Annotated in this window: 54 protein-coding genes, 1 other RNA gene and 1 pseudogene (2 of these 56 cut by a window edge); 15 read left to right on the forward strand and 41 right to left on the reverse strand. The window is 37.8% G+C overall.

Annotated elements, in window-relative coordinates; translation table 11 throughout:
• The 3 genes from AMS59_RS26610 to AMS59_RS03830 all read left to right on the forward strand — a co-directional run.
• Positions 1-5 carry the 3' end of a hypothetical protein gene (locus AMS59_RS26610; protein ID WP_255349996.1) on the forward strand. The gene continues 118 nt to the left of window position 1, outside the view, so 5 of the gene's 123 nt are visible here — the last part of the coding sequence; its start codon lies off the left edge, out of view; its stop codon occupies positions 3-5.
• A 210-nt stretch (positions 6-215) separates the two neighbouring features.
• A complete protein-coding gene (locus tag AMS59_RS03825; protein WP_053482432.1) occupies positions 216-707 on the forward strand; it encodes a cytochrome c oxidase subunit II in 492 nt (163 codons plus the stop codon).
• On the forward strand, positions 694-2,355 hold the full coding sequence (locus tag AMS59_RS03830; protein WP_053482433.1) for a b(o/a)3-type cytochrome-c oxidase subunit 1: 1,662 nt from the start codon (positions 694-696) through the stop codon (positions 2,353-2,355). The genes AMS59_RS03825 and AMS59_RS03830 overlap by 14 nt, the downstream gene beginning before the upstream one ends.
• A gap of 57 nt (positions 2,356-2,412) precedes the next feature.
• Here the strand turns inward: AMS59_RS03830 and AMS59_RS03835 are convergent, their stop codons facing one another.
• The 6 genes from AMS59_RS03835 to AMS59_RS03860 all read right to left on the reverse strand — a co-directional run bounded on the left by AMS59_RS03835 (position 2,413) and on the right by AMS59_RS03860 (position 8,554).
• Complete coding sequence (locus AMS59_RS03835) at positions 2,413-3,909, reverse strand: carboxypeptidase M32 (RefSeq protein WP_053482434.1); 1,497 nt, start codon at positions 3,907-3,909, stop codon at positions 2,413-2,415.
• Positions 3,910-4,045: 136 nt separating this feature from the next.
• A complete protein-coding gene (locus AMS59_RS03840) occupies positions 4,046-4,717 on the reverse strand; it encodes a response regulator transcription factor (protein WP_053482435.1) in 672 nt (223 codons plus the stop codon).
• Between the two features lie 39 nt (positions 4,718-4,756).
• Positions 4,757-5,956: a sensor histidine kinase gene (locus AMS59_RS03845; protein ID WP_234007671.1), complete on the reverse strand. Its 1,200-nt coding sequence runs from the start codon at positions 5,954-5,956 to the stop codon at positions 4,757-4,759.
• 5 nt (positions 5,957-5,961) lie between these two features.
• The gene (locus tag AMS59_RS03850; RefSeq protein WP_053482437.1) at positions 5,962-6,402 is read right to left on the reverse strand and encodes a CcdC protein domain-containing protein; all 441 of its coding nucleotides are present in this window, start codon (positions 6,400-6,402) and stop codon (positions 5,962-5,964) included.
• Positions 6,403-6,706: 304 nt separating this feature from the next.
• Positions 6,707-7,705, reverse strand: a complete 999-nt coding sequence (locus AMS59_RS03855) for a serine hydrolase (protein WP_053482438.1) — start codon at positions 7,703-7,705, stop codon at positions 6,707-6,709.
• A gap of 24 nt (positions 7,706-7,729) precedes the next feature.
• Positions 7,730-8,554, reverse strand: coding sequence for a MerR family transcriptional regulator (locus AMS59_RS03860; protein WP_053482439.1), 825 nt, complete (start codon positions 8,552-8,554; stop codon positions 7,730-7,732).
• 182 nt (positions 8,555-8,736) lie between these two features.
• On the opposite strand from AMS59_RS03860, the gene AMS59_RS03865 reads away from it, so the two are divergent.
• The gene (locus AMS59_RS03865) at positions 8,737-9,333 is read left to right on the forward strand and encodes a TetR/AcrR family transcriptional regulator (RefSeq protein WP_053482440.1); all 597 of its coding nucleotides are present in this window, start codon (positions 8,737-8,739) and stop codon (positions 9,331-9,333) included.
• A 63-nt stretch (positions 9,334-9,396) separates the two neighbouring features.
• A complete protein-coding gene (locus AMS59_RS03870; protein WP_053482441.1) occupies positions 9,397-10,539 on the forward strand; it encodes an MFS transporter in 1,143 nt (380 codons plus the stop codon).
• A 531-nt stretch (positions 10,540-11,070) separates the two neighbouring features.
• Here AMS59_RS03870 and mdh read toward each other — a convergent pair.
• The 25 genes from mdh to AMS59_RS03990 all read right to left on the reverse strand — a co-directional run bounded on the left by mdh (position 11,071) and on the right by AMS59_RS03990 (position 36,498).
• Complete coding sequence (mdh, locus tag AMS59_RS03875; RefSeq protein ID WP_053482442.1) at positions 11,071-12,018, reverse strand: malate dehydrogenase; 948 nt, start codon at positions 12,016-12,018, stop codon at positions 11,071-11,073.
• A complete protein-coding gene (locus AMS59_RS03880; RefSeq protein ID WP_053482443.1) occupies positions 12,018-12,395 on the reverse strand; it encodes a BMC domain-containing protein in 378 nt (125 codons plus the stop codon). Before AMS59_RS03880 ends, mdh begins: the two co-directional genes overlap by 1 nt.
• Positions 12,388-12,672, reverse strand: coding sequence for a EutN/CcmL family microcompartment protein (locus AMS59_RS03885; protein WP_053482444.1), 285 nt, complete (start codon positions 12,670-12,672; stop codon positions 12,388-12,390). The genes AMS59_RS03880 and AMS59_RS03885 overlap by 8 nt, the downstream gene beginning before the upstream one ends.
• A gap of 36 nt (positions 12,673-12,708) precedes the next feature.
• Entirely contained in the window at positions 12,709-13,572 is an 864-nt protein-coding gene (locus tag AMS59_RS03890; protein WP_053482445.1) for a phosphate propanoyltransferase, read from the reverse strand.
• Positions 13,573-13,584: 12 nt separating this feature from the next.
• On the reverse strand, positions 13,585-14,175 hold the full coding sequence (gene pduL / locus AMS59_RS03895) for a phosphate propanoyltransferase (protein WP_053482446.1): 591 nt from the start codon (positions 14,173-14,175) through the stop codon (positions 13,585-13,587).
• Positions 14,176-14,346: 171 nt separating this feature from the next.
• A complete protein-coding gene (locus tag AMS59_RS03900; protein WP_053482447.1) occupies positions 14,347-14,625 on the reverse strand; it encodes a BMC domain-containing protein in 279 nt (92 codons plus the stop codon).
• Positions 14,626-14,641: 16 nt separating this feature from the next.
• Positions 14,642-16,132: an aldehyde dehydrogenase family protein gene (locus tag AMS59_RS03905; RefSeq protein ID WP_053482448.1), complete on the reverse strand. Its 1,491-nt coding sequence runs from the start codon at positions 16,130-16,132 to the stop codon at positions 14,642-14,644.
• 14 nt (positions 16,133-16,146) lie between these two features.
• Positions 16,147-16,797 (reverse strand): ethanolamine utilization microcompartment protein EutL, encoded by a 651-nt coding sequence (gene eutL, locus AMS59_RS03910; RefSeq protein ID WP_053482449.1) that lies wholly within the window; start codon positions 16,795-16,797, stop codon positions 16,147-16,149.
• Positions 16,798-16,808: 11 nt separating this feature from the next.
• Complete coding sequence (gene eutC / locus AMS59_RS03915; protein WP_053482450.1) at positions 16,809-17,843, reverse strand: ethanolamine ammonia-lyase subunit EutC; 1,035 nt, start codon at positions 17,841-17,843, stop codon at positions 16,809-16,811.
• 9 nt (positions 17,844-17,852) lie between these two features.
• Positions 17,853-19,223, reverse strand: coding sequence for an ethanolamine ammonia-lyase subunit EutB (locus AMS59_RS03920; protein WP_053482451.1), 1,371 nt, complete (start codon positions 19,221-19,223; stop codon positions 17,853-17,855).
• Between the two features lie 5 nt (positions 19,224-19,228).
• On the reverse strand, positions 19,229-20,653 hold the full coding sequence (locus AMS59_RS03925) for an ethanolamine ammonia-lyase reactivating factor EutA (RefSeq protein ID WP_053482452.1): 1,425 nt from the start codon (positions 20,651-20,653) through the stop codon (positions 19,229-19,231).
• 20 nt (positions 20,654-20,673) lie between these two features.
• Positions 20,674-21,171, reverse strand: a complete 498-nt coding sequence (locus AMS59_RS03930; RefSeq protein ID WP_053482453.1) for a EutP/PduV family microcompartment system protein — start codon at positions 21,169-21,171, stop codon at positions 20,674-20,676.
• A 12-nt stretch (positions 21,172-21,183) separates the two neighbouring features.
• Positions 21,184-21,525 (reverse strand): ethanolamine utilization microcompartment protein EutS, encoded by a 342-nt coding sequence (eutS, locus tag AMS59_RS03935; protein ID WP_053482454.1) that lies wholly within the window; start codon positions 21,523-21,525, stop codon positions 21,184-21,186.
• Complete coding sequence (gene eutH / locus AMS59_RS03940) at positions 21,522-22,784, reverse strand: ethanolamine utilization protein EutH (protein ID WP_053482455.1); 1,263 nt, start codon at positions 22,782-22,784, stop codon at positions 21,522-21,524. The genes eutS and eutH overlap by 4 nt, the downstream gene beginning before the upstream one ends.
• Positions 22,785-22,875: 91 nt before the next feature.
• The gene (locus tag AMS59_RS03945) at positions 22,876-23,454 is read right to left on the reverse strand and encodes an ANTAR domain-containing response regulator (RefSeq protein ID WP_053482456.1); all 579 of its coding nucleotides are present in this window, start codon (positions 23,452-23,454) and stop codon (positions 22,876-22,878) included.
• Positions 23,447-24,877 (reverse strand): histidine kinase N-terminal domain-containing protein, encoded by a 1,431-nt coding sequence (locus AMS59_RS03950; protein ID WP_234007673.1) that lies wholly within the window; start codon positions 24,875-24,877, stop codon positions 23,447-23,449. Before AMS59_RS03950 ends, AMS59_RS03945 begins: the two co-directional genes overlap by 8 nt.
• 381 nt (positions 24,878-25,258) lie before the next feature.
• Positions 25,259-27,166 (reverse strand): ATP-dependent DNA helicase, encoded by a 1,908-nt coding sequence (locus AMS59_RS03955; protein WP_053482458.1) that lies wholly within the window; start codon positions 27,164-27,166, stop codon positions 25,259-25,261.
• An 85-nt stretch (positions 27,167-27,251) separates the two neighbouring features.
• Entirely contained in the window at positions 27,252-28,388 is a 1,137-nt protein-coding gene (locus AMS59_RS03960; RefSeq protein ID WP_053482459.1) for a class I SAM-dependent RNA methyltransferase, read from the reverse strand.
• A gap of 3 nt (positions 28,389-28,391) precedes the next feature.
• Positions 28,392-30,131 (reverse strand): GGDEF domain-containing phosphodiesterase, encoded by a 1,740-nt coding sequence (locus tag AMS59_RS03965; RefSeq protein ID WP_053482460.1) that lies wholly within the window; start codon positions 30,129-30,131, stop codon positions 28,392-28,394.
• A 443-nt stretch (positions 30,132-30,574) separates the two neighbouring features.
• Positions 30,575-30,955: RNase P RNA component class B (gene rnpB, locus AMS59_RS24045), an RNA gene on the reverse strand.
• A gap of 60 nt (positions 30,956-31,015) precedes the next feature.
• The gene (gpsB, locus tag AMS59_RS03970; protein WP_053482461.1) at positions 31,016-31,309 is read right to left on the reverse strand and encodes a cell division regulator GpsB; all 294 of its coding nucleotides are present in this window, start codon (positions 31,307-31,309) and stop codon (positions 31,016-31,018) included.
• Positions 31,310-31,427: 118 nt separating this feature from the next.
• Positions 31,428-32,684 (reverse strand): ribonuclease H-like domain-containing protein, encoded by a 1,257-nt coding sequence (locus AMS59_RS03975; protein ID WP_053482462.1) that lies wholly within the window; start codon positions 32,682-32,684, stop codon positions 31,428-31,430.
• 422 nt (positions 32,685-33,106) lie between these two features.
• The gene (locus AMS59_RS03980; RefSeq protein ID WP_053482463.1) at positions 33,107-35,371 is read right to left on the reverse strand and encodes a DEAD/DEAH box helicase; all 2,265 of its coding nucleotides are present in this window, start codon (positions 35,369-35,371) and stop codon (positions 33,107-33,109) included.
• Positions 35,343-35,729: a YppE family protein gene (locus AMS59_RS03985; RefSeq protein ID WP_053482464.1), complete on the reverse strand. Its 387-nt coding sequence runs from the start codon at positions 35,727-35,729 to the stop codon at positions 35,343-35,345. The genes AMS59_RS03980 and AMS59_RS03985 overlap by 29 nt, the downstream gene beginning before the upstream one ends.
• A gap of 574 nt (positions 35,730-36,303) precedes the next feature.
• Positions 36,304-36,498 (reverse strand): hypothetical protein, encoded by a 195-nt coding sequence (locus tag AMS59_RS03990; protein WP_053482465.1) that lies wholly within the window; start codon positions 36,496-36,498, stop codon positions 36,304-36,306.
• A gap of 424 nt (positions 36,499-36,922) precedes the next feature.
• On the opposite strand from AMS59_RS03990, the gene recU reads away from it, so the two are divergent.
• Both recU and AMS59_RS04000 read left to right on the forward strand, forming a co-directional pair.
• Positions 36,923-37,573, forward strand: coding sequence for a Holliday junction resolvase RecU (recU, locus tag AMS59_RS03995; RefSeq protein WP_053482466.1), 651 nt, complete (start codon positions 36,923-36,925; stop codon positions 37,571-37,573).
• A complete protein-coding gene (locus AMS59_RS04000; RefSeq protein WP_053482467.1) occupies positions 37,570-40,344 on the forward strand; it encodes a penicillin-binding protein 1A in 2,775 nt (924 codons plus the stop codon). Before recU ends, AMS59_RS04000 begins: the two co-directional genes overlap by 4 nt.
• Before the next feature lie 130 nt (positions 40,345-40,474).
• Here the strand turns inward: AMS59_RS04000 and AMS59_RS04005 are convergent, their stop codons facing one another.
• From AMS59_RS04005 to AMS59_RS04030, 6 genes are all read right to left on the reverse strand, one after another.
• Positions 40,475-40,822 (reverse strand): YpoC family protein, encoded by a 348-nt coding sequence (locus AMS59_RS04005; protein ID WP_053482468.1) that lies wholly within the window; start codon positions 40,820-40,822, stop codon positions 40,475-40,477.
• Positions 40,819-41,481 (reverse strand): endonuclease III, encoded by a 663-nt coding sequence (gene nth, locus AMS59_RS04010; RefSeq protein ID WP_053482469.1) that lies wholly within the window; start codon positions 41,479-41,481, stop codon positions 40,819-40,821. The genes AMS59_RS04005 and nth overlap by 4 nt, the downstream gene beginning before the upstream one ends.
• A gap of 12 nt (positions 41,482-41,493) precedes the next feature.
• Entirely contained in the window at positions 41,494-42,222 is a 729-nt protein-coding gene (locus tag AMS59_RS04015; protein ID WP_053482470.1) for a DnaD domain-containing protein, read from the reverse strand.
• Positions 42,223-42,384: 162 nt separating this feature from the next.
• Entirely contained in the window at positions 42,385-43,680 is a 1,296-nt protein-coding gene (gene asnS / locus AMS59_RS04020; RefSeq protein ID WP_053482471.1) for an asparagine--tRNA ligase, read from the reverse strand.
• 28 nt (positions 43,681-43,708) lie between these two features.
• Complete coding sequence (locus AMS59_RS04025) at positions 43,709-44,902, reverse strand: pyridoxal phosphate-dependent aminotransferase (protein WP_053482472.1); 1,194 nt, start codon at positions 44,900-44,902, stop codon at positions 43,709-43,711.
• Positions 44,903-44,918: 16 nt separating this feature from the next.
• Positions 44,919-45,401, reverse strand: coding sequence for a DUF5590 domain-containing protein (locus AMS59_RS04030; RefSeq protein ID WP_053482473.1), 483 nt, complete (start codon positions 45,399-45,401; stop codon positions 44,919-44,921).
• Between the two features lie 654 nt (positions 45,402-46,055).
• On the opposite strand from AMS59_RS04030, the gene AMS59_RS04035 reads away from it, so the two are divergent.
• Positions 46,056-48,083 (forward strand): multicopper oxidase family protein, encoded by a 2,028-nt coding sequence (locus tag AMS59_RS04035; RefSeq protein ID WP_082337372.1) that lies wholly within the window; start codon positions 46,056-46,058, stop codon positions 48,081-48,083.
• A 137-nt stretch (positions 48,084-48,220) separates the two neighbouring features.
• Here the strand turns inward: AMS59_RS04035 and AMS59_RS26130 are convergent.
• The 3 genes and pseudogenes from AMS59_RS26130 to AMS59_RS04045 form a co-directional block, all read right to left on the reverse strand.
• Positions 48,221-48,391, reverse strand: a pseudogene (locus AMS59_RS26130) (efflux RND transporter permease subunit); the annotation flags it as partial.
• Positions 48,336-48,668 carry an efflux RND transporter permease subunit gene (locus tag AMS59_RS26865; RefSeq protein ID WP_053482474.1) on the reverse strand — a complete coding sequence of 111 codons (333 nt, stop codon included), beginning with the start codon at positions 48,666-48,668 and terminating at the stop codon, positions 48,336-48,338. The gene AMS59_RS26865 and the pseudogene AMS59_RS26130, both read right to left, overlap by 56 nt.
• 32 nt (positions 48,669-48,700) lie before the next feature.
• Complete coding sequence (locus AMS59_RS04045; protein ID WP_053482475.1) at positions 48,701-49,471, reverse strand: MerR family transcriptional regulator; 771 nt, start codon at positions 49,469-49,471, stop codon at positions 48,701-48,703.
• 602 nt (positions 49,472-50,073) lie between these two features.
• On the opposite strand from AMS59_RS04045, the gene AMS59_RS04050 reads away from it, so the two are divergent.
• Positions 50,074-50,427 carry a hypothetical protein gene (locus AMS59_RS04050; RefSeq protein ID WP_053482476.1) on the forward strand — a complete coding sequence of 118 codons (354 nt, stop codon included), beginning with the start codon at positions 50,074-50,076 and terminating at the stop codon, positions 50,425-50,427.
• A 137-nt stretch (positions 50,428-50,564) separates the two neighbouring features.
• On the forward strand, positions 50,565-51,707 hold the full coding sequence (locus tag AMS59_RS04055) for a copper resistance CopC family protein (protein ID WP_053482477.1): 1,143 nt from the start codon (positions 50,565-50,567) through the stop codon (positions 51,705-51,707).
• A gap of 61 nt (positions 51,708-51,768) precedes the next feature.
• Here AMS59_RS04055 and AMS59_RS04060 read toward each other — a convergent pair whose 3' ends face one another.
• A complete protein-coding gene (locus AMS59_RS04060; protein WP_234007674.1) occupies positions 51,769-52,176 on the reverse strand; it encodes a hypothetical protein in 408 nt (135 codons plus the stop codon).
• A 193-nt stretch (positions 52,177-52,369) separates the two neighbouring features.
• Here AMS59_RS04060 and AMS59_RS04065 point away from each other — a divergent pair, with 193 nt between their 5' ends.
• From AMS59_RS04065 to AMS59_RS04085, 5 genes are all read left to right on the forward strand, one after another.
• Positions 52,370-53,137, forward strand: coding sequence for a hypothetical protein (locus AMS59_RS04065; protein WP_053482479.1), 768 nt, complete (start codon positions 52,370-52,372; stop codon positions 53,135-53,137).
• 63 nt (positions 53,138-53,200) lie between these two features.
• A complete protein-coding gene (locus AMS59_RS04070; RefSeq protein WP_156304550.1) occupies positions 53,201-53,488 on the forward strand; it encodes a hypothetical protein in 288 nt (95 codons plus the stop codon).
• Positions 53,489-53,526: 38 nt separating this feature from the next.
• A complete protein-coding gene (locus AMS59_RS04075; RefSeq protein ID WP_053482480.1) occupies positions 53,527-53,844 on the forward strand; it encodes a hypothetical protein in 318 nt (105 codons plus the stop codon).
• Entirely contained in the window at positions 53,837-57,508 is a 3,672-nt protein-coding gene (locus AMS59_RS04080; protein ID WP_053482481.1) for a multicopper oxidase domain-containing protein, read from the forward strand. The genes AMS59_RS04075 and AMS59_RS04080 overlap by 8 nt, the downstream gene beginning before the upstream one ends.
• Positions 57,505-57,671, forward strand: the 5' portion of a protein-coding gene (locus tag AMS59_RS04085) for a hypothetical protein (protein ID WP_053482482.1). 574 nt of this gene lie beyond the right edge of the window; 167 of the gene's 741 nt are visible here — the first part of the coding sequence; it begins with the start codon at positions 57,505-57,507; its stop codon lies beyond the right edge, outside the window. The genes AMS59_RS04080 and AMS59_RS04085 overlap by 4 nt, the downstream gene beginning before the upstream one ends.

Consider the following 57,671-nt stretch of genomic DNA (forward strand, 5'->3'; position numbering starts at 1 on the left):
TTTAACTTCTTTCAGCAAATGTCCACCTCTATAGGTGGTAGCTGAATGCGGATTTAAGCTACTTTTCAGCGAGTATCCAAACGCCCGCTGAAAGAAGTTAAGCCTCCGGCGGATGTCACGGAATCGGAAAGGAGTTCTTTGTGCACGTACAAAGCCGATTCCAGATGCAATTATGCCGAGGCATAATTGATTCTACTAAGAAAGGACAGAGACATATGCACTTACATAAGTATGAAAAATATTGGCTTGTGTTTGGGGTTGCTACTTTAGTAGCATTCCTTATCATTCTAGGCATCGGTGCATTCCATCAAGGCTCACATCCGAACAATGGTAAAAAAACACTAGATTATGAGAAAGTAACAGAGTTTGCCCCCTTCGATAATCCTGGTGTTCATAAAGTAGAAGGTAAGGATTGGGATTATGAAGTGGTTGTTTTAGCATCAGCATTTAATTACAATCCTCCAGAAATTGAAGTTCCACTTGGAGCTAAGGTGAAATTTATCGCAACTAGTGCAGATGTAATGCACGGTTTTGAAGTTGCAGGTACAAATATTAATATGATGCTTGAACCAGGTTACGTTTCTGAATATGTAACTACAGTAAATAAAGAAGGAGAGTTTTTAATCGTATGTAATGAATACTGTGGTACAGGACATACGATGATGCACTCTAAGCTAAAGGTGGTGAAGCCAAATGAGTCTCAATAATAATTTGACAAAAGTGGATCGTCGTGATGCGAAGCTAGCAATGGCCCATATTTACGTGGCATTCATCGCATTGTTATTAGGGGGTCTTGCAGGTTTATTACAAGTTTTCGTTCGTTCTGGACAATTTACATTACCAGCAGGCATTGGTTACTATCAAGTTTTAACCGTACATGGTGTTTTACTCGGTCTTATTTTAACAACTTTCTTTATTTTTGGTTTCCAAATTGCCAGCGTTAGCCGTACGTCAGGGACTTTTTCAGATGGTCAACGTCGTCTAGGCTGGATTGGCTTCTGGTTAATGACTATCGGTACAGCAGCAGCTGCAACAATGGTTCTACTTAATGAAGCATCTGTTTTATATACGTTCTATGCCCCATTGAAAGCTCACTGGATATTCTATTTCGGCCTTACTTTAGTCGTTGTTGGTTCTTGGGTTGGCGGCGCAGGTCAAGTTTTACGATATGCACAGTGGCGTAAAGAAAACAAAGGTAGCGGACAACGAAGCCCATTACTGTCATTTATGGTTGTTGTCAACAATTTAATGTGGTTCGTAGCAACTCTAGGTGTAGCTGCTTCTGTTCTATTCCAGCTACTTCCATGGTCCTTAGGCTTTATCGAACGTGTCGATGTAGCACTATCCCGTACATTATTCTGGTATTTCGGTCATGCTCTAGTGTACTTCTGGTTATTACCAGCATACATGATTTGGTATGTTATTATTCCGAAGGTTATTGGTGGAAAAATTTTCTCTGATTCTTTAGCAAGACTGTCATTTATGCTGTTCTTAATTTTTTCTGTACCAGTTGGGATCCATCACCAATTAACAGAGCCAGGTATTGATGGCACATGGAAATTCATACAAGTTGTTTTAACATTTGCCGTAATCGTACCATCCTTAATGACTGCCTTCTCGATGTTTGCAATGTTTGAATTACGTGGTCGTGAATTAGGTGGCAAAGGGCTTTACGGCTGGTTTAAAAAATTACCATGGAAAGATGCTCGTTTCTTCGTGCCATTTATCGGTATGGTAGCATTTATTCCTGGTGGCGCAGGCGGTATCATCAATGCTTCTTACCAAATGAACCAATTAATCCACAATACTATTTGGGTTACAGGGCATTTCCATTTAACGATTGCAACAACAGCCGTATTAACTTATTTCGGTGCGGCATTTTGGTTAATACCATATTTAACAGGTCGTACACTGACAAAATCTTTAAACAATCTTGGTAATTTTGCCGCTATTTTATGGGCTACTGGTATGACGATTATGTCTTCCGCTATGCATATCGCTGGTCTGATCGGCGCACCTCGTCGATCCGATTATTCTGAGTATGGCGGTGCTCAACAAGCTTATGATTGGATTCCTTATCAAATCGCTCAAGCTGTTGGTGGCACAATCCTGTTCATCGCTATCTTACTGATACTTTATATTGTGGTGAAATTAGCATGGTTTGCTCCAAAAGGCGAAGAGGAATTCCCAGTGGGTGAAGTACATGAAAACGGTGGTACTACTCCAGCTATCTTAGAGAACTTCAAAGTATGGCTTGTTATTTTAGTAGCATTAATTTTATTTGCTTATACTATTCCAATTATCGATATTATTTCTAATTCTCCTCCTGGCTCTAAAGGCTTTAAGCTTTGGTAACAATTTTTGCATCATCATAAAAAAGCGATTTCTCTAGCTGAGAAATCGCTTTTTCCTTTAGAGCTGATACAGCTTCGTATACTTTTCTTGTAAATAGTTTGCTAAATATTTGGCGTTTAGGCCTTCCCCTGTCGCTTTCTGTAGCAATTCAAATGGCTTTTTCAGCGCACCGTATTGATGAACTTTGTCCGTTAACCACTCTCGAATTGGAAGAAGCTCACCTTTTTCTAACAACTCATCAAAGTTTGGAATATCTTTATCCATTGCATGCTTCCATTGTGCAGCGTAAATCATTCCTAGAGCATAGGATGGGAAATAGCCAAACATGCCCCCTGACCAGTGCATATCTTGTAGTACCCCTTTTGCATCTGTTTCAGGACGAATGCCTAAATATTCCTCGTATTTATCATTCCATACTTGTGGAAGATCCTTTGCTTGAAGATCGCCATTGAAAAGGTCACGTTCAATTTCATAGCGAATCATAATATGTAATGGGTATGTTAACTCATCTGCTTCAATGCGAATAAACGATGGCTCCACCATATTAATAGCTCGCAGGAAATCAGCTAATGCTACATCTCCAAATTGCTCAGGTGAATACTTTTGAAGTCGCTCGTAGTTATGCTCCCAGAACTTTTCGTTTCTACCAACAAAATTTTCATAAAATAAAGATTGGGATTCGTGTATACCCATGGAAGTACCTGTTGCTAACGGTAAACCATCAAGCTTCGCATCGATATTTTGTTCATACATGGCATGTCCACACTCATGGATTGTTCCGAAAATTGCTGAGCGGAAATCATTTTCATCATATTTCGTTGTAATACGATTATCTCCATGATTTAAGCCAATCATAAATGGATGTACACTTTCGTCTAAGCGACCTGCATCAAAATCATAGCCAAGTTGTGCTAACATTTCTAATGATAATGCTCGCTGTGACTCACGAGGGAAATGCTTAAATAATATGCTTGTATCTGGTTTATTTGGTGAAGCTGCGATTTTTTGCACAAGAGAAACGATTGTTTCACGTAATTCACCAAAAACTTGATCTAATACATCAGTCGTCATATCCGGTTCATATAAATCTAGTAATGTATTGTACGGAGAACCGTTTTTAATACCCCAATATTGAATGAATTTCTTCTGCCAGCTTATAATTTCCTCTAAAAAAGGTAAGAACAAAGCAAAATTATTCGTTGCCTTTGCTTCTTCCCATGCTGTTTCCGCTTTAGATTGTAGAATGACGAATTCCTTATATTCATTAGCCGGAATTTTTTTATTTTGATCATACTCTTTACGTACTTCCTCTACTAAACGAAGCGTGACATAATCGAGATCTGACTTTTGTCCCTCTAGATCCGTTAGTAATTGCCCTAACTCTTCACTAGTCTGCATGTCAAATAGGGAAGCAGATAATGTTCCAACTACCTCTGAACGTTGAGCTAACCCTTTCTTAGGTGCCCCCGTACGCATATCCCAATAAATCACACTTAATGCTTCTCCGTAGTGTTGCATTTTTTTCACATAGTCTGTAAATTGTTGTACAGTCATACTTCATCCTCCTTTTCACGCTACTAGTTTATCATATTTTCGAAAATTTTGTATATTGTGGACTTTATAGTATTTTTTATAGTAATAGTAGTTGTTCACAATTTTTTAATTTGTTACACCTTTAACCTTAGTTTATCTACAAAACTATTCTATTGCGAATAGCATATACAACAGCTTGCGTTCGATCCTCTGCACCAATTTTCTGTAAAATACGGTGAACATGCGTCTTAACTGTACTCTCACTAATGTGAAGCACTTTGGAAATTTCTTCATTTTTTAATCCGAACGCCATTTGTTGGAGAACTTCAAGCTCACGTTCGGTGAACATCTCAAACATCTCTATTTTTGCTTTATTCGTTTCAACATCCTCATTCGCCGATTTAATCGCTTTGGCCATAACCTTTGCAGCTATAGAAGTACGAAAAATTGCTTCTCCACGGTATGCGGCTCTTATTGCATCAATAAGTTCATCTGGGGTTGCGTCTTTCAGTAAATATCCTACTGCACCTGAACGAATACCATCATAAACATATTCTTCTAAATCAAACGTTGTAAGTATAACCACTTTTATATCCGAAAATGCTGTTAAAATCTCACGAGTTGCTTCAATACCACTCTTTTCTGGCATTTGAACGTCCATTAATACAACATGAGGAACAGTACTCTTTACTAGATTTACAGCTTCATGCCCATTTGCTGCTTCACCTACAACCTCCATATCTTCTTGAGCTTTTATTATGTAGCTCAATCCATGCCGTATTAACATTTGATCATCCACAATCGCTACACGAATTAGATTATTCTTCATATTGCTTCACCTTTCAAATACCGCTATTTAACATTTGCCTTATGCCGGGGCATAATTAATTGGTACTTTTACTATTAAAGCTAATCCATGAGGAGCACGTGATTGGATTAGACAAGATCCACCTGCTTTTTCACATCGTTCCTTTATCCCTGACAATCCAAATCCATATATGAGTTTTGTTTGTTCTGTAAAATTCCCATTATCCTCTATGCTCATTATGACATTTGCTTCATTATTATAAATTGTTACTTTAACGTTCGATGCCTCAGCATGGCGGATAACATTCGTCAATGCCTCTTGCAAAATTCGATACAGCAGCTCAAAAGTCTCCAGTTTCCATTCTGTAATTTCATCAGTCATCTTGAATTTAATATTTAACCCACTATGCTCTTGAACTTGTTTGATGAGACTTTGCAAAGCAATCAAACCTATCCCTTCATCGTCTATCGCCATTTGATGTACAACTGACCGTACTTCCGTTAAACACCCACGCGTTATTTCTAAAATCGTTTGTAACGTATTATCAACTTCTGAGGAATCTTCCTTCATTATATAAGGGAACGCTTGTAATTGAACAATGATGGAGGTAAGCCCATGTCCAATACTATCATGAATATCTCTAGCAATTCTGGTTCTTTCTTCAAGCACTGCATAGCGTAAAGATTGGACTGTAGAATCTTCTAGCTCCTTATGTGCTTGTTGAAGTTCTTTATGTGCGGATTCTAACTGGGTATGAATTTCTTGTAATTCTTGAAAGTGATGAGCACGTAATTCATTTGCTTCGCGTCTAATGCGAGCACTCCAAAAAATTGCAAACATTCCTGCATATATAATAAAAAATATAAATAGTTCATCAATCGTGCAATGTTCGAACTTGAGTAAAATTATCAGGTTTGTAGCAACCACTATAGCAGCAAAAATAAGGGATAATTTATCGGGTAGTCGCAATGTACCATATCCTATAAGAAAAAACATGAAGGTAATTGCTGCCTGCTCCTGTCCAAATCCTACCCAGAAATAAGCTATTAAAATCAGTACCGAGAGTCCCATAAAAATGCGTGTTTTACTACTCACTGTATTCGGTAACCATAGAAGAACCGAATACAGTGTGAAAATCACTATGGCAAGTATTACGTTTGATACCGGAACCGTATTTATATTTGTTAATAAAAAAAATAATAGTAAGAAGTTAATAAAAACCCTTCGCAAGTGATTGTTAAAGAAACTTTTTAAATTCATATTTTTCATCCTATAAGTTGTTTGTATCTCCTATAAATTATATACCGACGAGCACATACACTACCAAGCGGTATAAACATAAGAGCATTCGTTAATGCTATTATCGCATGCTCTTTTCCCCATTTTGCTGCAAGTAGACGTAAAAGAAGAATACCTAGAAATACAATAACTCCGGCGACAGAACTTTGTGAAGTTACGATTCCTCTTTCATGATTAACACGAATTTTTTCTAGTTTTCCTCTCCATATTCCTATACCTATGCCAATTATTAAACAAATGAAATACAAAATAAAGCTTATTGGCGTTATTTTATCTGAATTTAAAATAGAAGTACACGCTAACCAAATTAACAACATTGGTGTAATCCACATTCGAGTTGGTCTAATTTGTTTCTCCCTTACCATAAGAAGAATAATGACAATAAGGACACCTAAGTAGCTACCCATTTCTTTCCCTCACTTTATTTTATAAATTCTTAATGAAAGTATAATTTAAAAGAAAATAAAAATAGTCCATTTTTAGATTGATTTTTTGAACTACTATCCATCTGGAGATGTAGTTTCAAAGAAGCACCTGAAAAAAGGACTAAAATGTTCATTTCAATAAGATTGGTCCTATCCAGTTAAGGAATGTAATTGACTATAGCCGCCTTCCATTTCTGTTCGGATAGGATAAATTTACTTTTAAAGATCGGGTATAAGTAGTTGTTATTTGGATACCTCTTAGAATGTTTCTTTTACCACATAAAAATTATAGTACCGCTGGGATTATATACTCTTTCATTAATGGCCATCGATCTCGTGGGTTCATCATGAAATCTGAAGTAATTGCTACAACCATATTCATTTTTGGAATACAACAAATAATATTGCCTCCATCCCCAATTGCTGAATATGTAGAAAGTCCATCTTCTTGTCGTAGCCACCATAAATAACCGTAATTGTTATTGTTCAACTCTGTTGATTCACAGATCCAGCTCTCTGGAAGAACCTCGTTATTACCCCAGACGCCTTTGTTTAAATAGAGGTAGCCAAATCGTGCCATATCACGAGTAGTTAAAGTTAGCCCCCATCCCCCCGTCGAATTGCCCCTTGGATCCTGAACCCATCCTTTCACGTTTTTCCCGAATAAATCATCAAACCCATATGCATCCATTCGATAGTCAGGAATTTCTTTCATGCCAAGCGGTGTAAATAAATGTTCATTGGCGAACGCTCGAGCACTTTTCCCTGTACTTCGAGTAATAATAGCTGATAATAAATGTGCTCCAGCTGTGGAGTATTTAAAAGCGCCAACTTCCCCTTTTTCACCCATTATATCTAACGTATACTTTACCCAGTCCTGTTGCTGACACAGTATATCTAAAGGTTCATGCCAGTCCTCAAAAGGATATGGTACCGTCATCGTAAGAAGATGACGTAAAGTAATGTCACGTTTTTTAGCATCTAGAATATATTCTGGGAAAAAATCCAACACCTTCTGTTCAACGCTTTTAATATATCCTTTATCGATAGCAATACCAATAAGTGCTGAGAGTACACTTTTGGTTACAGATGCTACATGATGACTATCATCAGGACCTTTGCCATTAAAATATTTTTCATATGCTAGAAAACCATTTCTAACAATAACGATGCCATTTATATTGCTATACTCACTTATGATCGTCTGCTCTAGCTCCGAAAGCTTTTTACTGTCCATATTTACGTTATCCGATTCTACCGTTTGCCAATCTATTGTTCTTTGCATAAGAACCTCCTATTGTTAGTTTTATCATTTTTTCTTTACAGGAAAATATACCTCAGTAATATAATCCTCAGGGGAGTTTGCTTGATTTGGGTCTGTTACATATATTTCATATGGCGGCAATATTAATTCATAACCCTCGTTTTCAATCCACTTTATCAAATTGGCATAGACAGAAGTTAATTCTGGATAAGCTCCCTTTAAAACGGATTTAGCACAGAGGCTACCAGGCAAATCTCTCGTTCCTTTGACAAACTCAGCTATTGGAATAGCGAACTCAGTATCATTACCAGTAGGATTAAATTCAGGGCTGTGGTAAATCGTCATCGGCTGACCAAGTAAAGTGAGCTTCTCCTTCGCAATCTTTTCATATAACTTGCTAAAATAATTGCCATATCCTGATGCATAATCATCACTATTCATCATCAGTCGCTTATAAAGGATATTCATTGGCTTTGTTTCAACCAGCTGTACCTCGATATCGTCAAGGTACGACATGATTGGCGTCCCTTTTTCTAAGTTTGCAATATCATGACTTAGTTGTTTTACGAGATATTCAAAAGCCTTTAGTTTTTCTTGCATCTCATTTCTCTTATGGTTAAGCGCCGAACAAAGCATTTCTTCAGATTGATGCTCTTCTAAATCCAGCATAGTTTTAATTTCTTCAAGAGAAAAATGATAGGATTTTAAACGATTAATATAGAGCATCCTTTTTAGTTGTTCGATGGAATAATACCGATAACCGCTTTCAGCATTAATCTCATCTGGGTTAATTAATCCAATTTCATCATAATATCGAAGTGTTTTTGTCGAGACACCACATATCTTTGAGAATTCTCCAATTGTTAGCACAAAACCACCTCACTTATAGATTTGTTACTTGCTACAATTCATTTATACACCTTTCCCTTAGGGCAAAGTCAATCAAGACTTATGCTTTACTACCTTTATCTTTAACTTTCTTTGACTGAAAAATTTTATTGACCGTTTAGTACAAAAAAGATATGCTATTAGTCAATGAGAGGAGGATAAATTTGACTAAACGAGGCAGACCCCGAGAGTTTGAGTATTCCTCAATTGTAGATGTCGCCATGAAAACCTTTTGGAAAAGAGGTTATGAGGGCTGTTCTACACAAGATTTATGCAATGATACTGGGCTAGGAAAAGGTAGCTTATATAATACTTTTGGTAGTAAACATGAACTGTACAAACAAGTATTAGAACGCTATCATGAATTTGGAATTAAGGCACAGCAGGAATTATTAAATGCTCCAATTGCATTGAAAGATCGGTTAAGTAATCTTTTCGAGTGGGCATTGAAAGAAGATTTTGAGAATATTGATCAAAATGGTTGTTTATTAATTAATGCCGGTGTAGAAAGAGCTAAAAATGACGTAATGGTTCAAGAAATTTTCTCACGGCATATCGAGCTTCTTAAACAAGCTATTGAAAAAGTAATGGAGGAAGGATTGCAAACTGGCGAAATTTCAAAAAAGCAAACAGCTGAGGAATTAGCTAGTCTATTTTTAAGTAGTTATTACGGGTTCCGTGTTCTTAATGTTTCGATGCAAAATCGGCTGTTGTCTGAGCAGATTATGAAAGGAACATTAGAATCTATTTTTGGCGCTTAGTGCGCTCTTTTTTAGCACTATTTTTGTACCAATCGTTACAATATTAAATTTAGGAGTGTTTTTATGCCATCTATTATTTATTTATTAGCTTTAGCGATTTTTTGTATGACTACATCTGAATTTATGGTTGCAGGTATGATGAACGAACTTGCTCTAGCATTTCAGGTTTCTGTATCTTCAATCGGGTATTTAATTACAGCTTATGCAGGTGCAATGGTGGTAGGTGGACCTATTTTAACTGCAACTCTTCTACGAATACGTAGTAAGCAAGCATTATTATTTTTAATGTTTGTATTTTTAATCGGCCAGTCGCTCGGAGCTATCGCTTGGAACTATGATATTATGATGGTTTCACGCATTATTACCGGCATTGCTTCTTCTTCAGCATTTGGTGTTGCCATATCATTTTCAGCAACATTGGTTCCCCCTAATTCAAGGGGAAAAGCTGCATCTATTGTACTTGCAGGTTTAATGCTTTCAACTGTCTTAGGTTTACCTATAACAACTGTTATCTCACAATATTTTGGCTGGCGTATTAGTTTTGGGGCGGTTTCCGTTCTTGTTCTAGTATCAGCAGTCATGATTCAATGGTTGATACCATCATCGTCCATTAAAGCTCCATTAGACTGGAAAGACGAACTTTTGCATTTTAAGAATATTCATCTTTGGGCAGCATATGTAACAAGCATGTTTATCATCGGTGGTACATTTGCAGCATTTAGTTATTTCACACCTATCTTTACAAATGTTACGGGATTTTCTAGTGCAAGTATTCCGTATTTACTTGCTCTCTACGGTAGTGCGACAGTAGTTGGGAATATAGTAATTGGAAAGTACGCTGATAATTATACAATGAAAATACTAATGAGCGGATTGATTTTATTAATTGTAGCATTGTCTGTATTTGCGTTAGGAGCGGAAAATAAATATATTGCTGTTACCTGTACTATTTTTATCGGTTTAACGGGAGTTGCGATGAATCCAGCTATGATTGCGAGAGTAATGAAAACAGCGAATAGTGGGGCAATGATAAATACTGTTCACACCTCTTTTATTACACTCGGTGTTGCTATTGGTTCATCGCTTGGTGCTCTAGGAATTAGTAAAGGATATGGCTTTGTATCACCCTTATGGATTGGAGTTTGTTTAGCTATCCTAGGATTACTATCATTAATTCCATATTTACATAAAAGGAAGGAATATTAATGGGTACTACATTACGTGTGTTCCGGTGGCCCAGCCGTTTTGCCTAACATTCACCTCTATTTTTAATTGCTCTCAATTTGAATTGTATATACCAAAGAAGCTCTCCTCATCATTTTCACGATCAAGGAGAGCTTCTACTTTTATATAAATACGGGGGAGTTTTACTAGCTTTCAAGATCAATTATGCCTCGGCATAATTGCGTCCGGAATCGGCTTTGTGCTTGCACAAAGCACTCCTTTCCGATTTCCGTGACATCCGCCGGAGGCTTTGGGCCAACACAAAGTTGGTCACTCAGTCGTTGCCACAGGACGTGGCGTTCTTAGACTGAGTTCCTCTATTTCAGCGGATGTTTGGACACTCGCTGAAAAGTGACTAAAACTGCATTTATCTCACCACCTATAGAGGTGGGAGACTACTGCTGAAAGAAGTTATATGTTCGGTTTCCAATCAAACATTTTAAAGAGCTAAATTTTATTACAACAAATATCTAGTTGGGGATCCTACATATTTTATTGTTATCTAGAGTCTGATTACCCTATGTTTTGACAAATAGTTAATACTTGTTTGACGGCTTCTGCCGATTGATGGAGCGCCGTTTTTTCTTCATTTGTCAGGTGCAATTCAATAACTGATTCAATGCCATTGCCACCTAATATTGTCGGTACGCCTAAAAATAATTCGTGGTACCCGTACTCACCTTCTAATAGGGCGATAGAAGGAATTATTTTACGTTGATCTTTCATGATAATTTCGACCATCTGTGCACAGGCAGCAGCTGGCGCATAATAAGCACTTCCATTGCCTAACAAACCAACAATTTCTCCGCCACCTTTACGTGTACGTTCTACGATTTGCTGTAGTCTGTCTTGAGGAATCAGTTTTTCTAATGGGATCCCTCCAGCATAGGAATATCGAATTAAAGGGACCATTTCGTCGCCATGTCCACCTAAGACGAATCCTGACACATCTTCTGGTGCAATTTGCAGTTCTTGTGCTACAAATGTATTAAAACGCGCTGTATCTAACACACCTGATTGACCAATGACACGATTTTTCGGAAATCCTGTTTCCTTATAACAAACATAGGTCATGGCATCAACTGGATTGCTTAATATAAGGACTATGCTGTTCGGAGCATAATGTTTTATTTGTCTAGAAACTTGTTGAATAATTTTTGCATTCGTCGTCACTAAGTCATCTCGACTCATACCTGGTTTACGGGGAATACCAGCTGTAATAATGACAATATTTGCTCCAGCTATATCCTCATAATTGCTCGTTCCTTTAATAGAAACATTAAACTTTTCGATTGGTCCTGTTTGTAATAAATCCAACGCCTTTCCCTTTGTTGGATTTTCTGCTTCTGGAATATCTAGAAGCACAACATCGCCTAGCTCTTTTTGTGCCAAAAATAAGCTTAAAGTTGCACCTGTATGACCAGCTCCGATTACAGCAATTTTACTTTTTCGAAATGTCATTATGCCTCACCTCGATTTTCAGTAGCTGCTGTTTCTGTCGTTTTTTTAACTCGCGTTGATGTTGATGTTGATGTTGAAGCTGATGCTGGCTTTTTCTTTGGAGTTTCTGGTCCTTTAATCATTTGAAAAACATCTTCATCTGGTCTCGGAATTACGTGAGCACCTAATAGTTCTCCCACGCGCATTGCAGCGGCTTTTCCAGCTTCAACTGCTGCTTGGACAGAACCAACATCACCTTTGACAACTACAGTTACGATGCCACCATCAACAAATTCCTGTTTCACAATGGTTACATCTGAAGACTTTATCATTGCATCGGCCGCCTCATATGAACCAACTAATCCCTTTGTCTCAATCATTCCAATTGCGCTACTCATTATTCTCACCTCGCATAACTTCAGTAGAATCAATAATACCTATAACGACCGCATCGATAGGCAACGGATTTTCTTTCATAATATATCGGGATGATCCACCACTTGTAACGAGCACATCATCTCCGATTCCTGCCCCGATACGGTCAGCTGCTACAATTTCTGTACGAATCGGCTGTTGATTGGAATCGATTGGTTGAATAATTAATAATTTTAAGCCATTCAACCCTTCTTCTTTACGTGTTGCCCATACACTACCTATCACTCTTCCTATCTGCATGAACTTCACCTCTTTATCCCACTTGGACTATAATTACTAAGAGCGAATTGTTAACGTCTTATTCAACTCTCGTATTTTGTCATAAGCCAATGCTGTCACAATTGTCTTTTTAGGAACAACAATTTCCTGCGCTTCTATTTCAAGTACTTCAACTTGCGAAAGTAACTTCTTATCAAATTGATAGCTTACTGGTTTTTCAGCCTGACTTACGACTGGCGGAAGTTCTTTGACATTCATTAGTTCATTAGCTTGAGCATTGACAATCTCTGCAAATGCGCCTTGTTGGATTAAACCTGCATTTGCCTCATCTGTATCGATATGCATCTCCAAGCGATAACGCTCTGAAACCCGAATCATTACATTTGATAAAATAATCGGTCTTATACCTTCTATTTTAATTTGTACCGATTGTCCGTCCACTACTTGGAACCGAGCACTGTCAGTCGGCGACATATGAATATGTGCTTGTGCAATAATGAGTCCCTCATTTAGCACGACGCTGCCCTTTGGACCAATAAGTGTAACGGGGCTAGAGCCTTTTATATCTCCAGATACTCTTAAAGGGGGCTTAACCCCTAATTTCATCGCGTCTGTCCAGCTAATTTCTACTTGAGATAATGAACGGGCTGGACCTAAAATGCGTACCCGCTCAATGGAACCCTTTGGACCAGCAATAACAACTGTTTCCTCAGCAGCAAACTGTCCTGGCTGTGAAAGCTCAAACTTCGGTGTTAATTGATAATTCTCACCAAAAAGCTGCTCCACTTCCGTTTGAGCAAGATGTACATGTCGCGCTGATACACCGACAGGGATTTTTCCGTCATGCTGAGAGGAAGGCTGATTTTTTAAAACTTGCTGTAATACTTCTTCAACAATTTTTTGGATTAAATTTTCCTGCATCTAACCTCCTCCTTATGTCAATGATCTGATTATTCTTCCTTGAGCTTGCTGTTCAATAAAGCCCGCATTCGCTTCATCTGTGTCGATATGCATCTCTAAACTAAAATCGTTTGACACACGAACTACAACCCCACGAAACGTCACTGGTCGTTCACTATCAACTTCAACAGATACTATTTCATTATTTTGTACGTCCAATGCTAACGCATCTTCTTCCGTCATATGAATATGTGCCTGTGCAATAATGACACCCTGCTTAATGATTATTTCTTGTTCTTGATTGATTAATTTGATGCCAGCTGAACTTTCGATATCACCCGATTGTCTCAAAGGAGGGGTTAATCCTAATTTCATTGCATCTGTTCGACTAATTTCCACCTGTGTTGCCGCTCTTACAGGGCCTAATACACGTACATTGTGAAGAACACCTTTTGGTCCCTCAATAGAGACACGCTCTTTAGCTGCAAACTGTCCTGGCTGTGAAAGATCAAAATCCTTCGTTAGCATCGCATTTGGACCAAAAAGTGCCTGTAAATCCTCTTCACTAACATGTATATGACGAGCTGAAATGGCCACAGGAAATGTTTTTGTCGCTGTATTCAAGTTAGCCACCCTCTATATCTTTTTAGCTATATTTTTATAGGGAATAAAGCAGGATGAGGCGCAATGTGTAACATCCTGCCCTTCCCTTTATGATGTTCTATCCGTCGCTTTGGATTCTATCCGTCACTCCAGCTCTTCTTTCCGTCGCCTTCGTTTGGACTATAATTAAAATTAAGCCTCTGCTTTTGGTAAAATTAATTCTAATTCATGGTGTGGGCGTGGGATTACATGAACTGATAGAAGTTCTCCAACACGTTGTGCCGCTGCTGCTCCTGCATCAGTAGCTGCTTTTACTGCGCCTACATCACCACGAACTAATACAGTGACAATACCGCCACCAACATGTACTTTTCCTACTAAATTAACGCTAGCTGCTTTCACCATTGCATCTGCTGCTTCAATTGCTCCTACTAATCCTTTTGTTTCTACCATTCCTAATGCTGTACTCATTTGTCATTCCTCCAAATTATTTATTTTGTAATGTGATTTGTTTTAATACTTGATCAACAATTTGTTGAACTACTGCTGTATCCAAAGTTGGATCTTGTGCCTTAATAGTCTCTACTACTGGTTGTACTAAGAATTCTGGTTTTGGCACTTCTACATCTTTAATGCCATAAGCCATACGTTTAATATTCAATAAATGTCTCGCTGTAATGTTATCGGACGTAATATTGCCACCAAACGTACCACATCCTAATGTAAAGGATGGTGCCAATCCAGTAGTTCCGCCAACAGCGCCAATAGATGATAATGTATTGACAACAATTCTGGACACTGGTAAATCGATTGAAAACTGCTCAGCTAAAGCTGTATTCTCTGTATGAAGCGAGCATGAATGTCCGCGTCCACCAATGTTTAGTAAATCAATCATCACTTGTTTTGCCTCAGTGCTGTCCTCGACTGTGTATAGTGCAAATATCGGTGACAATTTTTCAAGTGAGAATGGAATATTTTTGCCAATCATTGTTTCCATACCAACGAGTACTTTCGTATCTTCTGGCACGGTAATACCTACAGAATCTGCTAAGCATGCCGCTGATTTCCCTACAATTTGAGGATTTACTTTCCCTGGGACAGGAGAAATTAGCTTCTCCATCTTTACCTTCTCTTCATCACTCAAAATATACGCATTGTTTTTCTTTAACTCTGTTAAAACTTGCTCTGCAATGACTTTATCTACAATAATTGATTGCTCTGTCGCACAAATCGTGCCGTTATCAAAAGACTTACTTTGTACAAGCTGGCGAACTGATTTGGAGATGTTCGCCGATTTTTCAATGTAAGCTGGAACATTTCCTGGTCCTACACCATAAGCTGGCTTGCCTGAACTATAGGCAGCTTTTACTAGCGCACCGCCACCAGTCGCTAAAATTAAGTGAATATCTGGATGCTTCATTAATTGCTGCGTAGCCTCCATAGAAGACATTGTTAAACAGTGTAGCAATCCTTCTGGTGCTCCTGCTTTTTCTGCAGCTACTCTACAAATCTCTAAAGCTTCCTTTGTACAATTAACCGCATATGGGTGTGGGCTTAGTACGAGACCATTTCTAGTTTTCAATGAGATAAGTGTTTTAAAGATTGCTGTTGATGTTGGATTTGTTGTTGGTACAATGCCCGCGATTACTCCAAACGGACTAGCAATCTCTGTCACTTTCTTCATTCGATCGAAACCAACGACACCAACAGTCTTTAAATCTTTAATATCTTCATAGACATCTCTAGAGGCTACCTCATTTTTCATTTTTTTATGATTAGGTATGCCCATCCCTGTTTCCTGAACGGCCATATTTGCCAAACGTTCTGCCTCTTTAAAAGCGGCATCCGCAACAGCCTTGACGATATTATCTACTTGCTGCTGTGAAAACTGCATGTAAGCAGCCTGTGCAATATTGGCATGTCTTACGGCGTCTCTCATTTCTTGAATTGCTAATAAATCTTTATCTAGTGTGGCCATAAAGCCCCTCCTTTCTAAACAACTGGATTTCTTGCTAAATTCTCAATAGCTTCTCTAAAAGCAGTGGCAGCAGCTTGGCAGGAAGATTGGCTACCACTTACTAAACCGCCACCGAAATTGGTTTCAGATGGTGGGCCAAAGAAAACCTTTAGCTCTACATCTGCCGCCTTTAATGCAGCATCTAAACCAACGACAGCCTCAAGGGGTGGTGCTATTAAATAAGCAAGGGCTGTTCCAACCTTAACGTTTGCTAGCTCAGCCAGATACGTACCACAGCTTGCTACAGTATGTGCAAAAAGAGCGTGGTTTTCATTTTGAAGAATGGCTTCAAAATACGTATCAAACTGGATTTTCTGCTGAATCGCATCGAAACCACTGCGTATTTCATCAGGCGAGCTACCCGCAATGATGCCAATGACCTCTCCAGATAATGGTCCAGATGCGTGTGCCGCTCCAGCATAAAAGCTTTTTGCATAAACAACGTCAACATCTGCTTTTTTCGTAGCTTCGTCCAACGCTACATAGCCAACATCATCTATTGTGAGAGTTACGAGTCCAATGCTATTGTGATATGGCTTTAAATCTAATTGCTCCGCTAATTCACTATTCACTCTTGGAATGATTTGCATTGCCAAAATTTCTGCCATAATTTTTTGAGGATTCATTGTTTGGCCCCCTAACCTTCTTTTGCCACAAGACCTACTCCACTTGCCTTGTAATGCAATATTTTTTGAACGACTGTTCCTAAATAAGCACCTGCCTCTAATGGTGGGATACCACCTTTATGAATGTTCGAAATGACCATTCGATCAGCTTCTACTGTGCCCATTCTCGGTTGATAGCATATATAGGCACTCATTGACTCAGCCGATACAAGCCCCGGACGCTCACCGATTAAATAAACGATCACTTCTGCTTGTAAAAGCTCACCAATTTCATCCATAAGAGCAACTCGCCCTTTATCAATATAGAAAGTAGTTCCTATTTCAATATTTAAATTACGAAGACTTTGCTGTAACGCTAAATAAACATCTTGCACATTTTCTTCAATCGCACTTGCACTTAATCCGTTAGAAATAATGATTTGTACTTTTGGATTCATTTGACATTTAGATTGAATTAGTGTCTTTGATTCTTCTGATAAACGACGACCTAAATCCGGTCTAGTAATGTATTCTTCCTTATCTGTCACTCTTGTTGTTACTTGAAAGACATCAAGCTTTTGTAGTAGCCCTTCTGTCACTTCTCCATATACTGCATCTACTGCCGCGGCATGATCGAGTCGGAACTTTAGCCAAGTTTTTGTTCTAGGCCTTGTCCCAGCTCTTCCAACACCTATTCTCGCTGGTGTATGCTTTTTAGCAGCTTGAACACTTTCAGACAATTCATCATCTTCAAATTTAAAGGCTGTGATAGGTACTGAAGTGTAAGTTGATTCATCATTACTTGCACTGTAATATGATTGTTCATGATTACTTGATTCAGTATGATAAAGCTTAATTAATGGTTCATTTGATTGTTCTGTTGTGCTCGGACTTGCTACTTCATCAGCAGCGTAATTAGCATTTACTACCGTATCGTGAAACTTAATAAGTGTTTCCTTTTGGTCTTCTATTGGCACAGCCGTGTCAGGAGAAGATTTGTCTGACGCATTATTGCCCATCTTTTCCATAACGAGCTGTGTAATCATTGAAACTAGTTGTTCATTCAATAGACTCACCTACCTTTCAAATATAGATAAATCGCCAGCTCTTGCAGATAGACGACCATTTTCATAAATGCCCATTTTTTCTAACCACGCTAGATATTCAGGAGCTGGTTTTTTACCAAACGTTTGAAGTAATGTTGCGACATCATGGAAGCTCATTGACTGATAGTTCAGCATAACATCGTCGCCCATAGCTGCAGCGATAATAAAGTTGACACCAGCTGCTGTTAGTAAAACACTTAAATCTTCAATATCATTTTGGTCTGCCTTAATATGGTTTGTGTAACAAATATCCACGCCCATTGGGAGACCGTGCATTTTACCCATAAAATGATCTTCAAGGCCAGCACGTATTACCTGTTTGTTATTGTATAAATACTCAGGTCCAATAAAGCCAACAACGGTATTCACAATATACGGATTAAAATGTCTAGCAAATCCATAATTACGCGATTCAAGCGTTACTTGGTCAATGCCCATATGTGCCTCAGCAGATAGCTCCGAACCTTGTCCTGTTTCAAAGTAGAATAAGTTCGGGCCAGTTCCTGTTCCATGCTTTTTCACAAGCTCCTCTGCTTCTCTTATGAGGTCAGCAGAAATACCGAACGAACGATTGGCAATTTCCGTTCCAGCAATACTTTGGAAAATCATATCGGCTGGTGCACCTTGTTTAATGGCTTTCATTTGTGTTGTAATATGTGCTAATACACAGTTTTGTGTAGGAATCGACCAATCATTGATAAACTCCTTTGTCGCATGCAATACTTTTTTCACACTTTCAACGGAATCATCTACTGGATTAATACCAATAACTGCATCACCAATACCATAGGACAATCCTTCTTTTAAGGAGGCAATAATACCGTCAATATTGTCTGTTGGATGATTTGGCTGCAATCTCGAGGACAGTGTGCCCTTTTGTCCAATCGTAATATTGCAAGTCGACAGTATTTCTACTTTATTGGCAGCATGGACAAGATCTAAGTTGGACATCAGCTTTGTAACGGCCGCAATAATTTCTGAATTCATGCCCTTGCTTAATCGTTTTAATTCCCGATCGCCTGTTTCATTTGATAAAATGTATTCTCTTAATTGCTCGATACTCCAGTTTTTAATTTCTCCATAAATTTGCTCATTGATATCACCTTCAATAATGCGTGACACTTCATCATTTTCAGAAGGAACTAATGGATGTTCTCTTATATCTTTCACTAACAGCTCACTGAGAACGGCCTTTGCCGCAATTCGTTGCTGTACAGATTCAGCCGCAATTCCAGCCAGCTGATCTCCTGATTTTTCTTCATTGGCCTTAGCCATTACATCTTTTAATGATTTAAAATTATATTTTTCTCCACCAAATATCACCGATAGATTCACATTCATCCTCCTTACTTTGAGTGGAAAGCAAGTGTTTTTACAACGACTGGGACTACACCAGATGGTAGTACTTCCCCAATGTCAATATAATCACCTGTTTCTACTTTAATTTGATCGATGCAAATGATGGGAACGGTTTGATTGATCGCTCGTATCGTTTGCCCAATAACCTTTGCATAATCTGATTGAATGACTATGATAATTGGTATTTCCTTGGAGCTTCTCGTCGCTAAGTGCTTCAAAATAGCCTGACATAATGCATGGACATCTTGGAAACTTAAATATGGTGACTGACTAAAATAGAGTGCAAACGGAGAGCGATTCTCCTGGCTAGAAAATAAATCATCAGCCCGTTCTACTGCTGTTTTCACCGTATTGTCGAATTCTTTACTGTTCGTATCCATATGGCAATTGAAAACAGGCACATTTTTTAAAGGCAATACATCCGCATCTACCTGAATCGTTGCACCGCTAATCTCAGTTGTTTGCGTACCCGCACCAGTCACAGTTGCCCGCGCTGTTTCCTCTGGTTTTAACCATAAAAAGGATTGTAGTTGTTCATGCTGCAAAAGATTTTTTGCCAATTTTTCACCAATATCATCATACTGACGGTTTGTACATTCATTTTCATAAATACAGGCGGCTACTCCACCGGAAAAAACGACTGCTTCAACAGGTTTATCCCAATTTGGCAAACGTCCTAGCAATAATGGATGCTGTTCATCTGTTAATTGTCCACTTAGTGTCTTCGTTACTATATCCACCATTTCTTGGATTAGTTGTGTGACACGGACATCCTCTGCTGAATCACCAACCTTTAATGGGCTTGACCATTTTTCCATAAGTTTCATAATGGGGGGTGAAATCGACTGGACCATTCCATTATGAAATTCTATAAGTCTTCCACCGACATGTAATGTACACGTACCAATTACTTCTCCGAATTGCATGACCGCAATATTTGCTGTACCACCACCGATATCGATGTTAGCGATAACTTTGGCAGTATTTTTAGATTGCTGTAAGGTACCTGCACCCTTTGCTGCAATGATGCCTTCCAAATCGGGTCCAGCAGTAGCAACTAAAAAGTGCCCGGCTGTATCTGCAATCGCATGAACGACCTCGCTGGCATTTTCCTTTGTTGCAGATTCGCCTGTAATGATAATGGCACCTGTTGAAATATCTGCTGGTGAAATATTGGCCAATTGATATTGCTGAAAAATAAATTGCTCTATTTTTTCCATGTCGATAATTTCTTTATTGATAAACGGTGTTCTAATAATAGGACTTTGATGCAAAATCGTTTTTTCAATAATTTCTATTCGTGGCACATGCGTTATACCTGCAACGTTTTTCAACAGAAAACTACTGACAACCATCTTTGTTGTACTTGTACCAATATCAATGCCTGCACTATAAATTTTTTCTGTCTTCAACTTACTCTCCCCTCTCGCCACTACGGGCAATAAATGAGATAAGGACTATCACGATCCTTCACAAATTGACGAATTTCTTCGTCAGAATTGAGATGAATAAGTGGCGCAATAAACTCAATACCAAGCTTTTGCCACGAAGAGGTTTTCACAATAGGACCTTGCGACATGACATTTTGTAATAACGCTGTTGCTCTTTCTACATCTGCATGGGGTGCATCAATTTTTGTAATGACACCAATTTGTATTTTAGGAATCCCTAAGCTAAATTGCGGTGGAAAAACACTCTTTGATGAGGTGGCATCCTGCAAATAAATCACATGTGTCACTTCAAACGATGTCGCCATAATGTTTTTGTAATACATCGGATTTTCTATATATTCTCCGGGTGTATCAACAATCCAGTCATCATAAACGAGCGCCTGTGTTTTATTGGCTTGTCCATCTTTCCCCAATAACGCATTCATCAGTGTCGATTTACCTGCTTGCACACCACCTATGATCATTACTCGATTCTTCATATACGGCACATCCTATGACTTAGTTATTTTTGATGGCGTATAGCCTAGCATCTCTGATAGAAAACGATTAATCTCTAACATCGCCATTTCAACCTCTGAGACACTACCAACAATAACGAGACTGCCAGTAAAGCGATCTAAAAATCCTAGTCTTACATTGGCTGCCTTTGTTGCTAAATCCCCTGCGATAATAACTGTTTCACTCGGTGTACATGTCATGATGCCTAGTGCACCTGCTTCTTGAATGCCCAGCTTTTGAAACATTTCAGGATCTGGATTTGCTATTAGATGACTCAATGTTAATTGCTTTCCTGGCACAAACTCCTGAATAAACCGTTTCTTTTCTTCACTCACACATCATCACCTCTTTCAAGATTTTTATCTGTTAAATATTCACCTTCTTTAATAATTCCTGCCTTGCGATCCTCTTGTTCTAACCTTAAAGCTGTTGGAACAGATAGCTTATAGGCTAAAATAATAGCGATCACACCCGCTAAAAACTTACCTGTAATAACAGGTAAAATAATTGTCGGCTGGAAATTAGCCGTAAACGATAAATGATCTCCTAGAAGGAATGCTGAACAAACACCAAAGGCAATGTTGATAACTTTATCTTTTGGTGGCATATGTCGAATAAGTGTAAACATCGCTAAAATATTAGCAATTGTCGCTAAAAGACCTGCGCTTCCTACTGACGATAAGCCTAATTTATTCCCTAACGCTTCTAGAGGTTTCGATGCATATTTTCTTATTAAGTACACCATTGGGAATGCACCCGATAGCATAATACCGATATACCCTGCTGTTTCTAATGCCCGGAATTGATCGACTTTATCTGCCATGATCGGATCAAAGCCCCATGCACCGAAGATCTTTGTAAAAATACCTGTGAAAATTTCTACAATCGAGAACACTAGCACAAGCTTGATAGCAGCATCCATCACGCGTCCAAAAATCATGAAGCCTTTGATCATGCCATTTGGGATTAGCTTAAGACCTAACGCAATTAACACTACGAAAATAAATAACGGCAATAAATTAATTAATATTTGTAAAACTGAAATGGCAAAAACATATGTTGGTGCAGCTGTTGTACTAATCACTTCACGAACATCTGTATTAAACGTCACAATCATGATGGAAGAAATTAATGCTCCAATCGGAATTGTTAAAACACCCGCCATAATACCTAAAGCCATATATTTATGATCTCGCTTATCTAACATGGCAAGACCCATTGGAATCGAGAACACGATTGTTGCGCCTGACATAAATCCGACAACTAGAGCCATGACCCATCCTTCATAGGACTCTTTTAACGCATTTGCTAATTGATATCCTCCCATATCCGATGCTAAAATTGTCGTTGCTGCAATTGCTGGATCAGCACCAATCAATTCAAAAATCGGACTAATAAAATGACTTATAAACCACGTTAAGTAAGGTATAGCAGCCATGATCCCAGCAGCAGGTACAAAAATATGTCCAACCGTATGAATACCATTCATAAACTCTTTACCGATTCCATATTCAGCATCTCGAATTGCTCCGATTGCTCCTAAAACTGCACAGGTCATAATAATATAAACGATAACCGTTCCTATCATTGCCATCCTTCTCACCACCCCTTTATTTTTATCTATCTATTTTATCTATATGAAAAAAGACGCATTAAAGAGGAAATCTCTTTAAAGCGTCTTTGCTTCAACTATTTACTTGTAAAGTATTAATAATGCGCCTTGCAATAAGCACCATTTCCTGTTGAGTCTGCATACTTTCACTGCGAATTTTTTTATAAGCTTCGTCCTCACTAAGATTCTCTGACTGCATCAGCAAACCTTTTGCTCGTTCAATTATTTTTCGCTTTTCTAATTCTGTTTGTTTATGCAGCAAATCCCCGTTAAGACGGTTGAACTTATCAATTTGATGAAAAGCCACTTCCAACGCTGGAAGGACATTTTTCTCAGAAAACGGTTTCATAACATAGCCTAAAATATTGTCCTGCTTCATGTACAGTAACAATTCTTTTTCACTATAAGCTGATATAAATAGCACGGGTATACCGACCTGTTGTTCGATAATTTTGCTTGCCTTTAAACCATCTAGCTTCGGCATTTTAATGTCCATTAAGATTAACTCTGGCTTATGTGTAAAAGCCAATTCAATTGCTGATTCTCCATTATTCGCTTGTGCTACCACTTCGTAGCCATTATCTTCTAGCATTAACTTCAAATCCATCGCAATGAGTGACTCATCTTCGACAATCATAACTTTCCTAGTCATTTAGGATAAATACCTCCTCACTTACAGGAAACTGAATTTGAGTATGTGTACCTTGTTCACTAGGGATAATTGTAAATGTGCCAGCTAAATCATATTCAACAAGCCTTGTAATAATCTCCATTCCAAATGATGCCTTCACCTCTTGCATTCCAACGCCGTTGTCAGAAATATGAAGTGAAATAGTGGAAGCATCCTGTTGAAATTGTATATCGATTGTTCCCTCCTCACGACCAATAAAAGCATATTTCAGTGCATTTTGCAGTAGCTCACAAATGATTAACGCGAGCGAAACAGCTTTTTTAGCATGACAAAATAGCTGTACATTATCGTGATGAAAGATTAATTGAATAGATGGTGTGTTGGATGTCCCAACCATTTTATGTCCAATCTTTTTAGACAACGCGATAACGTCTACTTTCTCTTCAGCGTTATCCTCATTTTCTAAAATAAGTTCATAAACAGATGAAATACTATATATTCGATTTAATGCCTCTTGAAAAGCACTTGCACTAGAAGCTGACAAGTCATTTCTCATTTGCAAGCGCAATAGACTTGTAACTGTCTGTAAATTATTTTTCACTCGATGGTGAATTTCTCGTATAGCAAATGTTTTCATCATTAGTTCATTTTCTTTCAGCTTAAGCTCTGTCAGATCATGAATAATGAGGAGTGTCACTTTATCGTTTTGATCACGAATAGGAATTTTCTTCACAATAAAGGATTTACGATCAATCGTAATTTCTAAGAAAAAGACATCATCGCCGTTATCATAGACTTCCTGTAAAAAGGGTAAAATCTTATTCAATGCAACGTTGTCAAAACGTTCTAGCCCTGATAGCTCCGATATAAATCGGTAGCCTGCAGGATTGCTATAGATGACTTTATTTTCATGATTTGTGAGAATAATTGATTCTACTAACAAATCAGAAACGACTGGAATCGGTTGAGAATTGGGCTCTACAATATGCTCAATTAACGCAAATGGCATATTCCGAAAATCATCTTTAGGTGTTGTTTGCATATCCACCTTTTTTTCTTGAATTAACACTGCAATAATCTGTTGTTGGTTATTAAAGAGAGGGACAACGTTTTGTTCAACCGTTATACCTTCCTGTGTGATTGCTCTAGTAATTGACGATTTTTCTTTATTTTTAAAAGCAGAAAATACTGCTGGTTCAAAGCTTTCAAATACAAATTTGCCAATTACAGATTTTTCGTATAAGCCGCTTTCTATTTTTGGGAAAGCCTCTGCCACAACAATTGCATGTGGTAAGTTTTCCATCATACAATCTATGAACATATAACAATCTGTCAATTCAGCATAATACGATAATGTTGTTTCTATTTCTTTTAACTTTTCTATATCTGTTGCAGATAAGCTCGTATATTTTCGACACAATGATTGAATGTTCGACAGGCTCAACCCCCCCTATCAAGGAATAACCAACAAATCAATTATGCCTCGGCATAATTGCGTCTGGAATCGGCTTTGTGCTTAGCCCTGCACGATTCCGTGACATCCGCCGGAGGCTTTAATTTGTTTCAGCGGCAGTTTGGACTTCCGCTGAAACAAATTAATTTTGATTATTCTTATAATTTCTTGTCATCATTATAAACCTTTTGTAATATTATTTTCAATATAAAAAATAAATTATTTTAATAATTTTTGTTGCAATACAAAGAACTATATAGCTTAAAAGAGAAATATTCAACAGTTTTTTTCGGACTCATCATTATTTTATGATAAAAATGTTATTTAAATATATAAAAAAACGAGATTGCAACAGGTGCAATCTCGTTTTTTCTACTTTATTTCTGGTGTAACAGCCAATATATTTTCAAATGTTTCACGTTGCTTTGCTTCTTCTTCATTCAACAAAATATGGATATCTCCATGGTCATTTGAAGTACGAATTAAACGCCCCATCCCTTGCTGTAAACGAAGCTGCATAAACGGTAATTCCACTTCTTCATATGGATTTTCTGCAAATGTACGTTTCGCATCAAATAATGGATCATGTGGAGGGAAAGGTAAATCATAAATAATAACTCGTGTTAATGCCTCCTCCGGCAAATCTAGACCTTCCCATAAATGATAAGAGCATAATGTTTTCATTGTGCCTTCTTGGAAATCACGAACAATTCCTGATAGTTCACGGTCCCCCTCAAACGCTACATACATTCGTTCCATAAGAGGTAGTTCCGCTTTGAAATCTAACATTGCTTGTTTTGATTTAAATAATATTAATGTTTTTTCTCCATCACGTAATAGCTGTTGAACACGCGCCGTTTTCTCCTTTTGAGATAGCTCATGTAAATAAATTCGCATCACTTCTTCATAATCGAATGGAGAAGGAACAGAAAACGATTGATAATTACGAATTCCTAAACTATAGGCAATATACGAAAAATCTTTATTGACTGATAAAGTTGCTGAAGAGAATACTATTGGAAGTTTTTTAGAGAATAATTTTTCTGCTAAAACTTCTGTGATGAGACGCGGCATAATTACGAGCGTTTCCTCCCCATCCGTTTCCTCTAACCAATCGACTGCATCTCCCTGTGCTATGAAAATACGTAAAGATGCCTCGTATTGTTCTAAATACTCCTCTGCCATATTTAATTCATACTCTGGAATCATATACATTTCAGATTCAAAGACAAATTCCTCGAGTAATGTTTCGACATCCTCAATAAGTTGTTTACCGTATTTCAACAGATTTGGCGATTTATTAATACGTTTACGCTCTTCTTCAGAAACTACTAGATCATCTCGTAGCTGGTCAAAAAATAGCTCGTGGTCATCTTGTAATTTTTCCATCGCATATAATGTACGCTCTCGCACACCATCCACCATTAAACGCTCTAACAATGTGACAATTGTTGTCGCCTGTACTTTATACGTCATTGCTTTTTGCGCAGCATATTCTAATAAATGACCTTCGTCTAGCACCATCATTGATACTTCAGGCAATAAAGCTAGTTGCCCTTCACGTTCACGAGACTCCTTTGTTGCTAAATGCTCCATCAAAAAATCTTGCGAACAAATGATTAAATCCGTCGATTTACGATAATGTGCACGATTTAATGTTTGACCACAGCGATTACGTAGATCACATACTGAACACTGCATAATCGAGTTGTAGTTTACTTTTTGCCAATCTTCATCACTGACAGTTGGATATTCGCTGCGTTCACCATAAGGTTGTATAGCAATCATCGAGCCCTGTGCATATACTCCATCAGGTATAGAAAAGGCAATATCATCGATCCATTCATCGGTTTCCACTTTTTCAGCTTCCTCAAAACGCTTTAAGCATAAATATTGGTCTCGTGACTTTGCTAGGCGAACATCAATTTCAAGACCTAACGTTTTCTGTAGCTTATAAATATCGCCGCCCTCTTTTACTAGCTGGTCGATTAAAGTTTCATCTGCACAAGCGATAAGGGCTGGTTTGCCAGTATAGCGTGCATAGGATACAGCTGGTAGTAAATAGGCAATTGTTTTCCCAGTCCCTACACCTGCCTCCGCAAAAAGCACGTTTTTTTCTTTTAGGGCTTGCTCAATTTGATAGGCCATAAAAATTTGCTCATCACGGCATTCAAAGCCCTTTTCAGGTAATTCATCGTAAAGGACGTCCCCCATCCAGTCACCTAATGACTCAAAAAATGAGCGGTCCTTTGTTAATACAAATGGTAAAGATTTACGCAATTGACGTTCCCCCTCTAACTATCTGGTCCTATTATACGCGACGAAACGGAAGATAAGAAAAAATCTTATCTTCCGTTATCGTTCGTTAATCTCTTTTAGACTTTTGTCCCCAGAACTGGTAATAATTCGTTTCAATAAAGCCATTGAATAATTTACGCTTCTTCGTCGATTGACGACCGTACAATTCCTCAAAGTTTTTCATTGAGGACAACATGTACACAGACCAAGTCGGATAGTTTTTCATGACTTTTCCTAAATCACGAATTACCTGCTCTACGACTTCGATGTCACCAATACGCTCTCCGTATGGCGGATTACCAATCATAACACCATCTGTTAGCAGTGTTGTAAAATCACGTGCTTGCATTTGCTTGAACGTAATCATATCACCAAAGCCAGCTTCTAGTGCATTTTCTTGTGCAATACTCACCATGCGATGATCTATATCAGATCCGAAAATTTCTAATGGCTGATCATAGTTCGCTAAGCTATCCGCTTCATCTCGCGCTGCATCCCAAATTTTTGCCTTCATCCATGGCCAATCCTCTGAAATAAATTCACGATTATAGCCCGGTGCAATATTTTGTCCAAACATTGCAGCTTCTAACGCAATTGTGCCAGAACCACAGAATGGATCAACGAACGGACGATTCGGATTCCACTTCGAAACTTGTACGAGTGCCGCTGCTAAGGTTTCTTTTAAAGGTGCTTCACCCTGTGCTTGACGATAACCACGCTTATGCAAGCCCGCACCCGATGTATCAATAGTAAGTGTAGCCACATCTTTTAAAATTGAAACTTCAATTTTATAGGTTGCACCGGATTCATCTAAAAACCCTAAACGTTTATAATGCTGTTTCATGCGTTCTACAATTGCTTTTTTAGTAATTGCCTGACAATCTGGCACACTAAATAATTTGGATTTAACAGACTTCCCTGATACTGGGAAAGCCGCATCCACTGGTAAGTATTTTTCCCACGGTAAAGCTTTTACACTTTCAAACAACTGTTCAAAAGATTTAGCAGGAAACTGTCCTACCACAATTTTTACTCGGTCTGCTACACGGAGCCATAAGTTTGTTCGTGCAATGGCCGTTTCGTCACCTTCAAAATACACTTTGCCGTTTTCGACTGTTGTTTCATAGCCTAGTGCCTTTACCTCTTGTGCCACAATCGACTCTAGTCCCATTGCAGCAGTTGCTACTAATTTATAGTTTGCCATACATTAATTCCTTCCTTGATGCTCTATTTCCCAATACTCCATAAACTCAATAAGTTCCTGAAGTGGCAACGGTTTGCTGTAATAATAGCCTTGAATTATATCACAGTTCATTTTACGTAGTATATCCACTTGTTGTGCTTGTTCTACACCTTCAGCAACAACTTTCATTTTTAAGCGATGCGACATTTGAATAATCGCATCTACTACTGCCTGTTTTTCATCGAGTGAGCCAATATGTTGAATGAAGCTTCGATCGATTTTTAAATAATCCAGGGGGAAGCGAACTAAATAACTAAGAGACGAATAGCCTGTCCCAAAATCGTCAATAGAAATTTTAAAGCCCATTTTCTTAAGTCGCACAAGCTTGCTAACCGTTTCATTGGCACTGTTCATCACAGTACGTTCTGTAACTTCGATTTCAAAATTGTTAGCAGACGTGTTATAACGCTCTAATATCGCTTGAACAGAGTCTAAAAAATTTTGTTGCTTAAAGTGAATGCTTGAAATATTGATGGCAACCGGAGTCTTGTAGCCACATCGACGCATCTCTATAACTGCCTTACAAGCTTTTTCTATAATTACTTCGCTTAAAGGAATGATTAATCCTGTTTCCTCGGCATAAGGAATAAATTCTGCTGGCGAGACAAATCCCAATCTTTCACTATTCCAACGTACAAGTGCCTCTACCCCTTGAATCTCTTCATCTTCCACAGATATTTTAGGCTGGAAATGAAGCTCAAATTCCCGATTTTCAATAGCTCTTCGTAATTCCGAATCTAATAATAAAACACGCTGAGAATCAGTCTTCAATTCCTCAAAATAAAATGCATAGTCGTTTAGGCCATTCTTTTTTGAATAAGTCATTGCCTTGTCAGCACAATGAATCAATTGCTCGGTTGTCTCACCTTCTGATGGATACATGCTGATACCAATACTCGTAGAAATAAAAATATCTTGACCATTAATATCTAAAGGCTGTTCAATAATCCCAATAATTTGTTCAGCAAAATTTGCGGCTTCATTGTCATTCTTAACGTTTGTTAACGTAATAATAAACTCATCTCCGCCATATCTTGCAATGATATCTTTATTTTTTAACAAGGTTTTTAAACGCTTTGCCACTTCTACTAGAATGGTATCTCCGACTGCATGACCTAACGTATCATTAATTTGTTTAAATCGATCTAAATCTAAAAAATAAACTGCATGCTGTACTGAATGAGAAATAGTAGAAGTTGATTCTAATAGATTATCCATTCTTTCAATATAAGCAAATCGATTTGATACTTCCGTTAAAGAGTCCGTTAATAAACTCTTTTCTAGTTCATTTTCTACTATTTTTCTTTCAGACAAATCTGTGAAAATACCACAGTAATTTGTAATCTCTCCCTCATCGTTGGCTACACCGACAATTGTTAACCATTCTGGATATACGTCTCCGGTTTTTCGACGATTCCATATTTCCCCCTGCCAAATGCCTTCTTGTCGTATCTTTTCCCACATATCTAAATAAAATTGCAATTCATGTACACCAGACTGTAGAACAGCTGGTGTTTTTCCAATTACTTCATCGCGTTTATAGCCAGTTACAAATTCAAATGCAGGATTGACCAATTCTATTCTTTTATCTTTATCCGTGATCATGATGCCTTCAGATACATTTTCGAAGATTTTTGTTATTAAGGCAGTAGGATATTTGGAAATCGAATTTAGCTTCTCCAGACTATCGTTCACTGAGTTCATGTTTCCGCTCCATCCTATCTCTCTTTACTACCCTCATTTTTTAGAAAAACGCTTTTGCACCAGTCTACTCATATGTAGACAATATGTATATCGTTGCGATAACAGTTTAACTTCTTTCAGCATTTTTTTCTGTAGCAGAAGTAAAGCGTCAGCTATATATGTTTTTGTAACGTAAGTGAAACGTCAGTTACATATTGTGAAAGAAGTTAAAGCTGATTCCGGACGCAATTATGCCGAAGCATAATTGATTTAGATGTTTATGTATTTTTTTGTTTAAAATCGTAGCGACAGAGGCATGACCAACGGTGTACAGCCTTATTCTCAAACGAATATCGCTCATGCCTAGACATGATTAACAAGTAACTATTTCTTACTGTATTCAAAAGAAAAGCTCTCCACCAAATTGGAGAGCGCTTGTCATTTCATAAATAAGCATCAAAAAATTCCATAAGCCATGTTTTGTTCCCGAGTACTCAAACAGCTATCGCCTCGTACGGCCGGGTAGTAATCATCTATCTACAGAGCGAACTCTGTCCCTCTATCCGTTCAATTCCTTTTAGAGAGTGCCCCTACCATAATTTGGGTTTCTCACTCGTGGGGTTTACCTCGTTCCACCTTGCATGTTTCCAAGCAAGCTACGTCACTGTGGCACTTTCAGGAAGTTTCAACCATATCATTAAGACTTAGGTTTTCCTTCCGCCGTCAGCCTTTACAGCTGCCTTACCTTATTTTTTCAGTAAGCACGAACACTACGGTCATCTCAGAACCGTGCGAGCATGGACTTTCCTCTACGACGTCTAGCGCCGCAGCGATTACCAGAATTTCATGATGATAAAAAAGATTATACTAGAGTTTTATGATAAATACAATATAATTGACAAAAATTATTCGTACAACTTACTACCAAATACGTGTTTCTCTAAATTCGAAAGACGTTTTAAAATATCAAAGTTTGTCGTACCAGCTGCCGATGCGACAGGTTGTCTCTTAGGAGTACTATCAATTTCTTCTTTTAACTGTTTATTTTCTTCTCGAAGTTGGGCCACCACTTTTTCGAACGTTTCATAGTCTTGTATTATTTCATCAAGAAATGAATCGACTTCTTCTACATTGTAGCCTTTAAAATTTTTCTTAAATTCCTTTTCTAGGATCATTTTTGACGTTAATTTAATATCCATTCACATCGCCCTTCCTCACACTACATGCGTTACATTATAGCATACTTCATCACATTATATCGTCTGAAAACATCAAATGTAAGGCTAAACTTGTCGTTTCTTGCGCTTACCCGGGAAATTATTTCTTATTTCCTAACCGGAGTAACCTCTTTTCCCAAGAAATTTCCCATTTCTCCTTTTGTTCTACTCTCCATTGCTCATTCTTTTTTATTAATTTTATACCCTCTTGCGTATAATAAAAGGCCTGGTCATAATTTTTCATTTGATGCTCATAGATCATTGCTAGCTGTTCTAATACATGCAACTTTTTTCGTGGATCAACGAAATGTAGAGCAGCCACAAATGCATCGATCGCTTCACTAAACTTTTTATTTCTTTTATGCTGTATGGCTAAATAATATTGTGCATTTCCCGCTTCAAGTGCATCAAATTGGGTTGTTACCTTTTCCAAAACTTTTTCGCTTTGTGAACCCTCTTTTAAATCAGCATACCATTTCCCGATATTTGTAAACGTTTTTGCCGATTCTTCGCTTATCTCTTCAAATAGCAAATTTGTAGAATGGACATAAAGTGTAATTAGTGAAAGTAAATCCCATTCATTATGAAGAAGGACTTTCATAAGTGCATCTGGAACACCGCTTTTGATTGCATCTAAATAAATAATAGGTGCAAGATAGCCAGGAATATCTCCAATGCGAGAAAAGCCAAGCTTCTCTTCTTCCACAGCTTTTAATTTCATTCTTTCCATATCATTTTTCCATAAACGCTTTGAACTATGCAATAAATCGATTTGTCGTTGTGTACGCAGTTTAGGTAATTCTTTTTGGTTGAGTGTCCAACGTGTTTCAAGTTGCGGCCAGTCAAAGCTTTTTCCATTGTAGGTAATAACCGTCGCGTTTTTTTGCCAAAGCTTTGATTCAAAAAGTAACGCTGCCTCATGTGCAGGATCAGCTAAAATATATTGAGTTAAAATAAAACTTTCATTTTCCTCTGATACTTCTAAAAAGCCTAGAAGAAAAATTTGTGTGCCTACACCCTTTAAGCCAGTAGTTTCCGTATCAAAAAACATTACCTTTTCATTTATTTCTAATGCATATGGATGTTCGAACTTTGCCTCTTGCCATTTTACTAATGCATCAAAAAATGATTGCAACTTATAATGACCGTGCTGATAACTAAATGGATAACGCACTTGCCGTTTAAATACAATACCGAATTCATTTTCTACAACTGTCAGTCCCGCCTTTTCCCACCGTTCTGTATAGCTTGGAGCAACAGGTTTTTGATAAGCAGGTTTATCTTCTTTTTTTATAGTTGCTGTCGTTTTTTTACCGAGCATTTTTTTCATTTGTAAAATTTTATTTTCGTAAGACATTACCTTCACCATTTTCTGCATGTAAGATTGCTAAAACTTATAGTACCTTTTTGGTTCCTGTAAACTATCTTGATGGAAAGACTGAATCACCATCACATTTAGCCTACATGCTGCCATTACCATCAGAGTGCTCATCCCAAAATTGTGAATCCCCGAATGAACAGTGGATAAAACGCTTGTTATAACATGTTTATAACACTTTCAAAATTGAGGATTGTCCTTATTTTTTACCACAAGTATAACCTATATTAATCATAGCGCATCCTTTAGCTTCTGCATAAAGAGAAGATATGCCTATTTTGGTTAAAATATTGAACGTGATTGTGTAAGATGTTAACCGTAAAATGATTTATATAATAATGAAAAAAGGGCTTGTAGGAATAGTTTTTTAGACTTTTTCCTCTTTAAGCCCTTTTAGTACTCTAATTTATAATTTGAAGAAGTTCTATTACTTTTTTCTTCGCTTGCTGTAAGCTATCTTGAGCTCCAATACAAGATGGACAGCCAGACTCACAAGCACAGCTCGTTACATGCTCTCGCGTCTTAGTCAACAAATCTTCCCATAAATCATATACCTTTTCACTTAATCCAATTCCACCTGGATACTTATCATAAACAAAAAATGTCGGTTGCTCATTATGAGTTGCCTTTACCTGTGGGACAACTGCTACATCGCTACTATCACATTGAATAAACAATGGTATAAACGCATTCATCGCATATGCAGCTCCTGTCATAGCGTCTGTTAGCTCCGCCTCCGACCATTTTTCCAGCGCAGTGAATGATAGCCACGAAGAGCTTGTGTGCATTTCATCTGGTGGTAAATGAATAGGTCCAGAACCGATATTATCGTGTGTACCGAAGCGTATTTTTTTAAATATCGTTGCCTGTGCGACTAAGCCAACATCACCGAAGCAAATAACCCCACCCTGATAATCTCGGCTCCGATCTTCCTCTAGCACCTTCATCTCAACTGCTAGATTAGCGTCAGTATAGTAATCAACATCTACTTCTCGTACATACGCTTTCTTTTCTTCCCAATCTAGCTTTTCGACTTGAAATTGAATGCCCTGATGCAAATAAATTGCCTCTTCATGTAGCAATGTCATCGCACTATGACGATCCATTTCACCAATAACCTTTGTTTGTGCAGGGATAGTCAAATCAATAATCACAACATTTTCTTGTGAAGCCGAACGAAGACTAATATCATGTGCCGGAAAACGATCACTCATCCAATGCCACTTCTCAGTCGTTTTAAACACAACGCCTTCCTCCGCTAAATATTCAAGTAACTCTTGAATTTCATATTCACCATACGTATCATGCGAGGAAAATGGTAGCTCAAACGCTGCACATTTCAAATGATCCATTAAAATTAGCATATTTTCAGGATAAATACGGGCTTCCTCAGGTGCACTGCCAAGTAAAAAGAGAGGATGGTTCACTACGTACTGGTCAAGTGCTGCTGATTGCGCTACATAAATAATTAGCGCCTCGTCCTGACGACGCCCAGCGCGACCTGCTTGTTGCCAAGCACTTGCGATATTTCCCGGGTAACCTGTCATGATACATGCTTGTAATTGACCTATATCGACGCCCAATTCAAGCGCATTTGTACTAACTACCGTTTGAATAGTACCGTCACGAAGCCCTCGCTCAATAACACGTCGCTCAGAGGGTAAATAACCACCACGATAACCTCGCACCGATTCATCTAAAAGCTTATTGCGTGTAAGTTCCTTTAAATACGTCACAATCATTTCTACGCGTACACGACTTTTAGCAAAAATAATGGTTTGAATACCTGCTGTATATAATCTTTTCGCAAGGTCACTCACCTCTAAAACAGCACTTCGGCGCACGCCAAATGTTTTATGGACAATAGGTGGATTATAAAAAAGAAATGTCTTTTTCCCAACTGGCGCTCCGGAATCGCTGATTAAGGCATGGCTTTCATTCGTTAGAGATTCCGCTAACTCTTTTGGATTTTTAATGGTTGCTGATGTACAAATAAAAATCGGCTTACTACCATAAAACTCACAAATACGTTTTAATCTTCGAATAACATGCGCAACATGTGAACCGAACACACCTTTATATGTATGCAACTCATCAATGACGATATACTTCAAATTTTCAAATAGTGAAACCCATTTCGTATGATGTGGCAAAATCCCCGAATGAAGCATATCCGGATTTGTCATCACAATATGCCCTGCCTTACGTACCTTTTGACGAATGCCAGGCGAAGTGTCCCCATCATATGTATAGCTTAAAATTTCTTCACCGCTTTGTTCGATTAATTCATTTAAATCATTTTTTTGGTCCTGCGCTAAAGCTTTCGTTGGAAATAAATAAATAGCGCGTGAATTTTTATCTTCTAGTATTTTTTGGAGTACTGGTAAATGGTAGCAATATGATTTTCCAGACGCTGTTGGAGTGACGGCAGTAAAGGAAACACCCTCCATTGCGTAATCAAACGCCTGACGTTGATGGGTATACAGTTGTTCTATCCCTCTTGTTCGAAGAGCCTTTATAAGTGAAGGATGTAAATTTTCTGGGAAAGGTGCATAATTAGCTTCACGCCCTTCAAGCGTTTGCCAGTGTAAAATGCGTTCCTTCAATTCCTCATCATATCTCCACTCGTTTAATAGTTCACTGATGGTCCTTTTTTTCGATAACATCTGTTTCTATCTCCTTCACTAGCCGTTCAAAAATTTTTAACGTATACGAGGTTGAATGAATCGCATCTAAAAAACGCTTTTTACTCGTTTCTTTATAAAAGGATTGCACAACAAATTGCTCCATCGATTCTACCGCTGAAGCAATTTGTTGTGTATGCATATATTTTGGTCGATTTTTTTGAATCCACTCATTCGCCTCTTGCTGCCATTCCTTTAAAAGCTGGTGAATGACATCAGCGTATGGCTTAACCTCAACAAAAAAGTCTGGCGTACGATTCTCCTCACGCATTTGCCAGAAGCGTGAAACACATTTATCACATTCATCTATTAATTTGGAAGTTTGCTGTATTAATAACAATTTTGCACCTCATTTCATCAATGAAGGTTCATCACCATAACGTAAGATTGACTCCGTTCCACCTGTGCACTTTCCTAAGGGCGTCCGATAAGTCGCTTAGCAACAACAACGTCTGTGCGAAAGCGTAGCGGCGGCAACAACAGGGGTCTGTGCGAAAGCCTTAACCTATTACATGTCACACGTTTCAACACAACTTTTGGTGATGAACCTTAAAATTTTATCGTATTTAGGTTGAATCCATCCTTAAAATGAAAATTCATCTGCATTTACGTTAACGCATAGTATCATTTTAAGCTAATTTTTCGAACCTACTAACATTCGTTCTACCTAAAAAAATAGTCTACTAAATTATTTATGTTATATGAGTAATTTCACTCCCAATGATGTATAAAAGCTTTATTTATGGCTCATCCAATATGCTTAAATAATCGGCATATCTTTTGAGAAAATGACATCCCTAGCTTTTGATGATGAGTTCTATTCAAGATACATCACTCATTATGGTAGATAATGTATGAAAAATACTCATATTGGGTTATTTAAATTGCATATGAGATAAGTGTACCAAAGTCTATCATTTTTCACTACTAATAGGCGAACAAGCATTCTTTACTTGCCAGTTCTTTTCTGCTAAGCTTACTTTCTGGCTAACAGATTTGAGCTGCATAAAAAAATTCATGCTTTGAGCATTGTTTTCCAAAGACACTCTCGTTAACAGTAATTGATTGACTAGATCCAACTGCGCAACTAATTGTTTTAACTTGTTCAAAATAACGCCTCCTTTGCTTTAATTTATGTATTCCTCGCATGTATAAAATTACCTTCATGCGTGACAAAATAAGCGTAAGTTAGCTGAAAGAAGAAGTATTTCGATAAATTTTAATTGAACTAATCTATTAAATTTCGTCCACTACAAAATCGTCTATCAAGTAAAAGCTAACGTGGAGTACAGTTTTTTCTCTAAATTTGCTTGGGAATTTCATCAGTTATTTTGACGATTCGCGTGAAAGAACTAGGTATATTACATGAGATTTTTCGACTTTAAGAGGCGAAAATTGCTTAAAGACCATTTTTTATTGGTAATTTCAACCATCAAAAATCTAGCATCAATCATACTATTAATGGAACTGGAGAACTGCTTCTTAATCATGGTAAACTATTGTATAATAGCAGTATTATAGAGGGTGAACTTAGTGACAATTCGTTATCCGAACGGGAAATTGTATTCCCCTAATCCAACTGTTCAAAAGACAGCAAAAAAGGGAAAGGACAAAGATTATTCTTTTAGTAATCGAGGAAAAACACTAGAAGATGAAATTAATGAAGCGAACGATTATTATGTAAAAAGGCGACTTGCTATCATTCATAAGAAACCTGTTCCCGTGCAAATCGTCAAAGTAGAGTACCCATCACGAAGTGCTGCAGTTATTCGTGAGGCTTATTTCCGAACACCCTCGACAACAGATTACAATGGTGTTTGGAACGGGCACTATATTGATTTTGATGCAAAGGAAACTGCTTCAAAATCCAGTTTTCCCCTAAAGAATATTCACGTACATCAAATGACACATATGCAGCAAGTGACGGAACAAAATGGTGTGGCTTTTATTATCGTTCGTTTCTCAGCCTTTGAACGATATTTTATTGTGCCATACGATGTTTTACAAAAGGCCTGGCTAGCGATGGAAAACGGTGAACGTAAATCGATTCCCTTTTCAACTATAGAAAAGGAAGCTTTTGAAATTCCTACAAGCTATTATCCACGGATCGATTATTTACCGATTATCCAACAGCTAATAGAAGCAAAAAGCCATGGTTCTGAAAGTGAGGAGATAGTAGAATGACTGAACGTCGTGCGACACGCGGTGAGCATCAAAAGGCTCTCGCTCAAAAAAATAAAAAAAGCGCTCCGAAACCATCGAAGAAAAAATGGTTCAAGCGCATTACGTTAACACTTGTAGCTATTATAGCTGCATGTTTTATTGGAGGTGCTGGGTTATTCGCCTATTATGCAAGTACCGCACCAAAACTAGATGAAAACTTACTGAAGGACCCCGTTTCCTCAGAGTTCTATGATAAAAACGGTGATATATTTGCAACAATTGGTGCAGAAAACCGTAAATATGTAAAATATGAAGATATACCACAGGATATGATTAACGCTATCCTTGCAACGGAAGATGTACGCTTTTTCGAACACGGTGGTATGGATTTTTATCGCCTCGGTGGTGCCATACTTGCTAACTTCCGTGATGGCTTCGGGGCACAAGGGGCCTCTACATTAACACAGCAAGTTGTCAAAAACTCATTTTTACAAAATGAGAAAAAATTAAAACGTAAGGCACAGGAAGCTTGGCTTTCCTTCCAATTAGAACGTAAATATTCAAAAGAAGAAATTTTTGAAATGTACTTTAACAAAATGCTGATGTCAGGTCGTGTTTATGGCTTCGGAACAGCAGCCCAATATTTCTATGGTAAAGAGCTAAAAGATTTAACTTTAGATGAAGAAGCATTACTTGCAGGTTTAGTACAACGTCCAAATGCTTACAATCCATTGAAAAATCCTGAACTTGCAGAAAAACGTCGTAATACGGTTCTAGGATTAATGTATCAACATGGTAAAATTACAAAAGCTCAGATGGAGGAAGCGAAGAAAGTAAACATTCAAGCTGGTTTAGCTGACGACGCAACACGTCAAAAATTTTCTGGCTCTAAATATGATGCCTTCCTTGATGTCGTTATTAATGAGCTAGAGAAAAACGGTGATGGTAGTGCAATGGCGGAAGGAATTAAAGTCTATACTACACTTGATCCGAAAGCACAACAAACTGTTGAAAACATTATGAATGATGACAGCAATTTCCCAACAAAAAAGATTCAATCAGGTGTGGCTGTCATTGATACGAAAACTGGTCAAATTCAAGCAATCGGTGGCGGGCGCCATTACGGGGCTGCACGTGGTTACAACTATGCATATGACTTACACCATCAACCAGGCTCAACAATGAAGCCATTACTAGATTATGGACCAGCAATCGAAAATTTAAAATGGTCAACAGGTCAAACACTTGTGGATGAACCTATGAACTACACTAGTTCGAAACAAACCATCACCAACTGGGATAATAAATATATGGGAGCAATAACAGCACGTAAAGCTTTATATGCTTCACGTAACGTTCCAGCTGTTAAAGCATTAAAAGAGGTTGGTATTGATAAAGCACAAGAATTTGTTGGTCGTTTAGGTATTAATGCTAAAAATGTTTATGAATCTGATGCGATTGGTGGTGGGGATATAACGTTGTCTCCTACTCAAATGGCAGCTTCCTATGCAGCATTTGGGAATAATGGTGTTTACACTGATCCTTATTCGATTACAAAAATCGTTTACCGTGATGGTAAAACAACAAAAGACTACACACCAGAGCCAACTGTAGCAATGAGTGATTATACAGCTTATATGGTGACAGATATGTTACGTGACGTTGTCGGCAATAAGCCTGATGCATCAGGTACTGCAGCCAATGTATCTGGGTTAGATATCGCAGGTAAAACAGGTACAACAAACTATTCTAGCGCTGATTTTAACAAGCATAATTTACCGGATACAAGTGTGCCGGATTCATGGTTCGCTGGTTACACATCAAACTATTCGATCGCTATTTGGAGTGGTTATGAAAAACACTTTGATCCAATTACAACTTGGGATGAACGTCGTTTACCACAACATTTATTTAAACAGATTATGAAAGATATTTCGGCGAATGTTGAAACACCACGTTTCAAAAAACCAAACTCAGTTGTGGAAGCTACAATTGAAGCAGGTACAAAGCCGCTTAAATTAGCAAGTGATTTTACTCCAAGTGAGAAACGTCGTACAGAACTATTTGTACGTGGTACAGAGCCTAAGGAAGTTTCAAATGAATACGCAATGCCAGAACTTTCTTCACCATACAATGTAAGTGCAAGCCTTGATACAGAAGGTCAATCTATCAATATTTCTTGGGAGCATGATGCCATGCTTAATCCGGATACAAATGAACCGCTACCAACTACCTTCGAGGTATCCGCTACAAAAGAAGGTGGAGAAACTATTTCTCTTGGTAAAACGGATAACAAAGGCTTAACAATTAGCAACAAACAACTGGAAGATGGCAAATACACGATTTCTGTTGTAGCAGTTGTAGATGGTACACGTAGTAAACCAGGGACAACTTCCTTCCAAGTAACAGGTACGACTGATGAAAATAAAGAGCCAGATACTCCAGATAAACCGGATGTTGAGGAACCATCGGCACCTGATCAAAATGGCAACAACGGAGACAACGGTAACCACAACGGTAACGGAAATGGTAACAATGGTAACCACAACGGTAACGGTAACGGAAATGGTAACAGTGGCAATAACGGTAACAGTGGCAACAATGGCAATAACGGTAACGGTGGTAACAATGGTAACAATGGCAATGGTAACGCTGGTGGGAATGGTAACAGCGGCAATACAGGAAATAACGGTACCCCCCCAGGTAACAATGGCAACAATAATGGTAGCAAGCCACCAACAACGCCAACTGAACCAACCGTACCAGATGATGGTACTGGTAGTACTGAATAAAATAAAGCAGAGTAGCTCAACGCTACTCTGCTTTTTTGTTGTTAAAAAACTATATGTGCGGGTATTTGATGGTTGAAAGGCTTCCACTGCCTACGTTTGTTGCTGTTGCTTCGCTTAAAAGCAGAGTAGCTTAACGCTCCCCTGCTTTTATCTTTCCGTCTGTATTATTTTTTGCAGCCTGCAAACGTAACCGTGCTGCTCGTTTTTTTGTTTCCTTAAATAATTCATCGAGCTGACGATAACAGGCATATTGACCAGGCTTTGCTTTTATAAAGGTTAACCGTTCGACACCGTTAATGGGGAATACTTCTTCGCCTGCTTCTTGCACTAAGCGCTCAAACAATAATATGGCCGTTTCCATCAATCCTTTTGCTTCACCATTCCTTGCATCATGAGCTGCATGAATTTTGGCCTCTAGTTCTGTCCACTCTGCAAACCAAGCATCCATTTTTTCCTTTTCGATTGCCTCTACATTCACGCTTCCTTCACCTGCCCTTTTTTTAAACGCTTTTGCCCTTCTCTACAATCATTAAGTAAAGGGCATGTGTGACAGCCAGGATTTTGAGCTTTACAATGATAACGACCGAAGAAAATTAGCTGATGATGCGTTTTCGACCACTTGTCCATCGGTGTTTTTTTCATAATTGTTTCTTCGACTTCAAGCACTGAATCCTTCCAGCGACACAGCCCTAATCGTTTAGACACACGCTCTACATGTGTATCCACTGCAAGTGCAGGAATATCAAAAGCTACAGACAACACGACATTAGCCGTCTTACGACCAACACCGGGCAATGTGACTAGTGCTTCTCGGCTTGCTGGTATTTCGCCCTCGTATTCCTCTAATAGCCTTTGGCATAATGCTTGAATATTCTTTGCCTTATTTCGATACAAGCCAATGGAGCGAATGTCCTGTTGCAGCTCCTCTAGGGATATAGCTAAATAATCTTCTGGCTTTTTATATTTTTGAAACAATGTTTTCGTTACTTTGTTTACAAGTACATCCGTACACTGTGCCGATAATAACGTAGCAATAGTCAGCTCAAACGGATTGTCATGCACTAGCTCACAATGTGCATCAGGAAACATACGATCCATTTCCGCTAGACAATGCTCCCATTGTGTTTTTGTTAACATATCGGATGCCCCCTATTCTCTTTCTTCTAACCAATTATAAAATGGTACTTTATTTGTCGACTGCGTTTCTTGCTGCATTGTACGGACTGGTGGTCTGTTAAATGTTTGTTTTTCACGGAACTGCTCGCTTTGCTTCTGTGCAGCCTGTGGTGTCGTAATATTTTTCTTTTTCCACTCTAATAATATTCGATCAATATAACGAATACTTAGCTTGCCAGCAAACACAGCCTCCTTAAGCGCCTCCTTAATAAGCGCTGGACTGTGCTTATCCTCATCTAGCCAAGACCCGATTTTTTCTAGCTCTAAAGGAGATAAAAGACGCCCCATTTCCTCTTCAAATAACCGGAATATTTCACCCTCTTCTTGTCGAAGTGATGCTGCTGATTTTTGATGTTCCTTCATTTCAATCATCTGCATAATACGCTCCCAAAGTGGATATACCGAATATTTTTCACATAATTTGCCACTTGCATCAACGTCGCTTGTTATTTCAAGGAAACCTTTTTGCATTAATCGCTGTAGACGTGAAGTAACGTCATTGCCAGGCATTGTGAGACGATTCATCAAATCATTAGGCGTTGGAAAATCATTACCCTCCATATGGAACGCAAGTAAATGCATAACAATAAGTGCCTCATCATCCTCAATATTTAACTCCTTATAAAACTGAAAAAAAAGCTGAGGGATTTGAATCATTCTCTGCTCAGTCCATGTACGGAGTCGATTATTATTTGTGCTCATATTATACTTGACTCCTTTTTCCATCGTAAGTAGAAAAGCCGCGTAGACATATAACTACGCGACTTTTAATTTTAACTGCTTTAAAGGGCAGTAATTTATCTGTACCGAAAGCGAAGCGTTAGGTACAAGTCTCCCGCCTCAACTTTCAGCGAGAATTGTTGCTTATGGATATAAGCGGTTTAGTAAACGTGGGAATGGAATCGTTTCACGAATGTGCTCCGTGCCAGAAATCCATGCCACTGTACGCTCCAATCCAAGACCGAAGCCTGAATGTGGTACAGAGCCTTGTTTACGTAGCTCTAAATACCATGCATAAGCATCTAAAGATAAATGATGTTCTTCAAGACGAGATTTTAATAAATCATAGTCATGGATACGCTCAGAACCACCAATTATTTCACCATAACCTTCTGGTGCAATTAAATCTGCACATAATACTACATCATCACGGTCAGGATGTGGCTGCATGTAGAATGGCTTAATGCCTACTGGGTAGCAAGTGATGAATACAGGTTTGTCAAATGAATTAGCAATTGCAGTTTCATGTGGTGCACCGAAATCATCGCCCCATTCAATATCGTCAAATCCTTGTTCATGTAATAATTTAATGGCATCGTCATAAGAAATACGAGGGAATGGTGCTTTAATATTTTCAAGTGTTGAAGTATCACGACCAAGTCGCTCTAATTCTAATTTGCAGTTTGCCAGAACTGATTGCACAATATGAGCTACATACTGTTCTTGCACTTCTAGGTTTTCTTCAAATTCCACAAATGCCATTTCTGGTTCAATCATCCAAAACTCGATTAAGTGACGACGTGTTTTAGATTTTTCTGCACGGAATGTAGGACCGAATGAGAACACTTTACCTAATGCCATTGCAGCCGCTTCCATATAAAGTTGACCAGATTGAGAAAGATATGCATCTTCATCGAAATATTTTGTGTGGAATAGCTCAGAAGTACCTTCTGGAGCTGATCCAGTTAAAATTGGTGGGTCCATTTTTGTAAAGCCATTGTCGTTGAAAAACTCGTAAGTTGCACGAATAATTTCGTTACGAATTTTCATGATCGCATGTTGTTTACGAGAACGTAGCCATAAGTGACGGTTATCCATTAAAAACTCTGGACCATGTTCTTTTGGCGTAATAGGGAAATCAGTTGCTGCATGTAGTACTTCAATACCAGTTACAGCAATTTCACAGCCAAAGCTTGAACGCTCATCTGCTTTAACCTCTCCCGTAATGTACATTGAAGTTTCTTGGGTCATACCTTTTGCAATGGCAAAAATTTCTTCGCCTACTTCTTCTTTAACAACAACGCCCTGTACAAAGCCAGAACCATCACGTAATTGTAAGAAGGCAATTTTACCACTTGATCGTTTGTTCGCTAGCCAAGCACCTAGCTTGACGGTTTCACCGATATGCTTTGGCATATCTTGAATCATAATTTTTTTCATAGAAATCCTCCAAAGTTGGTTAAAAGGATTAGTCTTGCCATTTTGATTTTACAAATGTATCAATTCGACGGACTGCCTCTTCTAATAATTCTAAAGATGTAGCATAAGATAATCGCATTGTAGTTGGTGCACCAAAGCCAGAACCTGGAATCACTGCTACGTTTGCTTCTGTTAAAATATCCGAAGCGAATGCATCTACTGAATCATAGCCAGTATGAGCCATAGCTTCTGCTACATCTGGTAATAAGTAGAATGCACCCTGAGGTTTTAAAACGTTGAAGCCAGGAATTGCACTTAACTGTGGATAAATTTTTTCAAGACGAGATTCGAATGCTTGACGCATTTCTTCGACAGCGTCTTGTGGCCCATTGTACGCTTCCACTGTTGCATATTGTGCAGTTGTTGTTGCGTTTGATGTAGAGTGTGATGCAAGATCGGTCATTGATTTAATAATGTCCGCATCCCCTGCAGCATACCCGATACGCCAGCCTGTCATAGAGTGAGATTTTGCAACACCATTTACAACGATTGTACGTGCTTTCACTGCATCAGATAGCTGTGCAATTGAAAAATGCTCAATACCATTGTATACAAGCTTCTCATAAATTTCATCTGACACGATTAAAATATCTTTTTCTTCTGCAACAGCAGCAATTTCAGCAATCTCTTCACGAGAATAAATCATACCTGATGGGTTGCTAGGAGAGTTAATAATAACTGCTTTTGTTTTATCTGTCACAGCAGCTCTTAATTGATCCGCAGTAATTTTATAGCCTTGCTCACGTGTGCCTTCCACATAAACAGGTACACCACCCGCTAATTTTACTTGCTCAGGATAAGATACCCAATAAGGAATCGGAATAATAACTTCATCGCCCTCGTTTAAAATAACTTGGAATAAAGTATAAAGAATATGTTTCGCTCCAACACCTACAATTACTTCATTCGGCTTGTATGAAAGATTGTTGTCGCGTTGAAGTTTATCGATAATCGCTTTCTTAAGTACTGGAAGACCGCCAGCAGGTGTATATTTTGTTAAACCTTTTTCCATCGAGTCAATGGCAGCATTTAAAATATTTTGTGGCGTGTTGAAGTCTGGCTCACCAGCACCTAGACCAATAACATCAATACCTTGCTCTTTTAATTCCTTTGCTTTCGCAGTAATTGCTAAAGTTGAAGAAGGTGTTAAAGTTTTTACACGGTTTGCTAATAAATTTTTCATACGGGATCTACTCCTCTTATAAATTCGTAATGCGCTTCCACCAGTCGCCGTCCTTAAACATAATATAGACATAGTTGAGCTTATCGTGATCGTTTAGGTATGTAATTTCCCAAACAGCACCTGGCTCCTCATAGCCTAATTTTATATTGAGGACTTTTTGTACATTGCCTTCTTTTTTTAAAACCGATAATGCCTGCTTTTCCGTAATACCATCTTTTAAAAGTACTTCCTTAATTGAATCAGCTTCTAGATTCGTCGGAACAAAGACAGCTTTTTTATCACCATATTCATCTACCCCGAACACAGTGACATACGAATGTTTGCCATTATATGTGTAAGACTCCGAGACAACTGCGAGGGCTTTGGCATCAAGAGCCAACTGTTCAGCCTTCTCTTCAATTGAACTGAATGGAGCTTCGGCTTTCCAGAGTACTAAAATACTAATGACAAGTGACAATGAAACCATAAAGACAGAAATGAAAATCAACCAGTTTTTCATATATTCACCTTATGTTTCACATCTAGCGTATGCTTTAACACGAACGCCTGATGCTTTTGCATGTCTATAACTGCGCATACATTCATTTTGCTTTCCATTTTTGTCAACCTGCTTTCTTTCCTCATACCACAACATTATACAACAATTTTGTGCTGTCGTGTTTCTTAATTTCATATATTGTACGTTGATAGATTAACGTTTTCAAATGATTCGGGTAGTAATTTATTTCTTTTTAGTTCGGCCCTAAAAAATGATGACCATTTCAATAGCAAAATTCCTATCCACAATTGCAAATAGGAAGTAAAATTTACTGCTAAAATACCTATGATAAAACACAAATAGCATAGTAGTTCGCACGACCGTCATTTTTTAGCGCGCTGCAAGTATCCATCTGCTTGCTCAGAAATTTTTGTATGGATATTTTTTAAAATTGATACAAACACCCATGCTCACACCTTTTGGCGATAAAGCTTCCTTTGGCAGTTAATAATCGCTAACCCAATGTTGCTTTGAGTAGTGATCTCCTGCAATTTATTAAATGTAGATATTTTTTTATTAGCACAATTATCTCCATTATTGTCCTTGTTGCCTATTATTTTTACCCATATGATGATGTAATGAGCAATTTTAAGAATTGAAAAGGGACGTGATGTTTTGACTAAAGAAGTTAATCCTACAGATCCAGCGACAATACCAAAATTTGTGGATGAGCTGCCAAAACCGGTTACCGCTAAACCTAAATATTATAAAGGCCAACAGAGAAAAAATTATTATGAACTTAAAATGATGCAAGCAGAGCATTCTTTCCATAAAGATTTCCCAAAATCAATCATATGGGGCTATAACGGGCTTTATCCCGGACCGACAATTGAGGCTACAAAAGACAAAAGCATTTATGTTAGATATAGTAACCAATTGCCCTTAAAGCACTTCTTACCAGTTGATTTTTCACTTCATGCGGCAAACGATTCAAAGGAAGTAAGAACTGTTACACATTTACATGGCGCAAATGTAGATTGGGAGAGTGACGGCCATCCCGAGGCATGGTATACAAGAGATTATGCGCAAACAGGTCCAAAATTCAGTAAAGAAATACATGAATATACTAATCATCAACCCGGCACAACACTGTGGTATCATGATCATGCAATGGCGCTAACTCGTTTAAATGTCTATGCGGGATTAGCGGGTTTTTATTTACTTCGGGATTCGCTTGAGGAGCGTTCTAACCTACCTCGTGGTGACTATGAGTACCCTATCTTAATTCAAGATAAATCGTTTAATGAAGACGGCTCTCTTTTCTATCCTGATGAGCCACCATTCCCAGTTCCCGTACACCCATCTATTACACCCGGCTTTGTTGGTAATACCATCGTTGTAAACGGCAAAGTCTGGCCTTATTTAAATGTCGAACCTCGTAAATATAGATTTCGTTTTCTTAATGGCTCCAATAGAAGAGGTTATGTCATTAGCCTTTCAAATGGTGAGCCTATGATACAAATCGGAACAGATGGGGGCTTTTTAACAGCTCCTCAAGAAATTCAATCTGTTGAGTTATTGCCGGCAGAACGAACAGATATCATTGTCGATTTTTCAAAATATGAAGGTCAGGAAATAACGTTAGTCAATTCAGATGAAGATTTCATAGATGAACATACAAGAGAAATCATGCAGTTTAAAGTGTGTCTTCCTCTAAAGTGTGAGGACACTAGTGAAATACCAGAAAGGCTTGCAGTATCAATGGATTTACATTCACACGATGCACATATAGAGAGACACTTACCATTAACTGCTACGACAGATGATTTTGGTCGGCCCATGTTATTATTAAATAATCGTATGTATCATGACCCTACTACTGAAAAGCCTGCACTTGATAGTATAGAGATCTGGAATTTCATTAATGCCACGCAGTTTGATCACCCTATTCATCTACATTTAATTCAATTTAAAATACTAGAACGCCGCCCTTTCGATAGGGAGCTATATCAAAATGAAGGTAGGCTGGAATTTACAGGTCCCCCTGAAAAACCGCATAACTATGAGCAAGGTTGGAAGGATACTGTAAAAGCAGAAGCGGGGAAAGTTACGAAAATTATTATGCATTGGAAAGATCATGTCGGCCATTATATGTGGCATTGTCATTTCCTAGAACATGAAGATCATGACATGATGCGACCAATACTCGTCATGAAGGACGTTCACCCTGTGCAAGAGCCACATGTTGAAATCCAGCATGACGTAAAGCATTCGCAAGAACTGCATCACGACGACCCGACTATTGTTACGGGCAATAACGAGAATACTATACCTCTCTTGAACTATATTCCACACATCACTCCAACTGAAGAAATAGTAGAATACTCTCAAGCTTCTTTGCAAACAGCGTATTTAGAAGACGAAATAGAATATAATCCGCAAACTATTCCTCTCTTAACTAGCACTCAAAACATTACTAGCTCAACTGAAACAGCTTTTTTAGAAGATAAAGTGGAATATAATCAGCTATCTGCACCGCTCTTGAATAATACTCAAAATGTCACTTCTTCAATTGTAGAACTCCCGGAACATCAAATTCATAAAGTGACTGATAGTGAAAGTATTCCTCAACCAATCTTCCCGTCTACTGAGTTTCAACCTCGACAAAGGATACCTGCTAGGCGCCGGAGAAGATGGTACTAATGTCACAAGGCTGGGACATTAGTATAAATTTAAAGAGAAATTTTAAAAATCCACATCAGAAAAGTGCAAGAAATCAATATTTCTAAAATTGATTTCTTGCACTTTTTAAAGTTTTGTCCCAACCTCTTTATGATTTTTTAATTCTTTTTAAATAGACAATAAAGAATAGGGACAATAAATAATGTTAAAAAAGTAGAGGTAGATAGTCCACCTATAACTACAACAGAAAGAGACTTTGATATCATCCCAGTTTCATTTGAAATAGCCATTGGGATTAATGCGCCCATTGTTGCAATAGCAGTCAATAGTTGAATATACTGCATTGGTTACACCGTTTGTATAAACATTTTTTCTCCCTTCTAGCTTCATAAATTCCCTTTCCATTTGCTTCCCTATATCATTCATCGCTTGTTCGGGTGAAGCTCCTTGATAAGGAATAACTACTGTTAAATATGGAATATCAATATTCGGGTACTTCTCACTATGTAATGTTTGTAATGAATAAATTCCTCCTACAATAATAAGAGGTATTACTAATATCATTGTTAAAGCATTTTTCATACAAAAACGGATGAATCGTTTCATATTTCCCCTCCCTCAAACTATCCCCAATCCTTTTATCCCTGCTCAATCTGCATTACAGGTAACAATAAATCTAGTTGAGTAAAATCATCACCTCGATACCACTCAAGGATGGAGCGTGACGGCACCCATTTATGTTGAAGCGCGTATTGAAGTATTTTTATGTATCCGTCCTTGATCGTTGACATTTGTTCTTTAAATGGTAATGCCAAACATATACAAGAAGGCATATGTTCAATGAAATCACTATCAGTTATATTATTTATTTTAGTATCTGCTGGAACACCAAAGCCGATTTGAGCTTTGATTACATCTTGGCCTGATAAATAATTTAAATAATAACTTTTAATGCTAATATTTAATTGTTTTAATTCGTTTGCTCTGTATTCAAAATGGGCTCCAAATTTACCCGTTGTGGATTGAGCTGTATACCAAATAATTTTTTCATCATTTTTATCAATCAAATAAATATCATCTCGAATAGAATTGCTTTCCAAGTAACGTAGGCTAATATCCAACAGATCCCGTTTTTGTTTCATATTTTGAATCCATGTTTTCATCATTTCCTGGCGAGTCGTTTCATCCTGCTCGTGTAAATAATTTTGAATTTCATGAATAGATACATCTGCTAATCGCAAAGTGGATATTAACTTTACTGTTGCAATTTGACTATCTGAATACACCCGATAGCCATTTGAACTTCTTTCCTCCGGTAACAGTAAATTTTTAGTTTCATAAAAGCGTAATGTGCTTTTGGCAATACCTGTTCTTTCAGAGAATTCTTGAATTGTCATATATTTTTTCAAATCATCACACCTCTCTTAATTTCAATGTAAACCTTCAACTAACTTGAAGGTCAAGATATATTTCTAAATTTAGGTTACATTCCCAGGTGTGTTGATTACCCATTTTTATACATCCAAAGAGGCTGATTTCCGCTACGGGCTACTCGCTTTCCTGCGGGCGAGCGTCGAGCCGCTCCCTCCGCTTCGCTCCGTGCAGGGTCTCGGGCCAACACGATGTTGGTCACGAAGGCGTTATCACAGGATGTGATGGTTTTAGCCTTCGTTCCTCTATCGCTTTCCCGCGGGAGTCGAGTAGCCCTACGCTACAATCAGTTAAAATGGAAATATATTGGCAAAGTGGTAACGAAAAAATCCTTTTATCGCTCAATAATAAACTTATTTTTCCTAATCAACACGCCTGTTACATTCCTTTATTACCCATAAAAAAGCCGCTCCTTACATATTAAACAGCTTGGCATTTGTTGAAACAATGCACTTTATATATATGATTAAATAGAATTTTTCTCACTAACGATTCAACTTTTTAGAACCTTTACATTCCCCTAAAAGTGTATATTGAACTAGCATATACTATCCTAAGCATCTAAAAAGGGGGTATTGATTTGTGCGCTAGGCGAAGTGATACAATTAAAAAGAAAATGCAAATGAAACGTCAAACACTACATGGCCATAAATGTAAAAAGTGTTCTAAATACCCTTGCATTTGCTGTGACAAGTTTTTCGTTTTAAATCTTGCTGGATTGACGGATAATCTAAATTATGAATTATTAAGATATAAAGGACAGAAAGCTGAAATTGAAACTGTTTTTTGTACGATAGAGTGCGGAGTAATTTGCAATATCGGCATTGATTTTATAGAAATAAAAGAACAAGACGGTGCGATTGTTACAATCCTCAAAGACAAAATTAGCAGAATTTATTTATCCACAGATAAAGATAATGGCACTTTTTGTTGATTCCTTTCCAAACTGTCTAAACTATTAGGCAGTTTTTATTATATACGCTGTTTCCAATTATCCTTTCTAAGTAATAGTCCATAATCGACTGTCATGAATAAAATATGTTAGTGGATTGCTTAGGAGGGATTAACCTAATGAAAATTAGACCACGATTTGTTTTATTTTTCTTTGTATTATTATTACTTGTAATATGTGTTCAATATATTAAGGGGCACTCATCTGTTGTCATGGAATACCCCGCTCCTAATAGCCAACTGGAAACAGCTCCTACAGAGATTAACATCACTTTTAAGGAGAAAATCAAACGAGCACAAGCCTCCCTTGAGGTAGTCGATAATAAGGGACAAACGATGACTAGTAATAAGGCTCAAATAAGTGACGATCAACAAAAAATCCGGCTAGAATTGCCTACTTTGCCGGATGGAATGTACTATGTTCACTATTACGTTGTCTTATTTAATGACGGACATTCTGTAAAAGGTTCTTATCGGTTTCAAATAGACAGTACTTTATTATTTAAGCAAATTGGAGATAATAATTTATGCATACCAATCTCATACCAGCAAGAAACTCTACAGCTTTATGACCTAAAAGAAAAAGAATGGTTTATTTATTTAATGAGGTTTATTTATTATACAGGCGTATCTTTAATCGTTGGTTGGGTTTTTTGGTGGAGGATTGTTCAAGGGTACTCAACTGAATTGAAGAAAAAATATATATCTTATGGGATCATTATTCAAATACATCATCTAATTGGGCTTTTTTTAATGATTATAATGCAATTAAACATTACTACGATTTTCAACAACTCTGGTAATTTGTTGATTAATTCTACGTTCGATTTGATGTGGTATGCATCACTTGTTATATCACTCATTGGCTTTGTCTGTCTATTTCGCAAAAAATGGTTCGATCTAATCTGGATGTTTTTAATTTTAGTCTTAAATGGGTATTCATTTGCATTTGAAACACCTAGTCTTTTGATCATTAGTCATAGCGCCCTTCTCTTCGCATTTTCTATTTGGGCAGGACGGCTACTGTTTATACTCAGCTTTTGGCGTAAGCATCAATTATTTATCCATTCATTTTCATCTTCATTTTCCAAATACTCATTTTGGTGTATTATCGTATTATTATTTACTGGTTTCTTTGAGGCGATTGTTTATTTATCAAATACATTAGAATCATTAAACAATTGGCTATTTTATTTACTGTGTAAACTACTTGCTGTTATTGCGATAATTGCGACAGAAAAAGTCATTCGCTCCAAACTATAACTACACTGGACCGTCATTTTTATTTCTATCTTCATTTAATGCACAATCCATTATCCGAACGCTAAGAACGTACGGATAAACAGAGCATTCCAAATATTACATACGTAAGAATGGTACAAAAAATTATAAAACCGAAATCAGCCATTACACCAATCATCGGCCCCATTATTCCCGCCATTAATCCTCCTGAAACACCTGAAAGCAAAGTTTGGTAGTCTACTAATGCGCCAAATATTGCACCGATTGCAATGGCAATCACCGTAACAAAAATCGTAACCAACGTATATTGGCTAGGAAATGCATTGCCAAGAACTACACCAACAGCCAATCCCATCACTCCACTACTTAACATGGCGATATTCATACCAAGATGATAGCTAATTAAAAATTTTATCCTGTATAAAAAAGTATACGTGACAAAACAAACAATAAAATAACTCATTAATATTAACCATAATATTACACTCAAATAGTCAGCTCCTTTATTTTCAATATATGTCATCTTCTTGTTATGAAATTCCGATGAAAAGAAATACCTGTTGTACAGATAAATTGATTACTTAGACTCTTACTAATGTTCCTTGCACTATACGAAAGTTTTGAAGTAGGTAGCTTAACTTTGGAAATTGCAAAATTTTTTGTTATATAGGAGGAGATTTTTTTTGAAGAAAACAAAAGAGGTTGTTGGCATTACAAACACATATGATTATGAACATCCGGAACTGAAAAAAGAGGAACGTTACACTTCTCCCGCGAGCCCTTTACCTTTATATGAATTGAAATTATTACAAGAATTTATTCATGGTGTAAATATACAAAACCTTGGGGAGCATCTCCCCCATTTTAAAAAGCAAATGATGCTTATGAAATTTTTTAAATTTAAAAAAAATCAGCTTGTAGAGGTCTATTCCAAAAATGGCGATCAGAACATCCATACTGTGGGTAAAGTTCATACAATAGGACGAAATTTCGTTATGTTAAAAACACTCTTTACTCGGATTTGGATACCGTACATTACAATTCACTCAGCTAAATCCCCGTTTGGCATTCCCGCAATTCATAACACACACCAAAATGTCGTGATTGATGAAGAGCTGCGAAAAAAACTATTAACAAACTTCAGTCATACAGTTTCAAATAAACAAGTATTAAGACAACAATTCTTTGAAGAATTATTAGAGACAAATTTGAAAACATGGAAAGGGACGAAGCTGACTATATATGCTACAACCTCAATAAAAGGAAAGATACTTAATATTACGCCTGGAAAGGTTTATTTAAAGCATCATGATGTGCCTGAAATTTCAACTGCTCATATTACGTATATAAAGCAAGGGAGAGTCACTTCTTTTTTCCAACGGTTATTTTCAAACTGGCTTGGACATAACAAAACCTCTAAAAAATCATTCCGACAACGGAAATCATTGTAATAATTTTATTTTAGCTCAATATACTAAATCGATGCATTCACAAATATAAGGAGGTGAAGAAAAGTGGGAGATCCAATAGTTCCTGCAAATGAGATCTTTTTGGAGATGAAAGGGAAAAACATATTACTGGTAACCGAGAGAAATCAATTAAATATTCTCGGTCAAACATTTAGACCTATTTTTTGTGGAAAAGTTGTAGAAGTCACAAATGGCTTTATCACACTAGATCCAGTAACTATTAAAATGCACAACGCTCCGTTTTTTAAATTTCCTACACCACTAAGTTTCCCTATGGAGCATATTGCAGTATTTACACCATTTGATTGTAAACGGAAACTTGTACTTGTATAGGTTTTCACTTAGAAAATTCATAAGAATAGGAGGTTACTATGGATATAAATAAACTGGCTACACAACTTGGTATTAGCGTGCCAGATATTAATACCATACGACAAACTGTTGTAACACAAGCTTTTGAGAATAATATAGGTGTTAGAGCATTAGTATTACTCTCCCAATATCCCTTTCTAATTATCGGACCTATTGCAGAAGTGGTTAGTGACTATTTAGTTATAGAGGCAGAGATTACGAATATAACAGAGCTTGATGGAGAAAAATTTCGAGTTCACATTGACGATATAGAAGTGTTTTATATTGAAAAAGAAAACAGACCTATACCTGATATAAGGAATGGCATGAATGATTAGACAATTTCACATCGTTGCCATTCCTATACGTATTGTTGTCAATCAATTCGGTGACCACGATCCAGAGGGTATGATGTATGTATTAAAGGAAAATGAAAGTCTAATCAAACAAAAAGTCGCTAAGAATCCATTTACGCCAGTAGATTTAGTTGAGCCATTAGTTATTCGCGCAAATGTAGGTGACGATATTGAGGTTGTATTTGAAAATCAGCTTCCCTTCAATGCATCGATGCATATTCAAGATGTAGAATATAATGTTTTTACTTCTGATGGAGCTTTTGTTGGGCGAAATCCAAATACGACAGTTCCACCAGGAAAAAGTATTGTATACAAATGGCAAGTTCATATTGAAGGAACCCATTTTTTCTCTGATTTAGGAAATACATTATCAAGTGAATTAGGAAGTAATGTACATGGTTTGTTTGGTGCACTTTTTGTAGAACCACGTGGATCTACTTGGACTGATCCTATTTCAGGCAAACCAATTAATAGTGGTCTTTTTGCCGATATTCACAATCCATTACTCCCCTCTTATCGAGAATATGGTTGGTTTTTCCACGACGAGGAGGAGGTACACGATTTAACAGGGCAAAAGCCCATCAGTCCTCATACACTTCAACCAGAAGCAACTCATTCCATTAACTACCGTTCGGAGCCTATGCGGAACAGACTACGATTAATTCAAGAAGGTGTTGTTTGTCCAGAATGTGAGGGCGAAGAGGTTCATCACGATTCTTGGGTATTCGGTGATCCAGCAACACCTATTTTACGAGCCTATATAGGGGATCCCTTAAAAATCAGGCTCATTCATGCGGGTATAAAAGAAACACATTCATTTCACTACCATGTCCATCAATGGTTTTCTGAACCAATAAATCAAAACTCCGACCTTCTTGATGTGCAAGCCATTTCACCCCAATCGAACTATTTAGTCACACCAGTATACGGGGCAGGTTCATTACAAGGTGCAATGGGCGATGCTATTATACATTGTCATCTGTACCCCCATTTTGGAGAAGGTATGTGGGGAATTCAACGTAATTTTGATACGTTACAAGACGGTAGTCAATGTTATCCGAACGGCGTGCCGATCAAAGCACTTAAGCCGCTGCCGGATCGACCATTACCACCAAAACCGACACCTGAGAAACCAGGATTTCCAAACTTTGTGCCAGGAATTGTCGGACTTAAAGCACCGCGCCCACCACTCGGCATTATAGGTGGTAGACCAGCTACTCAAATTGAAAAAAATTCTTTTGCACCGAATGCTGTTCCTGGGGCTGTTTTTGTCAACCCAGCTATTCCAGATGTAAACCCAGTAAGGACCTTTGATGTCGTTCTTATACAAATGCCTATTATTTATAATAAGCAAGGATGGCATGATCCTGAAGGTCGCTTATATGTTTTAGCTAAAGATGAAGAAGATATATTAGCCGGTAGAAAAGAACCCGAGCCATTGGTTATACGGGCAAATGCTGGCGAAGTAATCCGTTTTAAATTTACAAATAAGTTACCCGAGACACTTGGCGGAAATGCATTCCAACTAGTCAACCGCACATATGAGGCTGGCATGCATGTTCACTTCGTTAAATTTGACGTTTTGTGCTCAGATGGTGCAAATGTTGGATGGAATTACGATTCAGGCATTCTTTCAGGTGAGACAATTCAATATCAGTGGTTTGCAGATGTAGAATTAAAAGCAACTTTTTGGCACGACCATTTATTTGCCAACGAACATCAGCACCATGGTGTTTTTGCTGGCATTAATGTTCAAGCAAGAGGCTCAAAATTTTTAAGCTCCGTTACTGGTAAAGAAATACAATCCGGTACACAAGCAACAATCGTCAATCCGTTAATTCCCGATTTCCGTGAATTAAATTTATTTGTTCAAGATTTTACGATGTTATTTGATAAAGACGGATGTCCACTCAATCCTCCACCCTTCCCTGGTTCACCAGAAGATCCAGGCGTTATGGCTATCAATTATAAAAATGAACCGATTCAATTTCGTTTAAAAAAACCCGTTCGTGATCCTGCTTATGTTTTCAGCTCATGGGTACATGGCGATCCTGTAACACCATTGCTTCAAACCTACAATGGAGATCCTGTTCGAATCCGTCTCCTTCAAGGCGCACATGAAGAATCACATAGCTTTAATCTTCACCGTCAGCGTTGGCATAAAGAACGTCCCAACTTATCTTCAAAATTAGATCAGCAGCAACATATAGCTATTGCTGAATCCTTTACACTTGAATTTAACATGGAAGGTGAAGGAGATTTCGATACTCTCTATCATTACGGCTCCATCGATAATATTTGGTTAGGAAACTGGGGTATTTTTAGATCGTATGAAAAAAGAGTACCACATTTAATTCCTTTACCAGACCGAGATACACCGCCGTCACGAGTCGGTCCTTTACCTTGTCCTACGGGGAAACCCCCTGAAAAAGCAACAATACCGAAAGACGCAATTCCACCAAACTCGATTGTTCGAAAATATGAAGTCGCTGCTATAAATGCTCGAATTGACTATAACAATGAAGGAGATCACGACCCTTTTGGAATAATTTTCGCACTCAAGGAAAATGTAAAAAATATTCATTTACAGAAAGTGAATCCAGAGCCTTTAATATTACGTGCAAATGTTGGAGAATATGTAGAAATCACACTTACGAATGAATTGAACGATACATTCCATCACGGAGCCCTACATGGTTATCCCGAGGTACCTGTTAGCGCACCATCTCCCCCGTCACAACGAATTTCATTACACGCTCAACTAGCTATTTATGACGTTCAACATTCTGATGGAGCAACTGTAGGATTCAACCTCGATCAGACAATTGCTCCAGGTGAGAGCATAAAGTATATCTGGTATATCGATACTGATTTTGGGTCAGCTAATTTATGGGATATGGCCGACATACGAAATCATCGACACCACGGGGCATTTGGCATACTAATTGCTGAGTCTAAAGGATCGAATTATCTCCATCCAAAGACCAGAAGAGAGGGTAATCTAGGACATCAGGCTATTATTTCAAATCCCTTGCTCCCTGAGTTTAGAGAATTCTCTATCGTTATGCATGATGGGGTAAGACTTGTTGATAAAAAAGGAAATGTCATTATTGATCCCGAACCACTCCTCATCAAAGCAGAGGAAAAAATAGAAGATTTTGAAGACCAAGGCTCAAGAGGCTTCAATTACCGAGCAGAGAGATTTAGTCATTTTGTAGAAAATCTAAATGATGTTTTCAAAGTTTTCAGTGCTACTCAAGTAAGAAATCCAAGCACACCGCTATTTTTGGCTTATCCTGGAGACCCCGTAACATTTCGTTTTGCATTTCCAGCTGATAAACCGAGAGCTCATACATTTACCATTCATGAACATCACTTCTTTAGAAGTAAAAAAGATATGTTTTCTTCAATAGTTTCCTTTAAAGGCGAAGCAACTGTTGGAAGTAATGACGATTTCCTTTTATTTTATGGAGCAGGTGGACTATCTCAGCAACCAGGAGACTATTTGTATCGTTCAGGAAATATTAGATGGGATATTGAATTAGGTTTATGGGGTATTTTTAGAGTCCTAAAAAGTAGAAATTCATTGTTAGCCCCACTTAAAGATCATTTAGCATCAACTGAAAATGAAGGTGATTCCACATGAAGCGCTGTAAAAAATGCAAAAAACTAACATGTTCCTGTAATAAATCCAACCCAAAAATTCCAACTCCTGTTTTTTCTTCTCCAACTAGCTCACTACCAAAGGCACAATTAAATGAGTTGAAATTTTGTATAGATGAAGCAAATCAACTGCTACAATCACTAGG

It is taken from the genome of Lysinibacillus sp. FJAT-14745 (assembly GCF_001275675.1).
In the GTDB taxonomy this organism is placed as follows: domain Bacteria; phylum Bacillota; class Bacilli; order Bacillales_A; family Planococcaceae; genus Lysinibacillus.

What these genes read in the sequence shown, in the direction of transcription:
- AMS59_RS03960 (WP_053482459.1), bottom strand. Translation starts at nt 28,388, where the DNA reads ATGGCAAACTATAAATTAGTAGCAACTGCTGCAATGGGACTAGAGTCG.
- AMS59_RS04015 (WP_053482470.1), bottom strand. Translation starts at nt 42,222, where the DNA reads ATGAGCACAAATAATAATCGACTCCGTACATGGACTGAGCAGAGAATG.
- AMS59_RS03880 (WP_053482443.1), bottom strand. Translation starts at nt 12,395, where the DNA reads ATGAGTAGCGCAATTGGAATGATTGAGACAAAGGGATTAGTTGGTTCA.
- eutH (WP_053482455.1), bottom strand. Translation starts at nt 22,784, where the DNA reads ATGGCAATGATAGGAACGGTTATCGTTTATATTATTATGACCTGTGCA.
- asnS (WP_053482471.1), bottom strand. Translation starts at nt 43,680, where the DNA reads ATGAAAAAAATTATGATTCAAGATATGCCAAAGCATATCGGTGAAACC.
- AMS59_RS03830 (WP_053482433.1), top strand. Translation starts at nt 694, where the DNA reads ATGAGTCTCAATAATAATTTGACAAAAGTGGATCGTCGTGATGCGAAG.
- AMS59_RS26865 (WP_053482474.1), bottom strand. Translation starts at nt 48,668, where the DNA reads ATGAAACGATTCATCCGTTTTTGTATGAAAAATGCTTTAACAATGATA.
- AMS59_RS04030 (WP_053482473.1), bottom strand. Translation starts at nt 45,401, where the DNA reads ATGAAAAACTGGTTGATTTTCATTTCTGTCTTTATGGTTTCATTGTCA.
- AMS59_RS03825 (WP_053482432.1), top strand. Translation starts at nt 216, where the DNA reads ATGCACTTACATAAGTATGAAAAATATTGGCTTGTGTTTGGGGTTGCT.
- AMS59_RS03975 (WP_053482462.1), bottom strand. Translation starts at nt 32,684, where the DNA reads ATGTCTTACGAAAATAAAATTTTACAAATGAAAAAAATGCTCGGTAAA.
- AMS59_RS03930 (WP_053482453.1), bottom strand. Translation starts at nt 21,171, where the DNA reads ATGAAGAATCGAGTAATGATCATAGGTGGTGTGCAAGCAGGTAAATCG.
- AMS59_RS03840 (WP_053482435.1), bottom strand. Translation starts at nt 4,717, where the DNA reads ATGAAGAATAATCTAATTCGTGTAGCGATTGTGGATGATCAAATGTTA.
- mdh (WP_053482442.1), bottom strand. Translation starts at nt 12,018, where the DNA reads ATGACATTTCGAAAAAGTAAAATTGCTGTAATCGGAGCTGGTCATACA.
- AMS59_RS03980 (WP_053482463.1), bottom strand. Translation starts at nt 35,371, where the DNA reads ATGTTATCGAAAAAAAGGACCATCAGTGAACTATTAAACGAGTGGAGA.
- eutL (WP_053482449.1), bottom strand. Translation starts at nt 16,797, where the DNA reads ATGAATCCTCAAAAAATTATGGCAGAAATTTTGGCAATGCAAATCATT.
- AMS59_RS04000 (WP_053482467.1), top strand. Translation starts at nt 37,570, where the DNA reads ATGACTGAACGTCGTGCGACACGCGGTGAGCATCAAAAGGCTCTCGCT.
- AMS59_RS04080 (WP_053482481.1), top strand. Translation starts at nt 53,837, where the DNA reads ATGATTAGACAATTTCACATCGTTGCCATTCCTATACGTATTGTTGTC.
- AMS59_RS03890 (WP_053482445.1), bottom strand. Translation starts at nt 13,572, where the DNA reads ATGCAGGAAAATTTAATCCAAAAAATTGTTGAAGAAGTATTACAGCAA.
- AMS59_RS03965 (WP_053482460.1), bottom strand. Translation starts at nt 30,131, where the DNA reads ATGAACTCAGTGAACGATAGTCTGGAGAAGCTAAATTCGATTTCCAAA.
- AMS59_RS04025 (WP_053482472.1), bottom strand. Translation starts at nt 44,902, where the DNA reads ATGAAAAATTTATTAGCAAACCGTGTAAAAACTTTAACACCTTCTTCA.
- AMS59_RS03885 (WP_053482444.1), bottom strand. Translation starts at nt 12,672, where the DNA reads ATGCAGATAGGAAGAGTGATAGGTAGTGTATGGGCAACACGTAAAGAA.
- AMS59_RS03945 (WP_053482456.1), bottom strand. Translation starts at nt 23,454, where the DNA reads ATGACTAGGAAAGTTATGATTGTCGAAGATGAGTCACTCATTGCGATG.
- AMS59_RS03870 (WP_053482441.1), top strand. Translation starts at nt 9,397, where the DNA reads ATGCCATCTATTATTTATTTATTAGCTTTAGCGATTTTTTGTATGACT.
- AMS59_RS03855 (WP_053482438.1), bottom strand. Translation starts at nt 7,705, where the DNA reads ATGCAAAGAACAATAGATTGGCAAACGGTAGAATCGGATAACGTAAAT.
- AMS59_RS03835 (WP_053482434.1), bottom strand. Translation starts at nt 3,909, where the DNA reads ATGACTGTACAACAATTTACAGACTATGTGAAAAAAATGCAACACTAC.
- AMS59_RS03920 (WP_053482451.1), bottom strand. Translation starts at nt 19,223, where the DNA reads ATGAATGTGAATCTATCGGTGATATTTGGTGGAGAAAAATATAATTTT.
- nth (WP_053482469.1), bottom strand. Translation starts at nt 41,481, where the DNA reads ATGTTAACAAAAACACAATGGGAGCATTGTCTAGCGGAAATGGATCGT.
- AMS59_RS03905 (WP_053482448.1), bottom strand. Translation starts at nt 16,132, where the DNA reads ATGGCCACACTAGATAAAGATTTATTAGCAATTCAAGAAATGAGAGAC.
- AMS59_RS04075 (WP_053482480.1), top strand. Translation starts at nt 53,527, where the DNA reads ATGGATATAAATAAACTGGCTACACAACTTGGTATTAGCGTGCCAGAT.
- AMS59_RS03845 (WP_234007671.1), bottom strand. Translation starts at nt 5,956, where the DNA reads ATGAATTTAAAAAGTTTCTTTAACAATCACTTGCGAAGGGTTTTTATT.
- AMS59_RS04055 (WP_053482477.1), top strand. Translation starts at nt 50,565, where the DNA reads ATGAAAATTAGACCACGATTTGTTTTATTTTTCTTTGTATTATTATTA.
- AMS59_RS03900 (WP_053482447.1), bottom strand. Translation starts at nt 14,625, where the DNA reads ATGAGTACAGCATTAGGAATGGTAGAAACAAAAGGATTAGTAGGAGCA.
- gpsB (WP_053482461.1), bottom strand. Translation starts at nt 31,309, where the DNA reads ATGGATATTAAATTAACGTCAAAAATGATCCTAGAAAAGGAATTTAAG.
- AMS59_RS03850 (WP_053482437.1), bottom strand. Translation starts at nt 6,402, where the DNA reads ATGGGTAGCTACTTAGGTGTCCTTATTGTCATTATTCTTCTTATGGTA.